This is a genomic window from Clostridium sp. ZBS15 (assembly GCF_023845705.1).
Taxonomy (GTDB): domain Bacteria; phylum Bacillota; class Clostridia; order Clostridiales; family Clostridiaceae; genus Clostridium; species Clostridium aquiflavi.
Map to the genome: position 1 here is coordinate 1 of NZ_JAMQHY010000015.1, position 45,513 is coordinate 45,513.

37 protein-coding genes and 1 pseudogene are annotated in these 45,513 nt (G+C 26.5%); 29 read left to right on the forward strand and 9 right to left on the reverse strand.

Going from position 1 to position 45,513, the window contains the following annotated elements; all coding sequences use genetic code 11:
- Positions 1–361 precede the first annotated feature (361 nt).
- Complete coding sequence (locus tag NG904_RS07395; RefSeq protein ID WP_252214122.1) at positions 362–508, reverse strand: hypothetical protein; 147 nt, start codon at positions 506–508, stop codon at positions 362–364.
- Between the two features lie 99 nt (positions 509–607).
- Positions 608–1,459, reverse strand: a complete 852-nt coding sequence (locus tag NG904_RS07400) for an AraC family transcriptional regulator (RefSeq protein WP_252230807.1) — start codon at positions 1,457–1,459, stop codon at positions 608–610.
- A gap of 198 nt (positions 1,460–1,657) precedes the next feature.
- Between NG904_RS07400 and NG904_RS07405 the strand changes: the two genes are divergently transcribed.
- The 3 genes from NG904_RS07405 (at position 1,658) to NG904_RS07415 (ending at position 5,150) form a co-directional block, all read left to right on the forward strand.
- Positions 1,658–2,890 (forward strand): dicarboxylate/amino acid:cation symporter, encoded by a 1,233-nt coding sequence (locus NG904_RS07405; RefSeq protein ID WP_252230809.1) that lies wholly within the window; start codon positions 1,658–1,660, stop codon positions 2,888–2,890.
- A gap of 122 nt (positions 2,891–3,012) precedes the next feature.
- Positions 3,013–3,828, forward strand: coding sequence for a RelA/SpoT domain-containing protein (locus tag NG904_RS07410; protein WP_252230811.1), 816 nt, complete (start codon positions 3,013–3,015; stop codon positions 3,826–3,828).
- A 236-nt stretch (positions 3,829–4,064) separates the two neighbouring features.
- On the forward strand, positions 4,065–5,150 hold the full coding sequence (locus tag NG904_RS07415; RefSeq protein ID WP_252230813.1) for an HD-GYP domain-containing protein: 1,086 nt from the start codon (positions 4,065–4,067) through the stop codon (positions 5,148–5,150).
- A gap of 234 nt (positions 5,151–5,384) precedes the next feature.
- On the opposite strand, the gene NG904_RS07420 is transcribed toward NG904_RS07415, so the two are convergent.
- The gene (locus NG904_RS07420; RefSeq protein WP_252214112.1) at positions 5,385–6,392 is read right to left on the reverse strand and encodes a PLP-dependent cysteine synthase family protein; all 1,008 of its coding nucleotides are present in this window, start codon (positions 6,390–6,392) and stop codon (positions 5,385–5,387) included.
- A gap of 350 nt (positions 6,393–6,742) precedes the next feature.
- Here NG904_RS07420 and NG904_RS07425 point away from each other — a divergent pair, with 350 nt between their 5' ends.
- On the forward strand, positions 6,743–8,131 hold the full coding sequence (locus tag NG904_RS07425; RefSeq protein ID WP_252214110.1) for a L,D-transpeptidase family protein: 1,389 nt from the start codon (positions 6,743–6,745) through the stop codon (positions 8,129–8,131).
- Between the two features lie 119 nt (positions 8,132–8,250).
- Here the strand turns inward: NG904_RS07425 and alr are convergent, their stop codons facing one another.
- Positions 8,251–9,411 (reverse strand): alanine racemase, encoded by a 1,161-nt coding sequence (gene alr / locus NG904_RS07430; protein ID WP_252214108.1) that lies wholly within the window; start codon positions 9,409–9,411, stop codon positions 8,251–8,253.
- A gap of 144 nt (positions 9,412–9,555) precedes the next feature.
- A complete protein-coding gene (gene pdxR / locus NG904_RS07435) occupies positions 9,556–11,016 on the reverse strand; it encodes a MocR-like pyridoxine biosynthesis transcription factor PdxR (protein WP_252230815.1) in 1,461 nt (486 codons plus the stop codon).
- 236 nt (positions 11,017–11,252) lie between these two features.
- Between pdxR and NG904_RS07440 the strand changes: the two genes are divergently transcribed.
- The 3 genes from NG904_RS07440 to NG904_RS07450 all read left to right on the forward strand — a co-directional run bounded on the left by NG904_RS07440 (position 11,253) and on the right by NG904_RS07450 (position 14,126).
- Positions 11,253–12,635 (forward strand): L,D-transpeptidase family protein, encoded by a 1,383-nt coding sequence (locus NG904_RS07440; protein WP_252214105.1) that lies wholly within the window; start codon positions 11,253–11,255, stop codon positions 12,633–12,635.
- Positions 12,636–12,861: 226 nt separating this feature from the next.
- Complete coding sequence (locus NG904_RS07445; protein ID WP_252214103.1) at positions 12,862–13,149, forward strand: DUF503 domain-containing protein; 288 nt, start codon at positions 12,862–12,864, stop codon at positions 13,147–13,149.
- A gap of 20 nt (positions 13,150–13,169) precedes the next feature.
- Entirely contained in the window at positions 13,170–14,126 is a 957-nt protein-coding gene (locus NG904_RS07450; protein ID WP_252214101.1) for an aromatic acid exporter family protein, read from the forward strand.
- Positions 14,127–14,366: 240 nt separating this feature from the next.
- Here the strand turns inward: NG904_RS07450 and NG904_RS07455 are convergent, their stop codons facing one another.
- Positions 14,367–15,101 (reverse strand): GntR family transcriptional regulator, encoded by a 735-nt coding sequence (locus NG904_RS07455; protein WP_252214099.1) that lies wholly within the window; start codon positions 15,099–15,101, stop codon positions 14,367–14,369.
- A 684-nt stretch (positions 15,102–15,785) separates the two neighbouring features.
- Between NG904_RS07455 and udp the strand changes: the two genes are divergently transcribed.
- The 8 genes from udp to NG904_RS07495 all read left to right on the forward strand — a co-directional run bounded on the left by udp (position 15,786) and on the right by NG904_RS07495 (position 25,554).
- Positions 15,786–16,568 carry a uridine phosphorylase gene (gene udp, locus NG904_RS07460; RefSeq protein WP_252214097.1) on the forward strand — a complete coding sequence of 261 codons (783 nt, stop codon included), beginning with the start codon at positions 15,786–15,788 and terminating at the stop codon, positions 16,566–16,568.
- A 184-nt stretch (positions 16,569–16,752) separates the two neighbouring features.
- A complete protein-coding gene (locus NG904_RS07465) occupies positions 16,753–17,955 on the forward strand; it encodes a NupC/NupG family nucleoside CNT transporter (protein WP_252214095.1) in 1,203 nt (400 codons plus the stop codon).
- A gap of 180 nt (positions 17,956–18,135) precedes the next feature.
- On the forward strand, positions 18,136–19,326 hold the full coding sequence (locus tag NG904_RS07470) for a phosphopentomutase (protein WP_252225174.1): 1,191 nt from the start codon (positions 18,136–18,138) through the stop codon (positions 19,324–19,326).
- 210 nt (positions 19,327–19,536) lie between these two features.
- Entirely contained in the window at positions 19,537–20,352 is an 816-nt protein-coding gene (locus tag NG904_RS07475; protein ID WP_252214091.1) for a transketolase, read from the forward strand.
- Between the two features lie 12 nt (positions 20,353–20,364).
- Positions 20,365–21,291 (forward strand): transketolase family protein, encoded by a 927-nt coding sequence (locus NG904_RS07480; protein WP_017353617.1) that lies wholly within the window; start codon positions 20,365–20,367, stop codon positions 21,289–21,291.
- Positions 21,292–21,364: 73 nt separating this feature from the next.
- The gene (deoD, locus tag NG904_RS07485) at positions 21,365–22,072 is read left to right on the forward strand and encodes a purine-nucleoside phosphorylase (protein WP_252214089.1); all 708 of its coding nucleotides are present in this window, start codon (positions 21,365–21,367) and stop codon (positions 22,070–22,072) included.
- 364 nt (positions 22,073–22,436) lie between these two features.
- The gene (gene fsa / locus NG904_RS07490) at positions 22,437–23,081 is read left to right on the forward strand and encodes a fructose-6-phosphate aldolase (RefSeq protein WP_252214088.1); all 645 of its coding nucleotides are present in this window, start codon (positions 22,437–22,439) and stop codon (positions 23,079–23,081) included.
- A gap of 322 nt (positions 23,082–23,403) precedes the next feature.
- Positions 23,404–25,554, forward strand: coding sequence for a YhgE/Pip domain-containing protein (locus NG904_RS07495; protein WP_252230817.1), 2,151 nt, complete (start codon positions 23,404–23,406; stop codon positions 25,552–25,554).
- Positions 25,555–25,841: 287 nt separating this feature from the next.
- Here the strand turns inward: NG904_RS07495 and NG904_RS07500 are convergent, their stop codons facing one another.
- Positions 25,842–26,042, reverse strand: a complete 201-nt coding sequence (locus NG904_RS07500; protein ID WP_252225179.1) for a hypothetical protein — start codon at positions 26,040–26,042, stop codon at positions 25,842–25,844.
- A complete protein-coding gene (locus tag NG904_RS07505) occupies positions 26,035–26,403 on the reverse strand; it encodes an MATE family efflux transporter (protein WP_252225181.1) in 369 nt (122 codons plus the stop codon). The genes NG904_RS07500 and NG904_RS07505 overlap by 8 nt, the downstream gene beginning before the upstream one ends.
- Positions 26,404–26,672: 269 nt before the next feature.
- Here NG904_RS07505 and NG904_RS07510 point away from each other — a divergent pair, with 269 nt between their 5' ends.
- The 13 genes and pseudogenes from NG904_RS07510 to NG904_RS07570 all read left to right on the forward strand — a co-directional run.
- Positions 26,673–28,313 (forward strand): ribonuclease J, encoded by a 1,641-nt coding sequence (locus tag NG904_RS07510; protein WP_252214385.1) that lies wholly within the window; start codon positions 26,673–26,675, stop codon positions 28,311–28,313.
- A 487-nt stretch (positions 28,314–28,800) separates the two neighbouring features.
- Positions 28,801–31,308, forward strand: coding sequence for a dynamin family protein (locus NG904_RS07515; RefSeq protein ID WP_252214082.1), 2,508 nt, complete (start codon positions 28,801–28,803; stop codon positions 31,306–31,308).
- 26 nt (positions 31,309–31,334) lie between these two features.
- Entirely contained in the window at positions 31,335–32,093 is a 759-nt protein-coding gene (locus tag NG904_RS07520) for a viral A-type inclusion protein (protein ID WP_252214080.1), read from the forward strand.
- A 6-nt stretch (positions 32,094–32,099) separates the two neighbouring features.
- Positions 32,100–33,869 carry a dynamin family protein gene (locus tag NG904_RS07525; RefSeq protein WP_252230819.1) on the forward strand — a complete coding sequence of 590 codons (1,770 nt, stop codon included), beginning with the start codon at positions 32,100–32,102 and terminating at the stop codon, positions 33,867–33,869.
- Between the two features lie 248 nt (positions 33,870–34,117).
- Positions 34,118–35,920 carry a dynamin family protein gene (locus NG904_RS07530; protein WP_252230821.1) on the forward strand — a complete coding sequence of 601 codons (1,803 nt, stop codon included), beginning with the start codon at positions 34,118–34,120 and terminating at the stop codon, positions 35,918–35,920.
- Positions 35,921–36,411: 491 nt separating this feature from the next.
- Positions 36,412–37,596, forward strand: a complete 1,185-nt coding sequence (locus tag NG904_RS07535; RefSeq protein ID WP_252225189.1) for a DegT/DnrJ/EryC1/StrS family aminotransferase — start codon at positions 36,412–36,414, stop codon at positions 37,594–37,596.
- Between the two features lie 352 nt (positions 37,597–37,948).
- The gene (locus NG904_RS07540; RefSeq protein WP_252214076.1) at positions 37,949–39,109 is read left to right on the forward strand and encodes a MerR family transcriptional regulator; all 1,161 of its coding nucleotides are present in this window, start codon (positions 37,949–37,951) and stop codon (positions 39,107–39,109) included.
- Positions 39,110–39,159: 50 nt separating this feature from the next.
- Entirely contained in the window at positions 39,160–39,525 is a 366-nt protein-coding gene (locus NG904_RS07545) for a hypothetical protein (RefSeq protein ID WP_252230823.1), read from the forward strand.
- Between the two features lie 901 nt (positions 39,526–40,426).
- Positions 40,427–40,858 carry a J domain-containing protein gene (locus tag NG904_RS17275; protein WP_353846052.1) on the forward strand — a complete coding sequence of 144 codons (432 nt, stop codon included), beginning with the start codon at positions 40,427–40,429 and terminating at the stop codon, positions 40,856–40,858.
- Between the two features lie 48 nt (positions 40,859–40,906).
- On the forward strand, positions 40,907–41,464 hold the full coding sequence (locus tag NG904_RS07555; RefSeq protein ID WP_286674317.1) for an FHA domain-containing protein: 558 nt from the start codon (positions 40,907–40,909) through the stop codon (positions 41,462–41,464).
- A gap of 13 nt (positions 41,465–41,477) precedes the next feature.
- Positions 41,478–41,987 carry an FHA domain-containing protein gene (locus NG904_RS07560; protein WP_012424108.1) on the forward strand — a complete coding sequence of 170 codons (510 nt, stop codon included), beginning with the start codon at positions 41,478–41,480 and terminating at the stop codon, positions 41,985–41,987.
- A 5-nt stretch (positions 41,988–41,992) separates the two neighbouring features.
- Positions 41,993–42,832 carry a PP2C family protein-serine/threonine phosphatase gene (locus tag NG904_RS07565; RefSeq protein WP_252230829.1) on the forward strand — a complete coding sequence of 280 codons (840 nt, stop codon included), beginning with the start codon at positions 41,993–41,995 and terminating at the stop codon, positions 42,830–42,832.
- Positions 42,833–42,867: 35 nt separating this feature from the next.
- Positions 42,868–43,485 (forward strand): annotated as a pseudogene (locus tag NG904_RS07570) (PP2C family protein-serine/threonine phosphatase); the annotation flags it as partial.
- A gap of 148 nt (positions 43,486–43,633) precedes the next feature.
- Here NG904_RS07570 and NG904_RS07575 read toward each other — a convergent pair.
- A complete protein-coding gene (locus NG904_RS07575; protein ID WP_252230831.1) occupies positions 43,634–44,806 on the reverse strand; it encodes an IS110 family RNA-guided transposase in 1,173 nt (390 codons plus the stop codon).
- Positions 44,807–45,112: 306 nt separating this feature from the next.
- Here NG904_RS07575 and NG904_RS07580 point away from each other — a divergent pair, with 306 nt between their 5' ends.
- Positions 45,113–45,496 carry a hypothetical protein gene (locus NG904_RS07580; RefSeq protein WP_252230833.1) on the forward strand — a complete coding sequence of 128 codons (384 nt, stop codon included), beginning with the start codon at positions 45,113–45,115 and terminating at the stop codon, positions 45,494–45,496.
- Positions 45,497–45,513: the final 17 nt, after the last annotated feature.

A 45,513-nucleotide genomic window follows, 5' to 3' on the forward strand; every position in this document is an offset into this window, starting at 1 on the left:
AACGGAGTAATTAAACTTAGGAATACTAAAAATGAGTATAGTCCCATTTTAGCTTGCTCTCAATGTGAAATTAAGACAAGCAGTAAATGTAGAATTCAAAAGGAAACTCGACTTCGCTGAGTAAGTTTGACAGGCTAAATATAAAATTTAGCTTCTCACTTAAGAATTCTCAAAGTCTAATTACCATGTCACTTTACCTATTGCATATATCAACACGCATTTAAAACATAGCCTTAAAAATAAATATTTATTATATTTATATGAATGTTAATTGTGATAAAGTTAGTGCTAAATTAAAAAAATAGCACTAACTTAAAAAAACTATTAATTGAAAATAGTTTTAAATATAGGTTTAGATACTTTAAAAATGAGTATCTATTTCTTTTCTTCTAATTTTTTTTAAGTCTTTTAGCCTTAAATTAGTTTTTTCCATGATGGTATCAAAAGAATCCCCTGCAATCATCATTTGTTTAGCTTTTTCACGAGCTGACATTTTATCATTACCCATATTTTAAATTCCCTCCTGTAATACTTTAATCAGTATTTATCTTTTCCTTAGAAAAATAATATATACATTACATTAAATGGAACTTAATATGCGGCATATCTATTTCAACAAAAGTTCTCTTGGTGATTTATTAAATAATTTTTTAAAAGAGCGTAGAAAACTAGAGTAATCATTAAATCCACACTTTGTAGATGCTTTTAAAACAGCTTCACCATTTTCTATAAGGTCTTTTGCTATTAATAATCTTTTTTGCAATATATAATTATGAAGAGTATAACCGGTTTCTTTTTTAAATTTATGCATTAAATAATACTTACTTATAAAAAATTTCTTTGCTAGAAATTCAATAGAAAGATCTTCTGATATATTAGTATTTATATATTTTAATATTTCTTCAATTTGTTTATCATATTTAAGAGATGACTTATCATTAATAAACATATCTTCAAGGTATATCCTATTTAAATAAATTAAGAATTGGATAAATAATGCATTATTTAAAAGTTTACTTCCAAAATCATTTGAATTTAATGGAGACTCTAATGAGCTAATAATGCCTTTTAATGAATTCTGTAATTTGATATCAAGTCTAATAAGATTAAAGCTTTTTTTATTAGCTAATTTAAAACAAGTCATCAAATCACAATTATTATAATTGTGAGATTCTATAAAATTTGAATTAACCCAAATTACTATTCTTTCATAAGCTTCAGACGAATCTATTAATGGTTTGTGCACATCATGATTATTTACAAGAAGTATATCCCAAGGTTTTAGATAATAAGCTTTTCCTTCTATTAGATAAGTTACTTTTCCAGATAAAAATATAATTATCTTATTGAACTCATGGTAGTGGAATTCAAATTCTTGATTTTTCTTATCTTTTATATGAAATAATTTAAAATCACTATGCAAGTAGCCAGCTTTATTTCCATAATCAATTGTATTCATTTAAATGACAACCTTTCAAATAATATATATAAATCATAGAGCACTTTTTACAATATTTCAAGCAATATATGCACTATTTATAGTTAAAATTCTGTATATAATAAAATTAACAAAGATATATTTTATATAAAAAATTAAAGGAATTATATTTTATCAAGAAGAGTAAAAAATAAAAATTCAATTAAGGAGGAATACGCTTTGAAGTTTATAAAAAACTATAAATATTCAATAATTTTATTACTATCAATTTTATTTGGTGGTACTATAGGACTTATAATGGGGGAAGATGCAAAAATATTTGAACCATTAGGAAAATTATTTTTAAATATGATATTTACAGCATTAATACCAATAGTATTTTTTAGTATATCATCATCAATAGCTAATATGGAGAGCTCTAAGAAGTTAGGCAAATTATTGGGGACAACTGTTATAGTATTTGGAGCAACTGCTCTTATTTCAGGAATATTAGGAGTGGCTAGTTTTAAATTATTTGATCCTACAAAAGGATTAAATTTATCTACATTTGAAAACTTAATTAATTCTAATCAAAATGAAACTATGAATTCAGTTGGAATATTAGAAAAGATTGTATCTAGCATCAGTGTTGGTGATTTTTCAGAACTTTTAACAAGAAGTAACTTACTTGCATTAATTTTATTTTCAATAATAGTAGGATTTGCGACAATGCTTTGTAAAGAAGAAGGTAAAATGTTTGCAAAATTTTTAAATAGTGGTGCAGCAGTAACAATGAAAATTATAAGTATAATCATGTATTATGCACCAATAGGCCTTGGAGCTTATTTTGCAAGTATAATAGGAGAATTAGGAGGACAAATATTAACAGGATACTTGAAAGTATTTGTACTATATACTGTTCTGTCAATATTATATTTCGGTATATTCTTTACAATATATGCATATATTGCTGGTGGCAAAAGGGGAATTAAAAGTTTTTGGGAAAATTCTGTTGAACCAGCAGTAACAGCAGTAGCAACATGTTCAAGTGCAGCTTGCATACCTGTAAATATAAAAGCAGCTAAAAAGATGGGGGTACCAGATAGTATAGCTAAAATAATAATGCCAATAGGAGTTAATATTCATAAAGATGGATCAGTTATAGGTGGTGTATACAAAATTATGTTCTTGTTTGGAATATTTGGACGTGACACTGATAGTATTGGCTCATTAATAACTATATTAATTTTAGGATTATTAATAGGAGCTGTTGTAGGAGCTGTTCCAGGAGGTGGAGCAATAGGGGAAATGCTTATATTAAGTATGTTTAACTTTCCACAAGAAGCTCTTGCAATAATGCTTGTAATAGCCACAATAATTGATATACCAGCTACATTATTAAATTCATCTGGTAATACTGTTTGTACAATGATGATTTCAAAATTTATGAGGAATAAAAAAAATCAAATATAGATGAAAAAGCTGATTTCTGTGTAATACATAATTCAGCTTTTTAAATATCTCTATTTATATTATGAGAAAATTAGTGTAGTATTAAATTATAAGAAAATTTTTTGGATAAGGGGAGTGTATTTATGAAAAAGGAATTTAATATAGATGAATTTTTATTAGAGTATCCACAGATTGACAAAACAATAGAGAAATATAATATTAATATGGAAAACATGAAAGCAATATATAATGATTATATTGAGTATAAAGATTCCTATGAAAATCAAGCAGGATTTATAGCTAATATATTACGTTCTCAAGAGGTTATACATTCAGTAAAATCAAGAATTAAAGAACCTATTAGGCTTATAGAAAAAATTATAAGAAAAACTGAAGATAGAAAAGAAAAATATGGCGATGATTTTGAATTTACAGTAGATAATTATAAACAAGAAATAAGTGATTTAATTGGAATAAGGGTTATACATATATTTAAGGAGCAATGGAGAGAAATACATGAGTACATAATAAACACATGGAAAGTAGTAGAAATAACCGCTAATGTTAGAGATGGAGACAATATTGAGGTCTTCGAGGAATTAGATATAAAAGTGAGATCAAGAGCTTCAGGATATCGTTCAGTACATTACTTAGTTGAGTTCTGTCCAACAAACGAAAAAGTAGTTGCAGAAATTCAAGTTAGAACAATATTTGAAGAAGGATATGGAGAAATAGATCATATTTTAAGATATTCACACAATGAAATTCCAGAAATTCTAAAATCAAATTTACTATTATTTAACAGAATAGTTGGTAGTGCAGATGAAATGGCATCATTAGTTAATAATTTAAGTAAAGAATGGTGCGAAAAAGAGAAAAATTATATAAAAATGATAGAAGAACAAGACTCAGAAATAAATAGATTAAAAAATAAAATGACATGGATAGATGTAGAATAAAATTAAAAAAATATAGAGATTCAAAATAAAAGGTTTTAAATAAATGTAAAAAATTATATTTTAAGAATATATTGAGGAAAATACTATGGCTACATAAATGTACCAATAGTATTTTTCTTTTTTTACTCTTTAGTATTTTGTCTGATAATTATTAGTAAAAATTATGTTAAATTTTGCTTTAAAATGATAGAATATTAAAGTAAGAAGAAAAGTAAACTGGTTTAGGAGTGATTTAATTGATATTTGTACCTTATTATGAATTGAAAGCTGGAATGAAATTAGCTAGTAATATACATCTAGATAACAATAAAAAATCAAAAGCTTTTTTATTAAAGAAAGGTATGATATTAACAAATGCAAACATACAGAAACTAATAAATTTCAATGTTTTAGGTGCATACATTGATGATGGCAGAAAAAATCTAATATTAGATGATAACTTAAGAAAAAAATCTGTAACAACAATTAAGAATATTTTTGAAATGTGCAAAAGTAAGCATAAAATTTTGGAAGAGAATGTTATAAAAGAGATAGAATCAATATCTGTAAAGCTTGTCAATAATATGTGTAAAAATAAAAAAACATCTATAGGAATAACAGATTTACAATCATATGATGTTAATACATATCTTCACTCTTTGAGTGTAACAGTAATATCAATTGCAATAGGAAGTGCATTAAATTTAAGTAAGAAAGAGTTATGTGATTTAGGTGTTTGTGGATTATTACATGATATTGGAAAAGTAGCAATACCAATAGAAATAATAGGAAAACCATCAAAGCTTACTGAAGAGGAATTTAATATTGTTAAAACTCATGCAGAGTTAGGTGGAAACTATATTGTAGAAAATAAATATATGGATAATGATATATATTTAGGAGTTATAAGTCATCATGAAAAATTTGATGGGACAGGTTATCCGAATAAACTAAAAAAGGAAGATATCCCTTTGTTTGGGAGGATAATAACTGTAGCAGATGTATATGATGCTTTGACAGGAAATAGACCATATAGAAATCCAATAAAGCCTTTAGAAGCCATAGAATATATTATGGCAGGGGTTGGTAGCAGCTTTGATTATAATGTTGTAAAGGCATTTTTGAAAAAAATAGAACCATATCCTATTGGATCATGTGTAAAATTAAGTGATAAAAGGCGTGCTACAGTTATTGGAGATAATATTAATAATCCATTAAGACCAATTATTAAAATACTACAAAAAAATGGGGATGAAGCAGAAATAATAGATCTTCAAAATGACTTAAATGCAAGAAATATTATAATTTTAGATATAGAGTATAAATATCTTATTAAGAAATAGGCATGATTTAGGAGATCTAGGTACTCAAGCTCTTATTAAATATTATGAAAATTAGGGATAGCAGATAATTATAAATAGATAGTAATTCATAGATGTTCATACATTGTATATTTTAATAATAATTTCAATATTATGCTATGTTTTAAATGTATGTTGATGCAATAGGTAAAGTTCAGTTACGTAGTTTGCTTTGTTTATGCATATTTAGACATTCTGATAAAACATAGCATAATGTTATAATCTTTTTAAACCTATTAATTCAATGTGTGATGAAATAAAGTTATCTTTAATTGGTTCACATTTCATTAAATCGGTACTTAAATATTTTTTATTATCATCAGCAAATATTGTAACTATATTTCCTTCATAATTATTTAGTTCAAGTGTTTTTATAGCACCTAAAAAATTAGCACCGGATGATATTCCAACTCCTAAACCTAAAATTCTAGATAGCTTTTGTGCCATTATAATAGCATCACCATCATTAATACTTATTACTTCATTTAATGATTTTAAATCAAGTATAGGTGGAATAAATTCATCAACAATTCCTTGAATTCGGTGTTCACTTACTTGAAAGCCAGTAGAAAGTGTAGGGGAATTTGATGGTTCCAATGGATATATTTTTATATTAGAATTTTTATCTTTTAGATATTTACCTATACCCATAATTGTTCCACCAGTTCCAACTCCAGCAACAAAAGCAGTAGGAATAATACCTAGATTACTTAAAGTATTCCATATTTCAGGTCCTGTAGATAGATAGTGAGCTTCTGCATTATCCTTATTAGAAAATTGACATGGAAGAAATACAGTATCAGAATTTAATCTTCTTTTTTCAGTAAGTTCTAAACATTTTAAAAAACCACCTTCTTTTTTAGAAACTAATATTAAATTAGCATTAAAGCTTGATAAAAGTTTTTTTCTTTCATCACTCATCCAATCAGGCATATAAATATCAATAGAATTTCCGAGATAAGTGCCTATAGCTGAGAATGATATACCAGTGTTTCCGCTAGTGGTTTCAACTATAGTGTAGTTTTGTTTTATAGAATTATTTAAATAAGCTTTTTTCAAAATATATAAAGCCATTCTATCTTTTATACTTCCAGTGTAATTATAATATTCAAGTTTTGAATATACTTTCAGTTCTTTCCCTTTATATTTAAATAATATTTCTACTAGGGGAGTATTACCAATAAGTTTTTCTAAATTATTTATTTTATTAAGTATATTATTCATAAGAAAACTCCTATTCTCAAATTTAATATTATAGTATAGACTATGTAATTTAAAAATATTGTTCTTAATATTAATAATATTTAAATGGATTAATAATTATTAGTGATTATTATAAAAAATAAATTTAATATATGATAAAACTTAAATTTAGTAAATAATATAGCAAAGTATATTGTAATAACAATAATTACTTTAAATAGAGGCTGATTTTACTAGTATATAGAGTTATTATAATAAGAATATTTGTGATATAATCATTAGGATAATGTATATATTAAAAGTGTATATATACATTATATACATAATATATAATTTTTAATTTTTCTTAATATAAAGAGGGGACAAAAAAGATGAGAAAACGAAGGCACAAACCTACCAAAAATATTACAAATGTTAAAGCTATTATAGTATGTGTTGCTATTTTACTTGCTATTTATTTGGGGGGATCAGCATATTTTGCAAAACATTTTTATTTTGGATCACAAATTAATGGTATAAATGTTGGAGGTGTAACTGTTGAAGAAGCAGAGAAATTATTAGCTTCTAAAATTCCACAGTATAAACTTGAACTTGAATTAAGGGATGATAAAAAGGAAGAAATTAAAGGTGATAGCATAGAATTAACTTATGATCCTAAAGATAAAATAGAAAATTTAAAGAGTGGTCAAAAAGCATTTTCTTGGCCAAAATCTATATTTAGTAAAAGTCATTCTACATTAAATGATATAGTAACTTTTAATGAAGATTTATTAGATAAACAATTAGATAATCTTTCTTGTATTAATGAAAATGTAACAGACCCTAAAAATCCTGATTTTGAATATACAAGTAATGGTTACAAAATATTGCCTGAAGTAAAAGGTAATAAAATAAAAAAAGAAGTATTTTCTGATGTAGTAAAAAACGCTGTTATTAATGGAGAAACAAAAATAAATTTAGAAGAAATAGACTGTTATGAAAATCCAAAATTTAATTTAGAGTCAAAAGAAGTTAATGAAGCAAAAGATCTACTTGATAAATATTCGAATTTAAAAATAACATATGATTTTGAAGATAGTAAAGAGGTATTAGATGGTTCTACAATACATAATTGGCTTTATGTTAATAATGATATGGAAGTAATGATTAGTGAAAAAAATGTTAGTCAATATATTTATTCTTTAGCAAGTAAATATAATACTTTTTCTAAAACAAGAGAATTTAAAACATCATTAGGAGAAACAGTAAATGTTGATGGTGGAAATTATGGATGGATTATAGACAAGCAGGCTGAAGTAAATGGACTAATTGAAACAATAAAAAAAGGTGAAGATACTACTAGACAACCTATTTATTCTCAAACAGCTATATCACGAAATAAGAATGATATTGGTAATACATATTTAGAAATTAATTTTTCTAAGCAACATATATGGTATTATAAAGAGGGTCAGTTAATTGCAGATGGTGATGTTGTTACTGGTAATGTAAGTAATAATTGGGGAACTCCTGTAGGAACATATAGATTAAACTATATAGAAAAAAATGCTACATTAAAGGGAGAAAACTATAGTTCACCAGTTAATTATTGGATGCCATTTAATGGAAATATAGGACTTCATGATGCAACTTGGAGAACAGAATTTGGTGGACAGATTTATTTGGCCAGTGGTTCACATGGATGTATTAATGCTCCGTATGAATTGGCTCAAAAAATATTTGAAAATATAAAGGCTGGAACTCCTGTAGTTTGTTATTAAAGAGTTTTAAATAATATATAAAATTTGTAGAAATATAATGGTGAATGTTTAAACGCTAAACGTAATAATGCCCCACAGGAAAAATCCTGTGGGGCATTTAAGTTTAAAAATAATATTAATTAAAGATAATTTTTAACATTAAATATTTCACCATTTTTCATATAAACTCTAGGTATTCTATATTTAAGCATACAAAGAATTTCATAATTTATTGTTCCCATAGATTTGGCAAGATCGTCAGCATTTAATTTTAAATCACTATCTTCACCAAGAATTATTACTTCATCTCCAACATTAACATCACTTATATCGGTAACATCAATCATACATTGGTCCATACATATTCGACCAACAACGGGAGCAAACTGCCCATTTAGTATAACTTTAGCACCAGGAGCAAGCAATCTAGAATATCCATCAGCATACCCTATAGGTAAAGTTGCTATAATACTTTTTCTTTTAGTTTTAAATGTTCTACCATAGCTTATATAGCTATTTTCATCTAATTCTTGTATACGTGTTAAACTGGCTTTTAAAGTTAGAGCAGGTTTTAAATTAATATTTTCTTTATTTATTTCATCAGATGGATAATATCCATAAAGTATTATACCAGCTCTTATGCTATCTAAATAAGTTTTTGGCATATCTATAATAGCACCGCTATTAGATACATGTTTTATTGGGATTTCAACGCCAACCATTGAAAGCTTATCTACAAAAGATGTGAATTTATTAAATTGTTCATTAGTATATTCTTTATCAGTTTCATCAGAAGTTGAGAAATGAGTAAATATACCAATTACATCTAGACCTTTTAAATTATATATTTCTTTAACATCCTCAATTGCTTTTTTATTTGGAATAAATCCAATTCTCCCCATACCTGTATCAATAGCAATATGCACTTTAGCTTTTTTATTAAATTTTATAGCTACATGTGATAGTTTTTTTGCATATTCTAAATCATAAACTGTTTGTTCTATATCATAATTAACTACTTCCTCAAATAAATATTCAGGAGTGTATCCTAAAATCATAATTGGCGCAATTACATTGTTATTTCTAAGCTCAATCGCTTCAGTTAAAACAGCAACAGCAAGCCTAGAAGCACCATTTTCAAGGAGAATGGGAACTACATCTAGAGCTCCATGCCCATAACAATCAGCTTTTACAACTGCTATCACATTTTTATCTTGTGCTAAGCTTTTTATATTTTTCATATTATAAGCTATTGCATCTAAATCTATTTCTGCCCATACAGGTCGCATTATTTTTTCCATTACTATCGTCCTCACTAGTATTATTTAATATTAATAATGGAACTATAATAATTATAGTTCACTTATTCTAATATTATTTTATTAAAGTAACCATAATAAAGAAAGAACCACTAAGTTTTTAATTTGTATAAATAGTGGTTTATCTTATAAGTTAGATTTACTTGATAATAGTTTTATATTATCTCCTATAATTTTAATACCTTTTTTAATATCTTTGTCACTCACTCTACCAAAGCCAATTCTAAAAGTATTTTTATCACCATTGCCTTCATAAAAAATATCTCCAGGCATAAACATAACACCCTCTTTATAACACAAATCTAATAGCTCTCTAGAATTTATATTATCTTTTAATTTAATAAAAACATGAAGACCACCTTCACCCGTTATATATTCATAAGGAATATACTTATTTATCATTTCAATAATAAGGTTATATTTATCTTTATAATATTTTCTAACATTCTTCAAGTATTTATTAAAAGAACCACTTTTTAAATAATAATAAAAAGTACTTTGATCTAAAAAAGAAGAGTGAATGTTTTTACCACGCTTTACACTTTCTAAAATATCAATAAGCTTTTGATCAGCAAATATCCAACCTATCCTAAGACCAGGAAATAAAATTTTTGAAAGGCTACCTATATATATAATACCATTACCTTCTCCAGCTAATGATGCTATAGGTTCAATTGGGGAACTAGAGTAGAGAAGCTCTTCATTAAATCCATCTTCTATTATTGGAACAGAATATTTTCTAAAAAGATTATATATTTCTTTTCTTCTTTCACTCTTAGTTACAATACCAGTTGGATTATTATAAGAAGGTATTATGTATCCAAACTTAGGATTGCATTTACTTAAACTTTTTTCTAGTTCAAGTAAATTTAAACCATCCTTATCCATTTCAATTTGTACAACCTTTAAACCGTAGGATTTCATTATTTTTATTGCAGTATTATGGGTTGGTTTTTCACAAATAATGGTATCACCCTTGGTAGTTAAAGAAGATATTATTATATCGAAAGCTTCTGTGAAACCATTTGTTATTAAAATATCTTTATTATTTGTATTAACTCTTTTTTTTATCATATAATCAAAAAAATAATCTATTAGAGGCTTGTATCCTTTAGCATATCCATAATTTAAAAGATTAGTATTTTCGTATGACCATGCATCTAATAAAGCTCTTTTAAAATCATCAAGATTGAAAAGAGTACTTTCAGGTGCTATGGATTTAAAAGATATTAATCCTTTTTTATAAGGCAATTCATTTTTTACAATATCCAAATTTCTAAGATTATTAGAATAATCATTTGTCATAGAATCGTAATTTATATTATATGGATAGCATTCGGTCTCACTTTCTATTGCAATAAAAGTACCAATACCTCTCTTAGTAATTATTATTCCAATGCTTTCTAATTCTTCATAAGCAGAAATAACAGAATTTCTACTTATATTTAAAAATTTACTTACTTCTCTTGTGGAGGGAAGTTTACTATCTTTTTTTAACTCGCCTTTTTTAATTCCATTAATAATATGTTGTTTTATTTGTAAATAAATAGGTTTATCTTTATCAATATTAAGAGTAGAAAATATCAAATTTAATCACCTCATGTTTAAAGACATTTTTATTTTCTATATATTTTAAGTTATTTATTGTTAATTAGTATTATATCAATTTATTTAAACTCAGTACAATTAAAGTCATTTATAAATATAAAAATACTTTAAAAATAGAATAAATAATTTATCAATTTAATATAATGAAAAGAATTCAATTTAGAATAAGTACTATTACATTATACTATTTTAAGAAAGGAAAGGAAGTAATTATTGTGGATAAGCAATATAAAGAAAAGTACTTAAAGAATACAGGTATTATTCTTTTTATTTTTATTACTATATATCTTAGTTTATCTTTTTATTTTTTAAGTCATTTTTATTTTGGAACTATAGTAAATGGAGTTAATATTTCATGCAAAAATTTAGAGGATGCTAACAAAAAACTTTCAAATGAGCTAGAATCATATAAATTAGAATTAAAAGAACGTGATGGAACTAATGAAGAAATTTTAAATGATAGTATTAAATTGAAATATGATCCACAAGATAAGCTAAAAGATTTAAAAAATACTCAGAAACCATTTCAGTGGATTTTTAGATTTTTTAAAACAAGTAACTATAACAGTGTGAATTTAGTTTCATATGATGAAGATTTATTAAATGAATGTTTAAATAAGTTATCATGCTTTGATGAAAATAAAGTAGTAGAACCTCAAAATCCTACTTTTAAATATGTAGATCATGGATATGCTATTGTAGATGAAGTCTATGGAAATAAAATAAAACGAGATATTTTATATGAAAATGTAGTTAAATCAATAATTAATGGGGTAAATATTTTAAATTTAGATGAGATTGATTGCTACGAAAATCCTAAATATACATCTGATTCTCCAAAAGTTATAGCTATTAATAATAAACTTAACAAATATATATTAACAAAAATAACTTATGATTTTAGTGATAGAAAAGAAGTGGCAGATGATTCGATAATAAATGAATGGATTAAAGTAGATGATGATTTAAATATTGTATTTGATGAGAAAAAAATAAGACACTATGTTAATGAAATAGCAAATTCTTATAATACTGTGGCAAGAACTAGGGAGTTTTTAACCTCTATGGGAACGAAAGCTAAAGTTACAGGAGGAAATTATGGATGGATTATCAATACAGAAGAGGAAGTTAAGGCTTTAATAAATCTAGTTGAAAATGGACAAACTATTACAAGAGAGCCAATATATCGCCAAAAGGCAGTGAGTCGTGATGTTAATGATATTGGAAGAACTTATGTGGAAATTAATTTTACAAAACAATATTTATGGTTTTATAAAGATGGAACAATGGTTACACAAGGTGATGTAGTAACTGGAAATGTAAGCTTAGGACATGCAACTCCTGTAGGAGTATATATGTTAAATTATAAGCAAAAAAATGCAACTTTAAAAGGAGAAAACTACGCTACTGATGTTAATTATTGGATGCCATTTAATGGTGGAATTGGTATACATGATGCAATATGGAGGAGTCAATTTGGTGGAAATATATACAAAACAAATGGATCACATGGATGTGTCAATGCACCATCTTATTTAGCTCAAAAGATATTTGAAAATATTGAACCAGGAATTCCAATAGTATGTTATTATGAATAAAAAGTGAAAGATAATTATGAAAAAATATTAAGTAAAAGCGGATGATAATTTAGATCATTCGCTTTTTCATTTATATTGTAGTATAAAGATTTTAAACATAATATAAAAGGATCTTTCTAAGTGAATATTGTTATAATAAATATAAATGTTGACTTAAAATAGACTTTAAAATATATTTAATAAGTAATACTGTGAAATCTATTAAGAAAGGTTTTGAGCTAAAATTATGAAAATTTTAATACTAAAAATTACGTTAAGAGCTTCGTGGGTATTATCATTAAAAGAAAAGAGAATGATTGTAAAAAGTTTAATACAAAGGTTAAAAAATAAATTTAATGTATCAGTATCTGAAATAGATAAGCAAGATATTCATAAAACTATAGTTATTGGTATGGTTGGAATATGTGCAAATTCAGCACAAGCAGATTCAACATCAGAAAATATAATAGAATTTATAGATAGTAATACAGATGCAGAAATCATTCATATAGAAAAAGATGAAGACATATTATAGGATAATAGGAAAGGAAACAAATGAAAAAGTATTTTCAGTCAAAAACAGTTAAGGCAGCATTATCAGCAACAATAGCAATTTTTATATCTAATTATATGGGCTTAGAATTTTCAGTAACATCAGGAATAATAGCAATTTTGAGTATTCAAGATACTAAAAAAGAAGCTTTACTTATTTCAATTAGAAGAATCTTGGCATCAATGATAGCAATATCATTATCGTTTATATTGTATTTAGTATTGGGAAATAATCCTATGATATTTGGACTTTTTTTGCTTATTTTTATACCAATAACTAAATATTCGAAAATAACGGAAGGAATGATAGTTGGGGCTGTATTGTCAACACATCTTCTAAGCAGTGATAATATAAATTTTTATTGGATTTTTAACGAAGTAACTTTAACTATAGTTGGTATTGGAGTTGCAATGATATTTAACTTGTACACAATGTCATTAGAGGAAGAATTTGATAAGAATAAGGATAAAATAGAAGAATATTATAGAATAATATTATCTGATATGGCATTAAGTTTAATTACTCAATCAGTACCAATATACGAACAAAGGATCTTAAGAGATGCGGAGGAGTTAATAAAGAAAACCAAGGTAATAGCTCATAAAATAGATAATAACTATATTTTTAAAAGTGATGATTATTATATAAGATATGTAGATATGAGGATAGCACAATTAAAAACTATAAAAAGGATGAAGAATCATTTTTCAAAATTTTATATGACATACGAGCAAACAAAACTATTATCAGATTTTACGAAGGATGTTTCAATAAATATTTATGAATACAATGATTGTATTAAGTTAATAGATAAGTTAAATTTGTTAAGAGATGAATATAAATTAATGGAATTACCTATAAATAGAGATGAATTTGAAAATAGAGCATTGTTATTTCAATTTTTAAATGATTTAGAGGAGTTCTTAATTATAAAGAAAGAATTTAAATCAAATTTTTAAAAGAATAATTTAATCACAATACTCCTATTTATGGAGATTAATATCTAGTAGGTGATTTTGTTATTAGGAACATGAAAATAAATAACAAGTCCAAAATTGCAATTGATATTTTTCATTAGGCAAGGAGACGAATTGCCCTCATAGCGAGTCTATTAGGTCAATTTGCCGACGTAGCATGATGGAAAATAAGCTAGCAAATGGACTTGTTATTTTTTCATTGTGCCTTATTAAATTATCTTTTTATTTTGTAGGATGTAGCTTTATAGATGTTGACTTTATAGGAAGATAATGTTTGTTTGATACAATTGGAAATTCATTATCTTTATATATAGTTTCTTGAATTAAGTAAAACTTATCCTCAGATGCAATTGGATGTTGTTTTGCTGCAAAATTTCCAGAAGTTGAATATTTTAATTCAATTAATATATCATTAGCTATTTCATAAAGTTCTTTTTCTAAAAACTCCATAACTTGTTTTTTATTGTTTAAGTCTATATTAAGTGATGATATAGTTTCAATTGGTATTAAAGTAAATGTATAAGCAATAGCTTTTCCTTGATACTTATACCATCTATCAACAAGAACAACAGCAGCTGTACTTTTAATTAAAACTTTATTAAAATAATCTGTAGAGGGTTCTATACGCAAAATGATTTCAACATCATCAATTGGTTCATCTAAAGATTTATAAACGGGATGTCCTATCTTTTCAAGACCAACGTCTTTGTTTGTCTCAGATTTTATTATAAAATTACCTTTACCTCTAATGTTTTTTATTAAACCATCATCTTGAAGTAAAGCTAAAGCCTGCCTTAATGTTGTTCTACTTACACCAATAAATTTTGCTAATTCAGGTTCTGAAGGAAGTCTACTACCTTCTTTAAATATACCTTCATTTATCATTTTAAAAAGTTGATTATATACAGTAACATATCTTAATTCTTTAGGTTTTACACTTAAGTTAATATCATTCATAAAATTCACCTTTCATTAATAACTAGCATAGGCTATGTATTACGCCAATTAAATTGTAATATTTTTCTATAAACTAAATAATAATGTATTGCTACAATTTTTTAACGCATAAACATAATATAAATTGTATAGAGTGTTTCTGATTTGAGATAACGATTTCTATTTTGTCAATAATATATAATGAGTGAATTAACTAGAGAATGTTATCTTAGAAAAACTCTATTTAGATTTTTAAATTTAACTGTGTTTAAATAATTCCATAATAAATAATTAAAAAAATAAATTAGACAAGTTTAATACAAGTAGATAAATAAAAGTCTAAATAAAAACATATTATAATAATCTATACTTTATTATAACATTAAAACATTAAATTTGAACATAAGTTAATCGTTGAGATTTAGTTGGGATTTACATGTATAAAACTAATTATTATTAACAATATAACCAATATATCAATATTTTAACATAATTACTATACCTTTATAAAAAACTTGACATGTAAATAATATACATGATATTATTTAAGAACAGACAACAATACAACAAAGTAGACAAGTAGAATGTGTGTCTAAAGTAATGTTTTGTGGCAAACATGTAATCGTCTTCCGGGTATATTACAAAATAAATCGGGAATACTAATAAAAACTAAAAAATACATAATAAAAAAATGGAGGGATTAAAGTGAAATATTCACAAGGATCAGGTAAACAATATCATATAGACGTTGCAAAGGGAGAAGTGGGAAAATATGTAATTCTTCCAGGAGACCCTAAGAGATGTGCAAAGATTGCTGCATATTTTGATAATGCAGAGTTAGTTGCAGATAAGAGAGAATATGTTACTTATACAGGATACTTAGATGGTGTTAAAGTAAGCGTTACCTCAACAGGAATTGGTGGTCCATCAGCTGCTATAGCTTTAGAAGAATTAGTAAAGTGTGGAGCAGATACTTTCATTAGAGTGGGTACATGTGGCGGAATGGATATTGATGTTAAAGGTGGAGATATGGTTATTGCCACTGGAGCAATCAGAATGGAAGGAACTAGTAAGGAATATGCACCAATAGAATTCCCAGCAGTTGCTAATATTAATGTAGTAAACTCATTAGTACAAGCATCTAAGACTTTAAATCAAGAATATCATGTTGGAGTTGTACAATGTAAAGATTCATTCTACGGTCAACATTCACCAGAAACTAAGCCAGTAAGTTATGAATTAATGGATAAATGGAATGCATGGTTAAGATGTGGATGTCTTGCATCTGAAATGGAATCAGCTGCTTTATTCATAGCATCAAGCTACTTAAGAGTACGTGTGGGTTCGGTATTCTTAGCTATTGCTAACCAAGAACGTGCTAAAGCTGGATTAGAAGATCCTCAAGTTCATGATACAGATGCAGCAATTAAAGTTGCAATAGAAGGGATTAGAAATTTAATAAAAGCAGATAAAGAAAATAATAAATAGTTATTAATAGAGAAAATTTCATGGTTTACAAATTATTCAAGAAAACTTGTTGATATTAATAGCAAAAGTATTAAAAGTTTACTAATGAAATTTTCTCATACTTAACGTTATTAAATGATGTCCAAAAGGTATGAGGTTTTATGGGAATAAAGTTAATACTATAACAAAAGACAGGAGAAAGATTATGAACATAGTTATAAATTTAATAGGTATAATTTTATTATTAGGAATAATGTACATTTTATCTGCAGATAAGAGAAGCATTCCCAAAAAAACTATATTAAAAGCACTTGGTATACAGTTTGTAATTGCATTTTTATTAGTAAAATTTCCATTAGGAAGAATAATGATATTAAAAGTATCAGATGTAGTTACTCAAGTACTTGATTATGGTAAAGAGGGAATCGGTTTCTTATTTGGAACAATAGGTAATGCTGGTGCACCTACAGGAATGATATTTGCCATTCAAGTATTAGGAAATATTGTTTTTATTTCAGCATTAGTTGCAGCTTTATATTATTTAGGAATATTAGGATTTATAGTAAAAATAATAGGTAAAGCTATAGGTAAAATATTGGGAACAACACAAGTTGAAAGTTTTGTTGCAGTTGCTAATATGTTTTTAGGCCAAACAGAAAGTCCAATATTAGTTAGTAAATACTTAAATAGAATGACTGATAGTGAAATCATAGTTGTATTAGTTTCAGGAATGGGAAGTATGTCAGCAACTATAATAGGGGGATATACTGCACTTGGAATTCCTATGGAATATTTATTAATAGCTAGTGCTTTGGTACCTATGGGAAGTATAGCAATATCAAAGTTATTATTACCTGAAAAAGAGGAAACTCAATTAATTGAAAATGTTAGCATGGACAATAAGGGTGATAATGAAAATCTTATTTCTGCAATTTCAGAAGGTGCTATGAGTGGATTCCAAACAGCTGTAGCAATAGGTACTTCATTACTTGCAATTATTTCGCTAGTAGCATTAGTTAATGGTATACTTGGAATTTTTGGAGTAAGTTTACAACAAATATTCTCTTATATATTTGCACCTATTGGATTCTTTATGGGATTAAATGGATCAGATATACTTACAGCAGGTCAATTATTAGGAAGTAAGTTAGTATTAAATGAATTTGTTGCATTCCAAGACTTAGGTAACATATTTGGTTCATTAAGTTATAGAACAGGTTTAGTACTTACTATATCACTTTGTGGATTTGCTAATATTTCTAGTATGGGAGTTTGTATTTCAGGTATAGCTGCATTGTGTCCAGAAAAAAGAAATACCCTTGCTAGATTAGCCTTTAAAGCAATGATTGGTGGATTTGCAGTTAGTGTTTTAAGTGCAATGATAGTTGGTCTTCTTACATTAATATAATAGTACATATTAAAATTATAATTAATAAGATATTACATTCTCTTAAAGTTATAAAAAAATTTTATAACTTTAAGAAATTTGTATAATAAATAACTATTTTAAATAGTATTGCCCATAATAAGTAAAAATATAGTAAAATTAGTGTTAAAACATAGTCTAATTTGGAAAGGAATTAAAGGTATGAAAAAGTATAATAGAATTTTTACAATTGTAATAGACTCACTTGGAATAGGCGCTATGCCAGATTCAATAGAATATGGAGATAAAGGAGTAGATACTCTTGGGCATATTGCTGAATCAGTAGAAAAATTTAATATACCTAATTTAGAAAAACTAGGTATATCAAATCTACATCCTATAAAACATGTAAAAGCAGCAGAAAAACCTTTAGCTCATTATATGAAAATGAAAGAAGCAAGTGTTGGTAAAGATACTATGACTGGTCATTGGGAAATGATGGGTTTACACATCACAAAACCATTCCAAACATTTACAGATACAGGTTTTCCAGAAGAATTGTTAGATGAACTAACAAAAAGAACAGGACACAATATAGTAGGAAATAAGAGTGCAAGTGGTACTGAAATATTAGACGAACTTGGAGAACATCAAATGAAGACAGGAGATATGATAGTATATACTTCTGCTGACTCTGTTTTACAAATTTGTGGTCATGAAGAAACTTTTGGTTTAGATGAACTTTATCGTTGTTGTGAAATAGCAAGGGAGCTTACTCTTAAAGATGAATGGAAAGTTGGAAGAGTAATAGCTAGACCATACTTAGGAGCTAAAAAAGGCGAATTTAAACGTACAAGCAACAGACATGATTATGCATTAAAACCATATGGAGCAACAGCACTTAATGCATTAAAAGATAATGGATTTGATGTAATATCTGTTGGAAAAATAAGTGATATATTTGATGGAGAAGGAATTACTGAATCAAATAAATCAAAGAGTTCTGTTCATGGAATGGAACAAACATTAGAAATAATGGATAAAGACTTTAAAGGATTATGCTTTGTTAACTTAGTTGATTTCGATGCTTTATGGGGACATAGAAGAAACCCAGTAGGTTATGCAGAAGAAATAGAAAAATTTGATGTTAACTTAGGAAAAGTATTAGAAAAATTAAAAGAAGATGATTTATTAATAATAACAGCTGATCATGGAAACGATCCAACCTATACTGGTACTGATCATACACGTGAATTTGTTCCATTTATAGCTTATTCACCATCTATGAAAGAAAATGGATTAATGGATACAGTAGATAGTTTTGCTACAATTGGTGCAACTATAGCTGATAACTTTGAATTAAAGATGCCTGAAAATACAATTGGTAAATCAGTACTAGGAAAGCTAGTTTAATAATATTTTAAATTACGAATATAATATCTTAAAATTGCATTGATTTTTAGAATAATAAGATTCTTAGTTCCAGGTAGAATTAATTTTACCTGGAAATTAGAATTCAGCATAAATGTAAGCATATTAGATTTAACTAGGCTAAAATGTGAATGTTTAAACAAAGTTAATTAAATTATATACTACAAATTGAAAGATTGGTTGGTGAAAGGTATGAATAAAGAAAATTTAGTTTCTACATTAAAAGAAGTAAAAAAAGACATAATAGAAATGATTTATGCAGCAAAATCAGGACATCCAGGTGGTTCACTATCTTGCTCAGAAATAATAACATACTTATACAATGAAAAAATGAATGTTGATGTTAAGAATCCTAAAGATCCTAACAGAGACAGATTCGTATTAAGCAAGGGACATGCAGCTCCAGCTCTTTACTCTGTATTAGCTGAAAAAGGATATTTCCCAAAAGAAGAATTATACAATTTAAGAAAAACAGGAGCTCTTCTTCAAGGACATCCAGATTCTAAGCATGTACCAGGAGTAGATGTTTCAACCGGATCACTTGGTCAAGGAATATCAAATGCAGTGGGAATGGCTTTAGGTCTTAAGACTCAAAAGAACGATGCTAAGATATATGTTGTTTTAGGTGATGGAGAATTACAAGAAGGATTGGTTTGGGAAGCTTCAATGGCAGCAGCTCATTATAAATTAAATAATTTAGTTGCTATAATTGATAACAATGGCCTTCAAATAGATGGTAAAAATGAAGATGTAATGGGAGTTTCTCCTTTAGATAAGAAATTTGAAAGCTTTGGTTGGAATGTTGTTATTTGTGAAGATGGTAATGACTTTGACAAAATAAATGAAGCATTCTTAGAAGTTGAAAAGTGTAATGATAAGCCAAGCGTTATCATTGCTAAGACTGTAAAAGGTAAAGGTGTTAGCTTTATGGAAGATCAAGCAGGTTGGCATGGTCAAGCACCTAATGAAGAACAAAGAAATCAAGCAATAAGTGAGATTGAAAGATAGGAGGAATTTAAAATGGGTAAAGCAACAAGAGAATCATACGGAATGGCATTGGTTGAACTTGGACGTGAAAATGAGAAGGTAGTAGTTTTAGATGCGGATCTTTCTAAATCAACTAAAACTAATGGATTTAAAGAAGAATTTAAAGATAGATTTTTTAATGCAGGTATAGCAGAACAAAACTTAATGGGAATGGCTGCAGGTTTTGCTAATGTAGGAAACATACCTTTTGCAAGCACATTTGCTGTTTTTGCTACTGGAAGAGCTTTTGAAATAATAAGAAACTCTATTTGTTATCCAAAGGTTAACGTAAAAATAGCAGCAACTCATGCAGGAATTACAGTTGGTGAAGATGGTGGATCACATCAATCTGTTGAAGATATAGCACTTATGAATTCACTTCCTAATATGACAGTAATAGTTCCAGCAGATCATAGAGAAGCAATGGCTGCAACAAAAGCTGCTGCTGAATTTAATGGTCCTGTTTACTTAAGATTTGGAAGATGCAATACAGAAGATATATTCGATGATAATTATAAATTTGAAATCGGAAAAGGTGTTGAGGTAAGAGAAGGTAATGATGTAACTATCATAGCTACAGGAATGATGGTTCAAAAAGCTATAGAAGCATCAAAAGAATTAGAAACTCAAGGAATTAAAGCAAGAGTTATAAATATTTCTACTATTAAACCAATAGATAGAGAAATAATATTAAAAGCTGCTAAAGAAACTAAAGGAATAGTTACAGCTGAAGAACATTCTATTATAGGTGGACTTGGAGCAATGGTTTCTCAAGTTGTATCTAGTGAATGTCCTACTTTAATTAAAATGGTAGGAATTAAAGATACATTTGGAGAATCAGGAACACCAGATGAACTTATGAAAAAATATAATTTAACTAGTGAAGAAATAATTAAAGAAGTTAAATCAATATTAAAATAGATTTTACTTATATAAGACCCAAATTAAAAAACATAACAATTAATTAAATTATAATAAGCGGAGGTAAGACACAATGAGTATTCATATTAATGCACCAGAAGGCGCTATAGCAGAAAGCGTATTATTACCAGGAGATCCTTTAAGAGCTAAATTTATAGCAGAAAACTTTTTAGAAGATGTAGTTTGCTACAATGAAGTTAGAGGAATGTATGGATTTACAGGAACATATAAAGGTAAGAGAATATCAGTGCAAGGAACCGGAATGGGTATCCCATCAATGTCTATATATTCTACTGAATTAATAGAAAGCTACGGAGTTAAAAACCTTATAAGAGTTGGAACTTGTGGTGGTTACCATGAAAGAGTTAAAATAAGAGATCTTATAATTGCAATGTCAACTTCAACAGATTCAAATCTTAACTTAGTAAGATTCCAAGGTAGAACTTATGCGCCAACAGCAAGTTTTGATTTATTAAAACCTGCTTATGATATAGCAGTACAAAAAGGATTTGAACCTAAAGTAGGTAGTGTATATAGTTCAGATATATTCTATGGAGATGATAATGAAGATTGGAAGAAATGGGCTGATTTCGGTTGCTTAGGAGTTGAAATGGAAACAGCAGCATTATATACAATAGCAGCTAAACATAAAGTTAATGCATTAACTTTATTAACAGTAAGTGATCACTTTATAACAGGTGAAGTAACAAGTGCAGAAGAAAGACAAACAACATTCAAAGCAATGATGGAAGTTGCTCTTGATACAATAGTTTCTTTATAAAAAATTAAAGTTCTAAGTTTTAGATGGAGTAATATTTCATCTAAAACTTAGAATATTTATTTAAGTAAGTGCAAACGTTATATTTTATTCTTTAGGAATTTATATTATTAAGAAATTTGTGTATAATTTTTAGGATACTGTTTTTTAAAGGTATGATGAGTACCCCTAAAGAATAAAAAATAATCATATGCCGCACCATTATTCCTGCACTGCGTTTGGAAAGGGTGCATGGCTAAAAAAATCGAGGGCTCTAAAGTCGCCTTAGCGATTTTGTTCTAAAGTAATCGTTAACTTTAAAAGTTGAAGGATTATGTATACTAATTATAGAATAAATAAAGTAAGAAAAGATTAGGAGGATTAATCGATGAAAATTTTTGTTGATACAGCCAATATTGAAGAAATAAAAAAAGCTAATGAGTTAGGAGTTATTTGTGGTGTTACTACAAATCCTTCACTTATAGCAAAAGAAGGAAGAGACTTTAAAGAAGTGATTAAGGAAATCACAAGCATTGTTGATGGTCCAATAAGTGGAGAAGTTATTTCAATGGAATGTGAAGGAATGGTTAAAGAAGCACGTGAAATAGCTAAAATTCACAAAAACATGGTGATAAAAATTCCTATGTGTGCAGAAGGATTAAAAGCAGTAAATATTCTTCATAAAGAAGGAATAAAAACAAATGTAACATTAATTTTTTCAGCAGTACAAGCATTACTTGCAGCAAGAGCTGGTGCAAGCTATGTAAGTCCATTCTTAGGAAGATTAGATGATATTGGAAGTACAGGTATTACATTAATAGAAGATATATCTGAAATATTTGCAGTTCATGGAATAGATACTGAAATTATATCTGCAAGTGTTAGAAATCCAATTCATGTATTAGACTGTGCTAAAGCAGGATCTGATATAGCAACAATTCCATACAATGTTATTATGCAAATGATCAAGCATCCGCTTACAGACGCAGGAATTGAAAAATTCTTAAAAGATTATGAAGGCATGAATAAATAAAGTATTTATTGGCTCTGTTTTATTTATTATTGATTTAATACAGAGCTAATTTTTTTATATTTAAGCTTACTTTCTATTTTACTTTCTAAATTTTTTCTTTAGTCACAATCTTAAAGAAATTCTGTCTATTCTTATATATACGCATCTGAAAATATCTATATTTATTTTATTATTGTAGTCTGTTTTTATTAACCTTGGAATTATCGTCTCTTTTATAATAAATAACTAATAAATTTTTGAAAATATCCTAATAATATACTTAAGAATGTTATTTGTTATGGAAAGGAGAGCTACTTGTATAGAGTATAAGTAGCAGCATAATATGAAAAACATATTTAGTATTTATAAAAGAGATATAAGAAATATAATTACCAACTCATCTGCACTTATTGTAATAATGGCTTTATGTTTACTACCATCCTTATATGCTTGGTTTAATATAGCAGCATCGTGGGATCCATATTCACAAGAAGCTACAAGTAAAATTAAAATTGGTGTTGTAAATAAGGATAAAGGTGCATATATATTGGAAAATTATATAATCTTAGGCGATGAAGTTATTAATGGATTAAAAGAAAATAATTTATTAGGTTGGCAATTTGTTAGTGAAGAGGAAGCCGATGAAGCTATTAAAAAGGGGAAATATTATGCTACAATAACAATTCCAGAAGACTTTTCAAAAGATATGACTTCAATAATAACTAGTGATATTAAAAAAGGAACTATAATTTATACTGTTAATGAAAAAATAAATGCAGTTGCTCCTAAATTAACTGATAAAGGTGCTTCAGGAGTTCAAGAAAATGTTACAAAGAGTGTAATTGAAACAGTTAGTAATTCATTACTTACGGCATCAAGAGATGTGGGAATTGAATTAGAAGATCAAATACCTAAAATATCTAATGTATATAATATGTTAGAAGAAATTAGAGGCAGGTTCGGAGAAATAAATGAAGCAACTGATTTAGCTTATGATGGTGTAGTTAAAATTAAAGAGTTAGTTAAAGAAATACAGGAAGGTATACCTTTAATTTATGAAACATTAAATAATACTAAGAGCTTAAGTAGTGAGGTAGAAAGTTTTATTTCTGTATCTAAGAGTGGATTAAATGATATGTCACCAACAATTAAAGAAGATATTAGATTAGTTTCAGAAATAAGTAAAGATATTTCATCATATACAAATAGTATTATAGATGCTATAAACTCTGGAACAGAGAAAGCACCAGAAATGATTAATAATTTAATAAATAAGGTAAAGAGTTTAGAAAAAGTAAATGATTCAGTATTGAGGTTTCTAAAAGTACTAAATAATATTAGTTCTACTAAGCCCCTAAATGGAATTGTAAATAAGCTTGAAACGTTACAAGAAAATATTTATAAAATTCAAAATTCACTTCAAAGTATAAGAGATTCTTTAGATGCTGGAAATACTGTAGATTTAAGTTTATTAAACAATATAAAAACATTAGCAGATAATATTGCATCAACAAGTGAAGATATATATTTAAAGTTTGACACAGAAATACTTCCACAAATAAATAATATATTTGACAGTGCATTTAAAGTTGCTGAAAATACATTAACAATGATAGAAGAAGCTGAAAAAAGATTACCTAATGTTGAAGGCATATTAAACACTGCTTATAAAGGGGCAGACAAAGGAATAGAAGGAATAACTTTTGTTAAAGAAAAACTTCCAGAAGCAGAAAGAATAATAAATGAAATAACAGATAAAATGAAAAATGTAACAGACGAACAGAGTTTAAAAGAATTAATAGACTTATTAAAAGAAGATGTTCAAGAAAGAACGGATTTTTTAACTACTCCTGTAAATCTTGAAACAAGAGAATTGTATCCAATGGGCAACTATGGAAGTGCTATGACACCGTTTTATAGTGTATTATCTTTATGGGTTGGATTATTATTGTTGCTTTCAATTTTAACTGTTAATACTCATGGAGAATATAAATTTTGGGAAATATATTTTGGTAAGTTAATGCTATTTATGACTGTAGCACTAATTCAATCACTTATAGTAGTTATGGGAGATTTATATTTATTAAAAATATATTGTTTAAATCCTATGTTATTAGTCCTAGGAATGTTATTTACTAGTGCTGTATTTGTATCAATACTTTATTCGGCAGTTTCTGTTTTTGGAAATGTTGGAAAAGTTATAGGAATAGTATTATTAGTATTACAAATAGGTGGATCAGGAGGAACATTTCCAATAGAATTAACCCCAAAATTTTTTCAAATGATACATCCTTATTTACCATTTACATATGCTATATCTTTTGCAAGAGAAGCAATTGGTGGAGTAGTAGGAGAAGTATTAACAAAAGATATAATAATATTGTTAATTTATGGAGGTGCTTCTATTTTAATTGCAGTATTTTTAAAGAAGCCTATAAATAAACTATTAGAAAAGTTTACAAAAAAGTTTGAGGAAAGTGGAATTTCAGAATAAGTAATATAATTAAAAAATCAAGGTTTTGTTTGAAAAGAAATATATTTTAACTTTTACTTAAACAAGACTTGTTTTTTTAGTTTAATTAAAATTTAATAATTAAGATGTATTAATATAAAAATGAATGAGTTATAATCTTAATATAAAGTAAAATTATAGAAATGTTATTTGAAGTGAATAATGAAGAATATAAGTATAATAATATTGTGATCTAGTAGATCAGTATATAAAATAAAATTCCTTGGAATATTTATTTTATCCAAGGAATATTTTTAATACATTGTTTTTTATCCAAGAAGTTCTGTTGATTTTGTTTTTAAAAAATTTAAATCATTAATACTCATCTTGTCTATGGTTTTATAATATTTTATTGCCAAAGGAATACATGCTGCAATCCATGCTATTGGGCTAGCTAAACATATACCAGTATACACAATTATAGCAGGCAATGTAAATGCAACAATAACTCTTACTAATAATTTAAGCAACGCCAGCCATCATAGGAATAAATCTATCTCCAATTCCTACATAGATAACACTTATATAAGCATTAGCACTATTTATAATATCTTCTGGGGTATTTAACAGCCTTAATAGTGATTTAGAAAATAAAAGACTTAAAGTGGTTATTATTATAGTTATTATAAAACATAAAATTATTGATGTTGCAACGGAATTTCTTACACCTTCATCACCATTAGCACCAAATTTTTGAGAAACAATAACAGAAAATCCACTGGCAAGTCCTACTATAAATCCTATTATTAAAAAGAAAATAGATCCTCTTGCTCCAACAGCAGCAAGAGACTGGATGCCTAAAAATCTACCGACTATAATAGTATCAACCATACTATAAAGTTGTTGAAAGATATTTCCGATTAATAATGGAATAGAAAAAATAGTATTAACTTAAATAAAAAATATATTATTGTACTGCAAATGAATAACTTAAATTTAAAGTTATATATTTAATCGTATATGTACATACTTAAAATAAGAGATGAAAGTAAATGAGGAGTGAAAATGTGGAAAACACTATAGAAACTAAAAAAGAAACTAAAAATTTAAAGAGTTACAAACCAAAGAAGGTTTCACTAAAAAATAAGGCGAAATTAAAAATAATTCCATTAGGTGGACTTGGAGAAATAGGAAAGAATATTACAGCATTTGAATATGGTGATGAAATAATTGTTATAGATTGTGGTTTAGCATTCCCGGATGAAGATCTTTATGGAATTGACATCATAATTCCTGATGTTACATATTTAATAAGAAATAAAAATAAGGTAAAAGCCTTTTTTATAACTCATGGTCATGAAGATCATATAGGTGGAATACCGTATGTATTACAACAAATTAATGTTCCAGTATATGCACCCAAATTAACATTAGCATTAATTGAAAGTAAACTAGAAGAACATCATATGTTAAATGATTGTAAATTAAATCTTGTTGAAATTGGTGAAACTATAAAATTAAAGAATTTTAATATCGAATTTATTAGAACCAATCATAGTATTCCTGATGCTTGTTCTATAGCATTGCATACACCAATGGGAATTATTGTACACAGTGGAGATTTTAAGGTTGACTTTACTCCAATAGATGGTCATGTAATAAATCTTCAAAGATATGCAGAACTAGGCAGAAAAGGTGTATTATTATTGATGGCAGATAGCACAAATGCATTACATAAAGGATATACAATGTCAGAAAAGACAGTTGGAGAAACACTAGATAATCTTTTTAGTAAAGCAACCGGAAGAGTTATTGTATCTACATTTGCATCAAATGTTCATAGACTTCAACAAATCAGCGATTGTTCTATAAAAAATAAAAGAAAGATAGCTTTTAGTGGTAGAAGTATGGAGAAAATATCAGAGATTGCAATGAATTTAGGATATTTATCTATACCTAAAGAAATGATAGTATCATTAGATGAAATAAAGAATTGTCCAAATGACCAAATTACTATTGTGACAACAGGTAGTCAAGGTGAATCAATGGCAGCTCTTTCTAGAATAGCAGCGTCAACTCATAAATATATAGAAATACAAAAGGGAGATGTGGTTATAATTTCAGCATCTCCAATACCAGGAAACGAGAAAGCTGTATCAAATTTAATAAATGACTTGACTGAAAAAGGTGCTAATGTAATATATAAAACAATAGAAGACATACATGTCTCAGGTCATGCATGTGAACAAGAACTTAGGGTGATTCAAAGCTTATTAAAACCTAAATTCTTTATTCCTGTACATGGTGAATATAAACATTTGATTACTCATGCTAAAATTGCTCAAAGTATGGGGCTTAAAGAAGAGAATATATTTATATTAGATACAGGTGATGTATTTGAATTATCAAAAAACAAGGGAAAAGTTATTGGAAAAGTGCCATCTGGAAGAGTTCTTATAGATGGTCTTGGAATTGGCGATGTGGGAAATATGGTCTTGCGAGATAGAAAAAATTTAGCTGAAGATGGAATTATAACTGTAGTAGTAGCAATAGATAGAAGAAATAAGGTAATATTATCAGGACCAGATATAGTGTCAAGAGGTTTTGTATATGTTAGAAATTCTGAAGATTTAATTAACAATGTAAGACGTATAGTTACAAAAGTTGTAGAAAAATGTTTAGACGATAATATAACACAATGGGCAGAAATTAAAAATAGAATAAGAAGAGAAGTAGATAGTTTTGTATATACTACAATGAAAAGAAAGCCTATGATATTACCAGTAATTGTAGAAATATAACTTATTATAAAATATTAACAATATTATAAAATGTAAGGATCAAAAAAACTAGGCTATGCTTTGAAAATGGATATATTATAAAAACAATTTATAATATATCCATTTACTTAAGGCATGGCTTATTTTTATGCTATTATAGTATTTTTTTACATCTAAAAATGTTAATAATCAAAAAACAAGATTAATAGTATATTTAACTAGTTTATTTCTTTTTTAATAATATGAAAAACTAAACTTATGATGAGAAATTAATTAGTAATTTATCTTAATAATTAAAGAAATAATAAGAAAAGATAACAGGTCTATCTAACAATTCCTCTAAAATATATGTAAAATGTAAAAACATAGAAAAATATAAGGTTTCACAGTTAATTTAATGATTTTTTGTAAATAGAAATTAGATAAATGTAGTCAATTGTGGTAATATAACAGTAAATGATTATTTATGAATACATAACATGAATTAGCATAAAAGATGGAGAAAATTATGAATAAAGATAACTATATATTAGATACAATTGAAGATATAAAAAATATATTAGAACAGAATGAATACAGAAGAAATAGATACAGTAATGATGTTGAATGGTTAAAGCAACGTAAAAAACAAATAAAAAGTAATATAATAAGAATTGCTATTATGGGAATAACAAGCAGTGGGAAATCAACATTAGTAAATTCATTGCTAGGGGAAAGGCTATTACCAGTAGCTATTTTGCCAAGCTCAAGTATAATAATAACAGTGTCTAAAGGCGAAAAAAGACAGGCTACTATATACTTTAAAGATAAATCTCCAGAAGTTTATGATGATACTAATTTAAATATGGAAGTTATATCTAAGTATGCTGATGAAAATAGAAATTCTAATAATAAGTTTAATGTAGCTCAGATTGATATAAAATCACCTAACTTTTTATTAGATGACAATATTCAGTTAATAGATAGTCCAGGTCTAGATGCTTATAATTTAGAAATGCATGAAAAATTAACTTTGGAGATTCTATTACCAACAATAGATATTTGTGTATTTTTAACTACTGTTAAAGCTAATAGCGACCAAATTAATTTAGAAAAAATAAAAATAGTAAATGATAAAAAGAAGCAAATAATATTAGTTCAAAATATGATAGATTCAATAGAGGAAAAGATAGGTAAATATGGCATTGTTGAAGAAAATAAATATATCATATTAGACAAGCATAAAAAAAGAGCAGAAATATTATTAGAAAAAGCAACAAGCAATAAAGAGTTTGATATTATTCAAATTTCTTCTTTAAATGCTTTAAATGGAAGAATAAAAAATAACAATAATTTATATAATGAATCTAATCTTGAAGGTTTTATAAAGTCTATATATAGGTGTGTTGAAAATATTACCCCAAAACTAAATATTCAAAGGCAAGGGAGTATTGTTGAAAGAATTGGCAATATAATTGATACTGATAAAGAAATCATAGATGGAAGCAATTTAGAAGATACAAGTTACATAAAAGAAATACTTAATGATATTGATGATCTTAATTATGATTTTAGAGTATCTAGAGATAAAATAACATCTAAAATTAATCTTATAGATAAGGTAACACTTAATACAATAGAAGAAATAAACGAGTCGGATTCAAAAGAAATAAGTAGCTATTCAGATATAGTAGAAAATATAAATAATAAGAGTAAAAAGATAGAAAATCAAATTTTAGGTATTGTAAGAGAGTGTGAAGAAAAGAAAAAGGAAATATACGAAAAACTGAATATTGATATTAGATTCTCATATTCATTACCTAGTATGGAAAGTGAAGATATATATGTTAAGCACAAATACGAAGAGAAAGTAAAACTTATAAAAAAAGATGGTTTCTTTAATGTAGGAAAGAGAATCTTATCAGATATATTTGAAACTGACTGGGGATATGAAAAGCAAGAATATGATGAAAAAGTAGTAGATAAAGAGGCTACTATACTTATGGTTAAAAAAGTATGCAATGAAAGTAGTAGAAAATATATGAGTATACTTTATGATTGGAGCGAACAGTATAGTAATTCATTAAGCCTCTTCTATAGTGAGATAAGTAAGATAGAAGAAGAGTTTAAAAAGAAGAAAGAGCAAAATATAGAACTTTATGATATAGATAATGTTATAAAGGACTTAAAGATTATAAGAAATAAGCTGAAAAATAAATATAATAATGTAGAAGAAGCAGCTTTAACATTAGATGAAGAAATAGAAAATAAAAATGAAGATAAAAATCTGAATATAGAGGAAATAGAATTAACCAATGTTTCTTACAATCTTTATAAATTAAGTAATGAAATATTTAAGAAAAGCTATTCAATGATAAGTAATTACATAGAAGAAAAAGTTTTATCTATATCTAAAAAAGAAACTCATCAAATATTTTGGACTTGGGATTTAGAGGCTGCATCTAAATTTATTTCTAGAATGTATGATTTGTATTTAAATGATGAAGAACTTGAAATTATAAAGAAACAAGGAATATACACTTTAAATAATATAACTATAATATATGAATTATCTCAAAATAAAGTAGAAACAAATAAAATACTAAATATTAACTCTTCAAAAGAATACAATATGTACTTACTTTTCAATGGAATTCAAATAGGTAGTTCAGAAAAGCAAATACTTGAAAATATTAATCTTAAAAATATAGTTTTAAAGAATAATATTATGATAAATTTAGTTATAGATTCTAGTAGAGAATTTATAAATGCTAATAATATAAAAGAAATACTTACAGCCACTTATTCGTTTAAGAAAAAAATTAAAAATAGAATAAATAATTCTAAGATTGGCTATGTATTAGTTAATTCTAAAAATCCTATTTACAATTTAGCATTAATAGAGGGGCAAGAAAATGATGGATTTTTATTAAGTCAATATAAAGATATAAAAACTAAGTTGTTTGGAAATATATTATCTCGCGGTAATGAAGAAAAACAAACATTAGAAGAAATATTGAGCTATTTTTTAAAGTAATATTATAAAAACTAAGGAGCAAAGAAATGGACAAAAAATCTTTACTAATACAATGTGATGAAGTTACAAAAAATATGATGGATGAATTGCAACAAGACATGATAGAGTCTTTATCAAGGATATCTAAAAATATAAATGATGAACTTAAAGAAAACTTAAAACCTCTTGAAAAGAAAATCAATATATTAAAAGATGAACTTGGAGAAGGTAATGAAGATATAGAAGAAAAAATAGAAGAAATAAGTGGTAATATATCAAAAATTTCAAAATGTGTAGAAGAAATTGCTGAAGAACATAATAAGCTTTTAAATGGTGGTTTAAACAGAATTGCTATAACTCTAGAAAAGTTAAAAGATCGTGTTGAAGATTCAGATAAGCAGTTAGAAGTTAAATTATCAGAGGGTGTTGGCACAATAGAAAAGAAAATAAATGATTTAAATATAGAATCGTTAGAAGATAAATTAGCTATTTTAGGAGTTAAAATGGTTAAGAATTCTGGAAATAATAAAGAAGAAATAATAAATAAGATAGAAGAAATTAATATTGATGAAGTTGGAACAAAAGTAAGCTTATTAGAAGAGGCTATTAAGATTAATATAAATAATAGCTGTGAAGCTATAGAAAAATTAGATACAGTACATGAAAAAATGTTAGAAAAATATGAAGTAATGAATCTTATAAATGATATGGAAATTAAATTAAATAAGAAAATGAGCAATATACAAGAAGAAGTTGAATGGGGAAATAGATCATTCTTTGCAAGGATTTTTGGAAAGAGGAGATAATATTTAATGAAATATGTAGATTTAATAAATGATTCTAGATTTAATTTTTTATTAGAGAAATATCTTAATAAAGATAATGCTGTAAATTATATAGATTATTTTAATCATTTTATTGACAACTTAAATGAAAAAGAAATAATAATACCTGTATTAGGTATTCAAGGTGCTGGAAAAAGTAGTTTTCTTAATTCTATTTTAATGGAAGAGAATATATTGCCAACAGATGTTGATGAAACAACTTGTGTACCTGTTGAAGTAAGATATGGAGAAGATACTGAAAAAGCTATAGTACATTTTTTAGATAAAGAATGTAAAGAAATAAAATTATGTGATTTAGAGAAATATGTTCATAATGATTATAATATGGCAAATGAGCTTAAGGTATCTAAGATAATCTTATATAATAAAAACGATGTATTAAACAATAATGTAGTACTTGTTGATCTTCCAGGTGTGGGCAGTTTAACACCTGAAAATCAAAGAACTACATTAGACTATGTAAATAAATTGGTTTCTGGAATATTTATGTTGAGGACAAACCCTCCAATTACAAGAACTGAAAGAAATTTTATAAATGCCTTATGGCCTAAATTGTCAAATACAATTTTTGTTCAAAATAAGTGGAATGATGAAAGTGATGAAGACGCACTTGATGCAAAAGAGCATAATGAATATGTTTTAAATAGTATTTGTGCGGAACATAACGAAAGCAAAGAAATTAATGTAAATGTGGTTAATGTTTATGAAGCGGTAAAAGGTAAATTTACTAGAGATAACACACTTTATGAAGACTCAGGTATATTAAATGTTATAGAAAATATAGAAAATGTATCTAAAGAATATAATATAGGTTTAGAAAAGTCTTTAAATTCAAAAATAGTAGGAGCATTAGAAAATATTAATGATAAAATAGAAGAATATAAGACATTATGTTTAAATGAAAAAAAACAAAATGATTTAAATAAAGAAGAAAAGATTAAAGAAATAAAAGCTATACTTTTAGATAATAAAAAGAATTTTAGAAGAATTAGAGCTTATGCATATGAAGAAATGGAAAAGATTATCGATTATGCTTCAAGTATTATAAAAGAAAAAATAACAAATTTAAGAGCTAATTTAAAAGCCATAATAAATAGAGGGATTGTAGATGGAGAAAGACTAAGTTTAATATATAAAGAATCATCGGATAAAGCTATAAATGATATTATGGATGAAGTATTAGATAAAACAAGTGAATTAATAAAAAACCTTAACAAAGAATTAAATGGTATAACAATAAAGGGCTTTTATGGTCAATATGAAAACATATCATTTTTTAATAAAGAAAGTGAATTTAAATTTGAAAAATCGCTACCATCATTGTTAGGGGTATCTGGCGGACTAATAGGGACACTTGGAACTGTAGGAACATTAGGAGGTCCTCTTGGAATACTTGTTGGAATGGGAATTGGAATGGCATTTTCTTTGATAGGTGATTTTGTTCGTAAGGAAATAGTAGAAAATAGAGCAAATTATACATTAAGGGATTTAGAGCCTATGGTTGAAGATTTAGAAAACTATTTAAAAGAAGAAATACTTGATGATTTAAGAGCAAAACAACAAGATATGGATGATTCAATAAAAGAGCTAAGAAAGAATTTAGAAAATAGCTTTAAAGATGATATTCAAAGTATAGAGAAACAATATGACTATGCCTATAGTGAAAATAATATATTAGAATTTGAAGATGATTTAAAAATATTAAATGAAGTCAAAGAAGATGTTAGATTAATTTAAAGGATTAATATATTTTATATGTGGAGTATATATGCATAGGCAAAGTGGCATTGTAATTGGATTTTGAGAATTCTTAATAAGTATTGTCACATTTACTGCTTGTCACAATTTTATATTGGGAGCAAGCTAAAATGGGACTATAGTTATTTTAGTATTCCTAAGTTTAATTACTCCGCCCACTTTGTTTATGCATATATAAGCACTTATTTAAAATATAGTCAAATTATTTAAAGCAAGGGGATGAATATATGAATAATTTTGAAAGATGTATAAGTAGACAAAAGAGTATTGATTCAATTGTTAAAACTTTAGGAAATGATGATATTACTGAAAAGAATTTTTTAGTTAAAGATAAAATAATGAATCCTTCACATTATGTTGTTATGCTAGGAGAGACAAGCTCAGGAAAAAGTACATTAATAAATGGATTATTTGAAGATAAAATTTTATTAGAAAGTGTTAAGCCAACAACTGGAGTTGTTACTGAAGTTGTTATATCTGATGAAGATGAAGAAAAATTAATAGCTGTAAATAAGGATTCGAGTACACAAGTTATAGATAAAGATATCTTTGATAAGTTACTAGTAAATTATAATAAGGATTTACATAAGCTTAAATATGTTGGAAAAGCTAATAATTCTAAATATAATGGAATGAGAATTTTTGATACTCCAGGTTATGGTTCACTTGTAGAATATCATGAGGAATCATTAAAAAGCTTTATTCCACAAAGTGATTTTATTATATATGTAGTATCTTATAAAGTTGGAATTGGTGATGATGATTTTCAATTTTTAAAATATGTTGGAGAAATAATAAGTGAAGATGTAGAAGTTATTTTAGCAATTAATATGTGTCCAAAAGATATGTCAGAAGATAATAAGAGAATATTGGAAATCAAAAAAAGTGTTAATAAATGTATTAAAAAAGATGCAAAGACATTCTTTATAGAAAGTAATAAAGAAAAACATCCTGATACATCTATGCTTTGGGAATATGTATATGAAAGAGTTAATGATGATGATAAAAAAGAGGAACTTGCTAATAGTTTGAAAAATTATCAAGATTATATATTAAATGAATGTAATATAAAGATTAACTCTAAGGTTGCTAATATAGAATCTAAAAAAGAAGGTATAGAAGAACGATTAAATATACTAGGAGAATTTTTAGATAAAAAGCATGAAATATTAACTACTATAGATAGGGGATTTACAAAAATAAAAGTAAGTTCAGTTAAACTTATAGATAAATCTGCAATAGATGTAAAAAATAAAATTACTGAATATGTTCATGATGAAAGCAAATGGACTAAAAAAGAAGAGACATATACATTAATGCAAAATTATTATGTTCCAAATTTAATAAATGAAGAAACAGAAACTTTAATGAGAGATATTGAAAGTGAAATAATACTTTTAGATAAAAATATTGAAGATATATTAAAAGAAGCCATATCTAAATTAGAAGAAAAGATAAAAGTAAGTATTCCATCTTACACAGAAGTTATGGAAGGTGTATTAAAGCAACACATAGGAGATGAGATACAACAAGCAACTGGAGAAATGTTTAGAAAAGCAACTGCAAAAGAAGACAAAGATAGTATAAGCAATCCAGAAGATATAAATTTAAATAAATTAGGTAATATAGTAGATACTAAATCATATAAACATGCACATGAAAATTTAAAACATTTATTAAAAGCAATAAAAGCCTCATCAATAAAGGCTATTACTAAGTATCTAACTGTTTTTACTGAATCTGTATTTTACTTATATGATTCATTGACATGGCAAAAGAAGATAAATGAGATTTCATTAAAAGCTATAGATAATTGGGCGGAAGACGTAGAAATATCTATAAGAAGATATTTAGATTCTTTACGAGAAACTAATAAAGAAGAGATAATGTCTTTATTTGATGCATTAAATGAAGAATTTAAAGAAGATGAAAAGAAGTTAGAAGATATTAGCGGAGAAGAACTAATAAGACTAAAAAAAGAAATAGAGTTCTTATTGCATAGATGCCTCTATATATCAATGAATAAGTAAATTTATGTTTGAAGAGTGTTAATATATGCATAAGCATATTGGACTAAGTAATTGAATTTAGGAATACTAAAATGAATATAGTCCCATTTTAGCTTGCTCNNAGTAAATGTGACAATACTCATAAAGGATTCTCAAAATCCAATTACAATGCCAATTTGCTCATTGCATATATTAACACTCATTTAAAACACAACTTATTTAAAAAAACGTTAGTATATAATATTATAATTACAAAGAATTTAAATCTAATTAAATATTACTATTGACTCATACCTTAGGTAGGAGTTTATAATAAATATTGAAGTAGGAAATACTTAGTATAGGATGTTAAATTATTAATAAAAAATTACTAGAGATAAATTTGTTTAGGAATGATAAAAATAAAAAGTAGTATCATTAATTAAAAAAAGCAGATTTTAATTAAGAAATTACTCTTATACTAATAGATAGATATTTAAAAAATTTTCATATTAAGAGAGGAATGAATTTTAATGACTAAAATAAAGAATATACCTTTTTCACCACCAGATATAACTGAAGAAGAAATTGAGGCAGTTTGTGATGTTTTAAGATCAGGATGGATAACATCAGGACCTCAACTTGCTAAATTTGAAGAAGGAATACAAGAATATTGTAAGGTTAATAAGGCTTTAGCATTAAATAGTGCAACAGCTGCTATGGAATTAGTTCTTAAGGTTTTTGATATAAAAGAAGGCGATGAAGTTATAACTACTCCTTATACTTATACTGCTACTTCAAGTGTTTCTGTACATAGAGGAATTAAGCCAGTATATGTTGATGTAAAAAAAGATACATTTGAAATGGATATAGATAAAGTAGCAGAAAAGATAACTGAGAAAACAAAGGTAATTATGCCAGTTGATATTGCCGGAGTACCTTTTGATTATGATGAACTTAAAAAAGTTTTAAAAGAAAAAAATAGAGAAGATATAATAATACTTTGTGATTCAGCACATTCATTTGGAGCTAAATACAAGGGCGAAAGAGTTGGATCTCAATGTAACTTCCATTCTTTCTCATTTCATGCAGTTAAGAATTTAACTACAGCAGAAGGTGGAGCAGTTACTTTCAATGATAATAACTTTGAAAATCATGAAGATTTACAAAAATACATGAGATTTACAGCTATGCATGGTCAATCAAAAGATGCATTAACAAAGCTTAAAGCTGGAGCATGGGAATATGACATCATTAATGATGGATTAAAATGTAATATGACAGATATAAGTGCTGCAATAGGTTTAGTTCAACTTAAGAGATACGAAGAGCTATTAGAAAAGAGAAGAGCTATCTTTAAGGTATATAATGATATATTATCAAAAGAAGATTTTTCAATAATACCATTTACTAAAGATGATAATGGTACAGAAACTTCTTATCATTTATATCTTTATAGAGTTAAAGGATTTAATGAAGCCAAGAGAAATGAAGCAATAAGCAGATTAGCAGAAAAGGGAATAGCAACAAACGTTCATTATAAGCCACTTCCAATGCTAACACTTTATAAAAACCTTGGATATGATATAAAAGATTATCCAAATGCTTATGCACAATATGAAAATGAAATTTCTCTTCCTGTATACACAAAATTATCTTTAGAAGATGCAGAATATGTAGCAAGAGAAGTTGTAAAAGTTATTAAAGAATTAATATAGTAATTTAAAATTTAAATTGCAATATAAAGTTTTTAGTACGTAAATTATATAACTTTGAAAAAATTAAACTAAAATAACAGAGTTAAAAATTACTTAACTATAGATTTAGTTTATATGAAAATATTAATAACAGACAATTAATTAAAAGTAGCATATTTAGTGAAAACTATTATATGCTACTTTTTATGGTTAGTACAATTTAGTTAAAATTTAAAATACACATTTGTTTTAGAGCTATGTTTATATATACAATAGGTAAAGTTCAATTACTCAGTCCACTTTTCTTATGTATATATAAACATTTTAGCAAAACATGTTTATATAATTTCATTAATGAATTGGAGGGGTAATTTTGAAAATAGGGGAGTTTGCTAAAAGGTCTGGAGTCACTGTAAAAACACTTTTGCATTACGATAAAATAGGACTTCTTAAACCATCTGAAAAAACAGAAGTTGGTTACAGAATTTATTGTGAAGATGATTTTTTAAGGCTTCAACAAATAACTACTCTAAAGTTTATTGGGATATCATTAAGTGAGATAGCTCATATATTAAATGAAAGCGGAGAAAATTTAGAGAGCATGGTAAAAATCCAAAAAAGGGCTTTAGAAGAAAAGAAAAGACATATAGATTCTGTTATAGAAATATTTAATAATGCTGAAAACACTGCAAAACAAAAAGGTTTTTTAGATGTTAACAACTTAGTAAACATTATAAAAATAACAAATATGCAAAATAGCATAAAGGAGCAGTATAATAGCGATAAAAATTTGAATTTGAGAACCACTCTTCATAGTTATAATACAAATAAGATTGATTGGGATAAATGGTGTTTTCAAAAGATGAACTTGACTGAAGGCTCAAAAATATTGGAATTAGGGTGTGGAGTAGGAAAGCTATGGATAAAAAACAAAGAATTAATAGATAAAAATTCTGAAATTATTTTATCTGATTTTTCTCCAAATATGTTAAAGTGCGCTAAAAATAATTTGGAAAATTTAGATTATAAGTTCAAGTATAAAAAGATAAATGCAGAAGATATTCCTTATGATGATGAAAGTTTTGACGTTGTTATTGCAGAACATATGCTTTATTTTGTTACTGATATAGAAAAGGCATTAAGTGAAATAAAAAGAGTTTTAAAACCAAATGGTATTTTTTACGTAACCACTAATTCATGTAATTCTATGATTGAATTAAATAAATTAGCTGAGAAATTTGATCCTAATTTAGATATTAATAATAATGGTCTTTCCTCTAGATTTGATTTAGAAAACGGAGAAAAAATGCTAAAGAAATATTTTAATAATATTGAATCAGAGATATTAGAAGGAAAGATAATAGTAGATAAAGCAGAGCCCGTTGTATCATATAAAGCATCAACAATTCAAGGAAATTCAATACTTATAGGAAAAAAAAGAGAAGAATTTACAAAGTATTTAGAAAAATATATTGAAGAAAATAAAAATATAGAAATTACAACAAAGGCAGGCATATTTAAGGTTTCAAAGTGATTTGGAATTTTTTGGACCCCAGAGTATAATAAATTAAAGGGGGATTGTATATGAATGGAAATATTATTCTGAAAATTATTTTGGGGACTTTTATTAATTGTATAGTTTTAGTATTAATTTCTTTAGGAATATATCATATTTATGGTTTTACATTAAAAGATACTTTGTTTGTTATAAGCTTAGCTGTGCTAGTTATAGAAGTTTTCTTAAATATATCAGGAAATTCACTTGGGATATCAATTCAATCACTTGGACAAATGAATTCACAATATGTATCAAATATTGATTTAGAAGCTAAAGGACATGAAAATAAAAATAATAAAGCTACTTTTCATGTTAAGGACTTAATAAATTTTATATTAATCATTTCTAGCTTAATAATTTTTATTATATCATTTATAATTTTTAAAATATAAAATATCAATTAAATTTAATAAAATTTTTTAAAAAAGGGCAATAAAAAGCAATTTTAAATTTGTTTTTTATTGCCTTTTTTAAATATTTATAAATAAAAAATAAATAAATTTAAAAAAAATACAAAAAATCCTAACTTTTCTTAGATAGTTTAAATATAACGTAGGATTAATTGAAGCCTTTGAAGATGACTATGATGAAGTGAATGAAACAAAATCTGATTATGTAAAAAGTTTAGTTGTTAGAACTTTTTGCCCGCTTGCATCTACAATGGAAAGTGAAATAGATGTAGAACATGAAGTTGAAAATTATAATACATACCTTGAGTTCTACAAAAATTCTAAAGATGATTTTATAAAAACTGTTAAACCATTAATAGAAAAAATTGTTGGTGTAAAGATGTTCTTTGACCAATATAAAACAAAAAACAAAGGTATGAAGCCAACATTACTTGTTGCAAATAATAAGCTTGACAGATTGGTAAATTCAGCTAACTTGCCAAGACTTGAAGCATATTTAAGTACTGTAAATGATAAAAATGATTTTGATAATACAATTTGGTTTGGAATAGTTCCATCAATTGAATTAGAAGGTCAAAACAAAAGTGGAGCTAAGAGAGAAAGATTTAAGGGAAACAAAAAAGTTGAAAAAACAGAATGTAATACTATGGAAAACCTATCTTTACTTCTTAATACAGTTCAAAAATATAGAATCCAAATTTTCTTTAGCTTTGAAGCAAGAGAAGATACTACATTTAATCATGTAGCTACAGCAGGAATAGATAAATTTATGGACAGATGTGCCCCTCTTATGAGACAAACATACAGCGAATTTGCAATTCCATGTGTTCCAAACTTTACAATAATTCCAAAAGAAAAATCAGGTGTGATACTTGATAGTAAAATGCTTATGACAGATGAAGGAAGTGCTAATAAAGATGAAATAAAAAAAGCTTTTAGAAACTTAGCTAAAAAGTATCATCCAGATAAAAACAAAGATAATAAAGATGCAATAGAAATGTTTCAACAAATTAATGAAGCATATGAAATTTTAAGTAATGAATCATCTAGAGAAGAATATGATAAAAAGTTAAATCAAAATAGTTCTAATAGACAAAAAAATGAAAGCAAAAATAATAGTAAAAAATCACAAGCAAAAACCAAAGAAAACTTTAACAAAGGTGATGCTTTAAATGATTTAAATCAATATTTCGAAAGTTTTTTTGGCTTTAAAGCAAGTAGTAATGATGTTGATGGAAGCAAAATAAAAAAAGATAGTAAAAATCCTATTGATACAAGTAATATATTTAATAATTTTTTTAATGTAAAGAAATAAGGATTTATATAGAGTAAAAAGTATTAAGAAAGTAATGGAGTGGTTACTTTGAAAAATAATCAAAATAATAAGTTGATATTTAGTATTCAATTAATAAATGTTTTTATAGGCATAACAATAACATTAATATTTGGAATAACTTATATGACTATAGAATCAAGGGAACTTAAAGGTGTACTTTTAGGTTTATTAATTGTATTTGGAATTATAACATTTATAACTTTATATAGAAAAATACATAATGAAAGTTATATAGAAGAAAGCAATAGTATAAATACCATTGAGCTAGTAAATGAAGATAATGAAATCATAAAACAATGGGAAATACAAGATAAAATATCTTTTCTTATTGGAAAAAACAATAAGAAGAACCATGTATTTGTAGACTTAGACAAATCTATTTATTCAACCTTAGTTGAAGAGAATCATTCAGTATTAAATTATGCTGTTGGAACATGGTATATAGAAGATCTATCTCTAGATAGTGGAGTTTGTATACAAAAAATAGATGATGGTAAAAAGTATAGGATTGTGAAAAATACTCCTTGTAGCTTAAAAAAAGGAGATATTATATTTATTTCAAAAGTGAAATTATTACTTAGATGAATGGAGTGATTATATGTCATTAATTAGATGTCAAAATGGTCATATGTTTAGTGAAAGACGATATGGTCCAATATGTCCTTATTGTAATATAGATACAAGTAAAAAAGAAAATAAGAAAGAACTTGTACCAGATGCGGAAGAAGTAGAAACAAATCTTTTATATCAAGAAATAGAGCCAGTATGTGGATGGCTTGTTTGCATTGAAGGATGTAGAGTAGGAAAAGATTATAAAATAAAGAATGGGAAAAATTTCATCGGTAGAGCTGATGATATGGACATACAAATAATTGGGGATAATTACATAACAGCCAGAAATCATGCCGTTGTAGTATATGATCCTAAAAAGAAAAATTATGTATTACTTCCAGGAGATTCTTCAGGAATTGCTTATTTAAATAATGAACCAGTATATATGCCAACACAACTTACAAATTATGATGTTATAGAGCTTGGAAAGAGTAAATTCTTATTTGTACCATTTTGTGGTGAACATTTTGAATGGCAAGATAAAGAACAGGGGTAATTTAAATGTTATTTATGAGTAGATATGATCAAAAAGAAGTAGTGCTTATATTAATAATGTTATTACTTTTATTATGTGTGATAAAGCACATATTGTTTAAAATTATGAACAAAGAAAATATAAGTTTAGTTAAATATTCACATATAGGTCATGAAGAAATACAAGAAGATTACTTTAATATAAAGAAAAAAGATAATGCAGTTTTAGCAGTTATTGCTGATGGCTTAGGAAAAAATGAAGCGGGAAGAATTTCTAGTATTACTGCTGTAAAAACAATATCAAATATGTTTTTAAAGGAATATAGTAATGAAAAAGTGAGTTACTTTTTAAAAAAAGCCATTAATAAAGCAAATCATGAAATACTTAAAAGAGTAGAGAAGAATAAAGGTGGTACAAGCATTTTAATGGCAATTATTGATGAAGAAAATTTATATTATACTTCTTTAGGTAATTTGATGTTAACTATTTTTAGAAAAGGTGAACTTATAAAATTGAGTGAAGGTCATTGTATGAATGAAGTTGCAAAAGAAAAATATTATGAAGGAAAACTTGAAAAGATTGAAGCACTTCAAGTTTTAAATAACAAAAAGGTTTTATATTACCTTGGACAAGAAAATCTTAATAATGTAGAAATGAAAAACCATAGTATTAAATTAGAAAAAAATGATTTACTTTTGATTATGAGTAAAGGGATTTATGAAGAAATAAGATGGGTAGATTTTGAAAATATATTAAATAAAAATAAAAAGCATATAGATATAGTTTTGGATCAAATTATAGATGAAATAGAACATCATGAAAATACTCATAATGGAAGCGTAATAATTATGAAAAAGAATATTTAAAAATAATCGCATTTTAATAAGTTAGGGTGAGACAAATGAGAAAGTTGAATTCAAAATTTAAGACAAGTTTTATATCAGAAGAAGGAACGCATCTTCAAAATAAAGATTATTTTGCCTTTGTAGAGCTTGATAAGTTTGGATGTTATGCAATTGCAGATGGTATTGATAATGACACAGAAAATGACACTGCTCAAATTGCAGTAACAACATTCATTAAATTATTTACACAAAATCCTACTATGAATAAATTTACACTAAAAAAGTATTTAAATAAAGTTAATGAAGAAATAGTAAAGACAAGTAAAAATGTACGACTTAAAGCATCTATGACAATAGCTATAACTAATTATAGTAAAGTTAGGTATATTGTAATAGGTAATTCAAGATTCTATTTTTTTAAGGATGGATATTTAAAAGAAAAAAGTAGAGATCTATCATTAACTCAACAACTTAGTGATAAGGAAATGATAGCTTTAGATAAGGCAGCTAAGCATATAGAGAGAAATAATCTTTCATGTTACTTAGGAGAAAATAAATTAAGTTCACCATTCATATCTAAAAAAATAAAACTTAACGATGGTGATGTATTTACATTGCTTACAAAGGGAATATGGGAAAATTGTGATGAAAAAGAAATAGAAGATGCTCTAGAGACCAGCTATGTGAAGTCAATAGGTTTGAAAGAAATATTAACTATTTATTTTAATTCTAAGATAATATAAAATTACACAACAAATAAACTATTAAATATAGAAATTTTTTAATAGCTAAAACAAATGTAATATTATAGTTTAATAAGGATTATGACATAGGTTCATAGTCCTTATTATCTCTTAAAACAGCATAAATAATGTGAGTAAGTTTATGAGCTACCGCGCCCACGGCAGTGAGATGTTGTTTACCTTCACTACGTTTCTTTAAATAATAATCATTAAGAGGACTTTCGTGTAAGGTACAAGTTGAAGCGCATAGGAATAAAGCTCTTCTAAGGTAAGGAGAACCACGCTTTGACATTCTATTATTGTTAGCTAAAAATTGACCAGATTGTCTAACTGTTGGATCAATACCAGCATAAGCTACTAGACCTTTAGCACTTTTAAATCTTTTAATATCACCAATTTCACTAAGAATAATAGCAGCAGTAACTTTACCTATTCCGGGAATAGATTCAAGATGTGAACCAAATTTAGTATAATAAAATTCAATTTCTACATCTAAGTCTTTAATTTGCTCTTCTATAAAAAGCACTTGTTTTATTAGTTGTTTAAGTTGAAATTTAAAAGCATCTTGAGCAAATTTTATTCCGAAAGTATTTTTAGCAGCATCTTGTATTTTTTTCGCTTTGACAATGCCAAGCTGTCCACGACTATGCTCTCTTAAAAATTCAGCTAATTTACCTGTATCAATTTCAAGAATTTGCTCTGGGGTTTGATATTTTTCTAAAAGCTTTTTAGAACTTATTCCCCAAGTATCAGAAAATAACTTTTCATATTCTGGAAAAACTTGATCAAGCACAGTGATGATCCTGCATTTTAGTTCAGAAACACTATCAACTAAAGAAAGTCTATATCTACATAATTGTCTTAAAGAAAGAATTTTTTCATCAGCTAATTGTGTATTTGTAAATCTTCCGAATCTAATAACTTCAGCAATAATAAAGGAATCTTTTGTATCATTCTTAGTTTGGCGTATGTAAAGATTTCTAAAACTATCAGATTGAATAGGATTTATAACATTAATTACATAACCTTTTTCTAAAAGAAACGAATATAAAGAAAGCCAATAATGTCCAGTAGCTTCAAGTCCAAAAATAACCTGTGAATTACTGATATTTTTGTTAATTTGCTCAATTAATTTATTAGCGCCACTATGTGAATTGGTGAATTTAATTGATTTACCTATGATGGCACCGGTTTCATCAATAATAGTAGCTTCATGATTATTTTTACCAATATCAATACCAACAATAAACATTGTAAACATCTCCTTTGTTTTTTAGATAGAATCCTCTATGCAATGCAAGTTACATCCTGGTTAGATATACGATGAATTATAATAATATAATCAACATCCAGCTTATACGCAATATCTCGCAGAGATGAGGTAACAGTCTTAGTGACGAGGTCAAAAGATGCCTCAAGGGGGCGTAGGTAAACCTCTATCTATACGAGAATATTGTCTCAAAATAAGAGGGATTAAACAATAGTAATAGAATAAATAACTTAAGAGATTATTAAGAATAATAATTAAAGCTTTTGGTGTAATTATTGTTTAATCTGTATGAGCTTATCATACCAGGGGGCGGATGAAGCTGAAAACATTCTAAAAAAAGGTTATGATCCTATATTAGCAGATAAATCAATTGCCGCTAGAGATGCAAAGGTTGCTGAAATACAAGCTAAGAGTAAAAGTCAACAGCAAAAATATATAACAGTTGTTGGTGGATATAATATTGAAACAGGTGAAGTTGCAGTTGGCGTAAAAAATACTGCTACTGATTATAAAAAGTGTGCTGAAAATTTAGTCGTAGAGCAATTGGGGGGAGATCCTTCGAAGGTAATTATGACACCTGCTATTCGTCCACGAAATAATGCAACGATACCTGTATGTAAATACTGTCAAGAAAAATATTCAACAAGTAACTTTATACCAGGAACAACATGATAGTGTAAAGTACGCTA

Excerpts from the sequence above, each read along its gene's own strand:
- NG904_RS07580 (WP_252230833.1), top strand. The coding sequence starts at position 45,113 with ATGAGCTTATCATACCAGGGGGCGGATGAAGCTGAAAACATTCTAAAA.
- NG904_RS07455 (WP_252214099.1), bottom strand. The coding sequence starts at position 15,101 with ATGAATGATATTAACTTAAGTGTAAAACCTAAAGAATTAAGATATGTT.
- NG904_RS07470 (WP_252225174.1), top strand. The coding sequence starts at position 18,136 with ATGAAAAAGTATAATAGAATTTTTACAATTGTAATAGACTCACTTGGA.
- NG904_RS07505 (WP_252225181.1), bottom strand. The coding sequence starts at position 26,403 with ATGGTTGATACTATTATAGTCGGTAGATTTTTAGGCATCCAGTCTCTT.
- NG904_RS07425 (WP_252214110.1), top strand. The coding sequence starts at position 6,743 with ATGAGAAAACGAAGGCACAAACCTACCAAAAATATTACAAATGTTAAA.
- NG904_RS07575 (WP_252230831.1), bottom strand. The coding sequence starts at position 44,806 with ATGTTTATTGTTGGTATTGATATTGGTAAAAATAATCATGAAGCTACT.
- deoD (WP_252214089.1), top strand. The coding sequence starts at position 21,365 with ATGAGTATTCATATTAATGCACCAGAAGGCGCTATAGCAGAAAGCGTA.
- NG904_RS07475 (WP_252214091.1), top strand. The coding sequence starts at position 19,537 with ATGAATAAAGAAAATTTAGTTTCTACATTAAAAGAAGTAAAAAAAGAC.
- NG904_RS07535 (WP_252225189.1), top strand. The coding sequence starts at position 36,412 with ATGACTAAAATAAAGAATATACCTTTTTCACCACCAGATATAACTGAA.
- fsa (WP_252214088.1), top strand. The coding sequence starts at position 22,437 with ATGAAAATTTTTGTTGATACAGCCAATATTGAAGAAATAAAAAAAGCT.
- NG904_RS07530 (WP_252230821.1), top strand. The coding sequence starts at position 34,118 with ATGAATAATTTTGAAAGATGTATAAGTAGACAAAAGAGTATTGATTCA.
- NG904_RS07410 (WP_252230811.1), top strand. The coding sequence starts at position 3,013 with ATGAAAAAGGAATTTAATATAGATGAATTTTTATTAGAGTATCCACAG.
- NG904_RS07565 (WP_252230829.1), top strand. The coding sequence starts at position 41,993 with ATGTTATTTATGAGTAGATATGATCAAAAAGAAGTAGTGCTTATATTA.
- NG904_RS07450 (WP_252214101.1), top strand. The coding sequence starts at position 13,170 with ATGAAAAAGTATTTTCAGTCAAAAACAGTTAAGGCAGCATTATCAGCA.
- NG904_RS07420 (WP_252214112.1), bottom strand. The coding sequence starts at position 6,392 with ATGAATAATATACTTAATAAAATAAATAATTTAGAAAAACTTATTGGT.
- NG904_RS07495 (WP_252230817.1), top strand. The coding sequence starts at position 23,404 with ATGAAAAACATATTTAGTATTTATAAAAGAGATATAAGAAATATAATT.
- NG904_RS07560 (WP_012424108.1), top strand. The coding sequence starts at position 41,478 with ATGTCATTAATTAGATGTCAAAATGGTCATATGTTTAGTGAAAGACGA.
- NG904_RS07400 (WP_252230807.1), bottom strand. The coding sequence starts at position 1,459 with ATGAATACAATTGATTATGGAAATAAAGCTGGCTACTTGCATAGTGAT.
- NG904_RS07515 (WP_252214082.1), top strand. The coding sequence starts at position 28,801 with ATGAATAAAGATAACTATATATTAGATACAATTGAAGATATAAAAAAT.
- NG904_RS07525 (WP_252230819.1), top strand. The coding sequence starts at position 32,100 with ATGAAATATGTAGATTTAATAAATGATTCTAGATTTAATTTTTTATTA.
- NG904_RS07445 (WP_252214103.1), top strand. The coding sequence starts at position 12,862 with ATGAAAATTTTAATACTAAAAATTACGTTAAGAGCTTCGTGGGTATTA.
- NG904_RS17275 (WP_353846052.1), top strand. The coding sequence starts at position 40,427 with ATGCTTATGACAGATGAAGGAAGTGCTAATAAAGATGAAATAAAAAAA.
- NG904_RS07395 (WP_252214122.1), bottom strand. The coding sequence starts at position 508 with ATGGGTAATGATAAAATGTCAGCTCGTGAAAAAGCTAAACAAATGATG.
- NG904_RS07480 (WP_017353617.1), top strand. The coding sequence starts at position 20,365 with ATGGGTAAAGCAACAAGAGAATCATACGGAATGGCATTGGTTGAACTT.
- NG904_RS07545 (WP_252230823.1), top strand. The coding sequence starts at position 39,160 with ATGAATGGAAATATTATTCTGAAAATTATTTTGGGGACTTTTATTAAT.
- NG904_RS07465 (WP_252214095.1), top strand. The coding sequence starts at position 16,753 with ATGAACATAGTTATAAATTTAATAGGTATAATTTTATTATTAGGAATA.
- alr (WP_252214108.1), bottom strand. The coding sequence starts at position 9,411 with ATGGAAAAAATAATGCGACCTGTATGGGCAGAAATAGATTTAGATGCA.
- NG904_RS07520 (WP_252214080.1), top strand. The coding sequence starts at position 31,335 with ATGGACAAAAAATCTTTACTAATACAATGTGATGAAGTTACAAAAAAT.